We start from the raw sequence: 52857 nt of genomic DNA, 5'->3' as shown, positions 1-52857 counted from the left end.
GTGGGAGGGATTGGAAGAGATTTTAAGATGAATTTACGCTTTCCGATTTTAGTTTTTGATATTGAAACGCTGACCGATATAAAGGCAGGGGCTCATCTCTATGATCTGGACTTGCCAGAAGCGGATGTGGAACAGGCACTGACCAAGATTCGCCGTCAAGAATCAGGTGTCGATTTTCAGCGGTTACCGTTGCATGAGATTGTCTGTATTTCTGGGTTATGGATTGATGAAAAAGGTTTCCGTCTGTTTTCATTCAGTCAGGAACAGAACAGCGAAGCAGAAATGCTGGCTAAGTTCTTGTCTATTTTTGATAAGAAACAGCCGACACTGGTGAGCTGGAATGGTTCGCAATTTGACTTGCCAGTGATTTTGTTCCGCGCCATGTATCATGGGCTTTCTGCACCAAGCTTATTTGATCAGGGTGAAATTGATCAGCAGAAGCGTTACAACAATTATCAGAACCGTTATCACCATCGTCATGTTGACCTGATGGATGTGATGGCCATGTTTAATGGTCGTAATTTCCAGAAGCTGGATGATATTGCCTGTTTGCTGGGTTTCCCAGGTAAACGTGGTGAGACGGGTTATCATGTGCCAGACTATGTACGCACTGAACAATGGTTAAAATTGACCAGTTATTGTGAAGGCGATGTGCTGAATACATGGCTGGTCTATATCCGCTGGTTGCTGCTAAAAGGTCAGTTGAATCAAAAAGATCATCAACAGTTGATTCAAGCGACGATTGATTATTTACAAACTCAAACGCAACAAACAGAATTTTTACAGGTATGGCAACAAACATCGCAATATACTGTATTTACCGCACCCACTTTTGCGCCAAAAAATTAGGTTCATCTTTTGAAACACAAAGCGAAACATCGCCCAGCCCAATATTCAACATATACCTTTCAAATCGAAGCATTTTCTCATGAAGGGCGCGGCATCGCGCATTATGGAACGCATCCTGACCATCCTAAAGAAAAGCATGGCAAGAAGGTATTTATTCGCTATGGCCTCGTTGGTGAAACGGTGCAGGCAAAGATTACCAACCAGACTTCTCGTCTTGAAGAAGCTGACATGATCAAGCTGGAAGGTGAGGCGGCTGAAGGTCGTGTTGATCCGATCTGCCCTCATTTTGGGGTATGTGGTGGCTGTAGCCTGCAACATATTCATCCTGACGAACAAATTTTACTGAAACAGAATGTGTTGAAGTCACATTTACAACATTTTGCGGGTTTAGAGCCTGAGCAATGGTTGGCACCGATCCGTTCGGTAAAAACAGATTACCGTCGTCGTGCCCGTATCGGTGTGCGCTACATTGCCAAGCAGAACCGTTTGGTGATGGGTTTCCGTGAGCATCATAGTAATCATCTCACTGCAATCCAGCAGTGCAATGTACTGGATCAAACTTTATCCGCAACCTTGCCTGAACTTAAGAAGTTACTCGAAAGTCTTACAGGCAAAGCCCATATTGGTCATATAGAATTGGCCATGGGCGATACTGAGGTGGCATTGCTGATTCGTCATCTGGATGAATTAAATGCGTCGGATGTCAACCAATTACGTCAGTTTACGTTACTCAAAGGATGGCAGTTGTATTTGCAGCCCAAAGGGGGCGATAGTTTACATCGCGTAGATGATTCACAGGCACCGATGCGTTTGCATTACAGTCTGGATGATTTTGCAGTCAAATTTGCATTTTCACCTTTAGACTTTACTCAAGTGAATAGTGGTGTAAATGCACAAATGATTCACTTGGCATGTGAATTGCTTCAATTACAGGAAGGGGAAAGAGTGCTTGACCTATTCTGTGGATTAGGCAATTTCTCTCTCCCGATTGCACGTCGTGTGGGTGAAACAGGTCAGGTGGTCGGCGTTGAAGCGAGTGATGAGATGGTGCAACGGGCAACTGAAAATGCGAAAGCAAATCAATTGTCACAAGCGCTATTCTTTTCACAAGATTTAACAAAAGACTTTTCGCATCATTCTTGGGCGAAACAGGGATTTGATGCATTATTAATTGATCCTCCACGATCAGGTGCGTTTGAGGTTATGCAATATGTACCTAATTTTGGAGCGAAAAGAATCGTTTATGTATCATGTAACCCATCAACACTGGCAAGGGATGCAGGTGTACTGGCACAATATGGCTATCAGTTGAAAAAAGCTGCGGTGATGGACATGTTTACGCATACTGAACATGTTGAATCGATTGCCCTGTTTGAAAAGATTGAGAAGCTTGAAAAAATCGAAGAGATAAACGATTAAAAAATGAGTTACATATCCAGAGGAGAAAGGTATGGTCACAGTACGTGAACAGTTACCTGGACGACTCCAAGAGTTGTCTGAGGAAGCGACTGTAGAACATGCCGCTGAAGCGCAAAGTAGTCTAGTCTCTTGGCTAGATCGAGTGCGTGGTATTTTGGATGGGGCTGAGCTAAAACAACTTCAAAAAGTTGCCGAGCTTACCTTAGCAAAAGAGTTACAAGCGACGGATCATCGTATCAATACCTTTAGTACAGGGATTGGTATGGCAGATATTTTGGCCCATTTGCATGTCGACGAAGACACGCTTTCAGCGGCAGTGTTATATCGTAGTGTACGTGAAGGTCTCATTACTTTAGAGGACATTCAACAACAGTTTGGCGAACAGGTTCTAGCTTTGGTTCAAGGCACCCTTGCAATGGGTAAACTGTCGGAGTTGATTGAAAAGAATAAGCGTTTAGAAGACCATTTTAATAATAATCAACGCGAACATCTAAATGGCATTTATAAAATGCTGATCTCAGTAACGGAAGATGTTCGGGTTGTACTCATCAAGCTGGCAGAGCGTACTTATGCTTTGCGTGAACTGGCAACAGCAAGTAAAGAACGTCAGGAACGTGTAGCACGCGAAATTCTCACCATTTACTCGCCGCTGGCGCATCGTCTCGGTATTGCACAGCTAAAGTGGGAACTGGAAGATCTTGCCTTTCGTTATTTGGCACCAGAACGTTATAAAGAAATTGCGTCTTTATTAAATGAAAAGCGTTTGGAGCGTGAGCAGTATATTCAGTTTGTGATTGATAAACTGAAAACTGAATTGGCTGCATATGATATCCATGCGGAAATTACTGGGCGTGTGAAGCACATTTATTCGATTTATCGAAAAATGAAAAGCAAGAACCTCAGCTTTGATCAGCTTTATGACATCCGTGCAGTGCGTGTGTTAGTGAAAAATGTGCCTGATTGCTACCATGCCTTGGGCATTGTTCATCAAATCTGGCGTCATATTCCGAACCAGTTCGATGACTATGTCACCAATCCAAAAGCCAATGGCTATCGTTCATTGCATACAGCGGTGATTGCAGAGAACAAATCACTGGAAGTACAAATTCGTACTTTTGAAATGCATAACGAAGCTGAGCTTGGGGTGTGTTCGCACTTTAACTACAAAGAAGGCGCCAAGAATACCGATCATTCCTTTAATGATCGTTTGCATTCTTTACGTGCGGTACTTGAACACTATCAGGAACGTACCGAAACCACGCCGCATGGTGAAGATGAAGAATCGAACGGCATTGATCAGATTCAGGATTTTGAAAATTTTGAAAAGATCTATGTGTTTAGTCGTGATGGTGACATCAAAGAGTTACCTCGTGGTTCAACCGTTTTGGATTTTGCTTACCATGTGCATACCGAGGTCGGAAACAAGTGCTATGCCGCACGTGTAAACCAGCGTTATGTGCCTTTAACCTATATGTTAAAGACAGGTGAGCAGGTTGAGATTTTAACCAAAAAAGATCGTGAACCGAACCGTGACTGGTTGGTGAATTCGCTGGGTTATATCAAGACTGCACGTGCGCGTGACAAGTTACGCCACTGGTTTAGACAGCAAGATCGTAGTAAGAATGTCGAAGTTGGGCGTGAGTTACTTAATAAAGAGCTGGCGCGTTTAGCGATCCATCCAAAGAGTATCGATCTTAAAGATTATTCATCGCATTTCAATCTGAAGGCAGGCGATGATATCTTGGTTGCATTGGTGAGCGGCGATATCAGTCTGCATGCCTTGATGAATCAGGTGAATCGTCAAATGCATCTGGATCAGGATGAGCCTGAACTGGTGTTAAAACCTGCATTGAATCCGCGTGCTAGTCATACTTTATCTGCACACGGTATCTTGATTGATGGTCTGGACAACGTTGAACTGCACATTGCACAGTGTTGTCAGCCTGTACATGGTGAATCGATTGGTGGTTATATCACGTTGAATCGTGGTGTGAGTATTCATAAAGTTGCATGTCCAGACTATATCCGCATGACGACACAAGAACCTGAACGTGCTGTTGAAGCCGATTGGGAAATGCAGCCAACGCGTGGTCAGAGTGTTCAGATCGTGGTGGAAGCCTATGATCGCCGTGGTCTGCTTAAAGATCTGACACAGGTTATTTTCTCGGATCAAATTAATATTCGTCAGGTCAATACAATTTCTGAGGCAGATGGTATTGCCAATATGAAGTTGTTGATTGAAGTAAAAGGGTTGGCTCAATTATCTCGTTTGCTGGCACGTTTAGAGCAGCAACCAGGGATTATTAGCGCAAGACGTTTAGTTCAAGGAAGTTAATTGATCTAAGTTGAGAAATAAAACCTGCAATATAGCAGGTTTTATTTTTTATTATTAGAACCTATGTTGGGTTTTAATAATAATGCCTAATTTGGAAATTACATTTTGCACTTTTTACTTTTTTGATAAACCGTCATGTTATCAATATTAGTTTGTGCCTTTGTTTTAATTGCTTGTTGTAAGGTCAGGTTAGCCGCATCAGAAGTATCTTCTTCACCCGCAAGATTATTGGCAATTTGACCCACTTTAGCAGCTTTCTCTGAATTTCCAGCAAAAGCACTAATAGCACCACTTGCAAGACCAGCCCATTTACTCACGGCTTTACCCGGTGCTTGTGCATTTGCATTGATGTTTGCAATGTTTTTGTCTGCTTCAGCAAGTTCGCGTTTGGCATTTGCTTGTTCAACAGAAAGATCAGCACAGTTCATGGCTTTTAATTCAGTAGTTGAAAATGGTTTGTTTGCATTTTCACTTGCAGCAAAAGCTGAAAAAGAAAATGTTGTTGCTAAAGTTAAAACTAGTAATTTTTTCATTATTAAAACCCTCGAAAAGAAGGGTCGCATAATAATAAAAAAATACGATTAAGTTTTACCATTAAAAACCTTAATAATTGACAATATGAATGTTTTTTTAAGGTTTTAGGTGTTTTATTGTGATTTTTAGGTTTTTTCTTGTTTTAAATATGTGTGGCAAGCTGGGTTTTAATATTGTCTTATTAGATTTTTTATTTTGGTGTTTTAAAGAATGCCTCTGATATTTTTTGATAATATGAAAGGCATTAAAATTATTTTTTTCTTGATAATAATATATTGGTTATTCGATTTAAAAACTGCGGACTCAAATGAGAGAGCTGATACATGAGCTTAGTTTTCATCCCCACAGGCGTATGGGTTGCAAGCAGGGCATGATCTTTTTGTTGTGCCAGTTGCAAAACCTGTTGAGCAACATCTGAAGCTGTGAGGTTTACGCCCATATGTTGAATACTACCTGCATCCATGTCTTTCACCATATTGGTTTGCACAAAGAGTGGCATGACATCCAGAACACGAATCTTGTATTTTTGCCACTCCACATCTAAGGCTTCAGTTAAACCTCGTACAGCAAACTTACTGGCAGAGTAGCAAGCCAAATCAGCCTGCCCATAAATCGCAGAGGCCGAAGATAAATTAATGACACGGGCAAAACGGGCCAGTTGTAGATGTGCTAAAGCGGCATGGCAGCCATTGAGTACACCTTTGATATTAATATCAATGATGCGATGGTGTGATTGAATCTCGGTGTTTTCGAATGCGCCCGAGTAAAGAATACCTGCATTGTTAACCAGAATATTCAGTTGGCCAGCCCAAAGCGTAAATTCCTGTAGCGCAGTTTGCCATTGCTGATAGTCGCTGACATCCAGATAACCCGCTTTGGCATTCACACCCAGTTGTTGTGCCAGATGTTGAGCCTGTTCGGTATTGATGTCGTAGATTCCAACTTTGAAACCATGTTGGTAGAAGAGGCGAGCGATTTCAGCACCAATTCCTTGTGCAGCCCCGCTAATAAAAACACTATTTTGCATTGCTTTCCCTTGCTTTATATTGATATTTTGCCTGCCTGTATATTACGCATAAGCGTGTTTAAGCTGCAACAATTAGGCTGCATCTGGTTTGGAGATCATCATGGAAAAATTATTGGCAATCATGCAAGAGTTAAGAAAAAAATGTCCGTGGGATCAACAACAAACACCTGAGAGTTTAACCCGTTATGCCATTGAAGAAGCGTATGAAGTTGAGGATGCAATTCGTTCGGGTGATATCGATGAGATTCGTAATGAACTCGGTGATTTATTGCTGCAAGTGGTTTTTCAATCGCAAATGTTTGATGAAAAAGGATTATTTAATTTTCAGGATGTTGTGAATGCGATCAGTGAAAAGTTAGTTCGCCGTCATCCGCATGTTTTTGAGGCGGAAAAATATCAAAATTTAACGCCTGAGCAAGTGAGTGAGTTATGGAAACAAATCAAACTGCAAGAAAAACAAGGTAAAGTACAATCGCGTCTTGATGAGGTGAAGCATGCACCTGCTTTAGTACAAGCGCATGAAATTCAAAAAAAAGCGGCACAACTGGGTTTCGATTTTGAAACGCTAGACGATGCTTATGCGAAGCTGGACGAAGAATTAGGGGAGTTGCAGCACGCAATCAAGCATCAAAGCGCGGATGAGATCGAGGAAGAGTTTGGGGATTGTCTATTTTCATTAATTAATGTGGGACGAAAGCTGGGGGTATCGAGTGAAGCATCGCTATTGGCGACCATTCATAAGTTTAGAAGCCGCTTTGCTTATATAGAACAACAGGCGCAACAACAACACAAAGACTTGCAAAAAATGAGTTTGGCAGAAATGGATGAACTCTGGGAGCAAGCCAAAATTCAATTAAAATCTGGGGAGGGGAACCATGATTTTTCGACTAGCGAGCAGCAAACATAGACTTTTTTTATTGATGATCTTGTGCATGGGATGTATTTCACATCTCAACGCCCAACAGTTTGATCAGTCCTATCAACAATGGAAAGCTCAGCAGCAAGCACGTGACCAGCAGTTGGCGAATCAGGCAAACAATAATTATTATTTATCCCGACCGGCTTCCCAACAAAATATAAAACAGGTTTCATCTTCCCTAAATATTCAAGGCGATAAAATCAGTTTAAATCAGGCAAATTTACAGCAATTGCAGACACTGAATGGTGTTGGCGAGAAAAAAGCCCAGACGATTATGGAATATCGTCAAAAGAATGGTGGTTTTAAAAGTATAGATGAGCTGATGAATATCAAGGGAATCGGGCCAAAATTGTTTGAAAAAAACAAAGCAAGGCTGATGTTATAGGCTCAGAATTGTAATAATGTGATGGAATAGGCAGACTGATCTGTTGAAACTTCCAACAGAATAAATTGCCCTTTGTGTGTGTTAGAGCTATGATTAGCGACAAATTGTTATTTACGTCCTGACGTAGGAGACAGTGTCTTTTGCAAACTTTGCGTGCGTCAAAATGTGGTTTGTCCACAACTCAACTTCCTTCCTCAATTCTAGATGTGATTGATAGTCTGACTAAAGCAGGCTACGAAGCATATATTGTGGGCGGTGGTGTTCGAGATATGATGTTAGGTCTTAATCCAAAGGATTTTGACGCGGTTACTAATGCTACACCAGCTCAGGTGAAAGAAGTTTTTGGTCGACGTTGCCGAATTATCGGACGACGTTTTGAGTTAGCACATGTGTATTCTGGTCGTGAACTGATTGAAGTTGCGACATTCCGTGCCCCGCCGAAAAAAGCAGTCACCAGTGCCTCTGGTATGATTCTTCGTGATAATAACTGGGGAACGATTGAGCAAGACTTTGCTCGTCGAGATTTTTCTATCAATACCTTGTATTACCAGCCACGGAAAGGCATCGTACTTGATTTCTGCCATGCGGTAGATGACATCAAGACGCGCACTTTACGTTTTCTTGGTGAACCTGCACAGCGTTTTGAAGAAGATCCTGTACGTATGTTACGTGCATTGCGTTTTGCTGCAAAATTAAACTTCCAGATTGATCAATCCATTCTCGATGTTTTTAGTGCTGAAATGACGCAATTATTGCGTGATGTTTCGCCACATCGTTTATATGATGAATCACAAAAACTGTTCACCATGGGGCATTTGACGCGTGTCTTGCCAATGTTGATAGAGTTTGGTGTATGGAAACAGCTTTTCGCCGAAATCCCGCCGAATATTACCGCTTTTATTGAGCGTGCCGCACGAAATACCGATCAGCGTATTCAAGTGGGTAAAACCATCAATCCTGCATTTTTCTATGCGGTATTGTTATGGAAACCATTTTTAGAACGTTGTGACTACTATTTGAATAAAGGTGTCGTGCCCGCGGAAGCGCGTGCACAAGCTGGACTTGATGTATTGAAACGTCAGGCTACTCGTACCATTATTCCACGTTTTGCTGAAACCTTTATTCGTGAAGTTTGGGAAATGCAGACGCGTTTGCTGAATCCAAAACCACAACAGATTGAGGCTTTGGCAGGGCATGCCCGTTTCCGTGCAGGCTTTGACTTCTTGCTGTTACGTGAAAAATCAGGCGACAGTAGTACAGAAGGCATGGGCACTTGGTGGGAAACTTATCAGGAAATGACCACTGACCAAAAAGAAGCGGCAATTCGTCAGTACAATCGTCAACGCAGCAAGACACGTCGTAAGGCGGTTGAAGCAGATGAGCCGAAGACGACTGAAATTGAGCCTTTGGTCAATGTACCTGAGCCAAGAAGTCGTCGTGGCAAAAAAGAACGTGTCAGAGCTGATGAGTCAGCGAGTCGTTTTATTGAAAAAGCGGCTGGCAATTCAGGACAGGTTCATGCGGATCATCCGATTCTTAAGCGTAAACGTGTACAACGTGACTTAAGCCAAGTGGTTTTTGGGCCAACACAATGACGATTCGTACCTATATCGGTCTTGGCAGTAATTTAGGCGATTCGCAGCAGATTCTGAGTGAAGCTGTTGCGAAGCTGGCAACGCTCGGCGCTGTACAGGTTTCTCGACTTTATCAAAGTCCACCGATGGGGCCACAAGATCAGCCCAATTATCTCAATGCAGTTGTTCAACTGGATACCGACCTTGCACCGCTTGCTCTGTTAGATCAATTACAACAATTTGAGCAAGAAGCAGGACGTGTCCGTTTACGACGCTGGGGTGAGCGAACGCTTGATCTGGATTTGCTGATCTATGGTCAGGAACAGATCCAGAATGAACGTTTAACGGTGCCACATATTGGTATTTTAGAGCGTGATTTCGTCGTTATTCCCTTATTAGATTTAGATGCTCATTTACAATTAAATGGTCATTCTTTAAAAGATTTAGAACTGGTACAGCAAGCAAACTTGACTGTAATAGCAGACCAGTCTTGGGCAACCGTCTAAGACTGTTTCGTTCTGGAAACGCCTGTAGAGGACATCATCATGATTAGTCTAAGTGACTTAAGAAAGTTTAAAGCCGAAGGACGCAAGTTCTCATGTCTTACTTGTTACGATGCAAGTATGGCTAAAGGGATGGAGTTGGCTGAAATTGATACGATTTTAATCGGTGACTCTCTTGGAATGGCGATTCAAGGCAGAGATTCTACACTTCCTGTTACTGTGGAAGACATGGCTTACCATACTGCTGCTGTACGTCGTGGTAATGCACATGCCCTCATTATGACGGATCTGCCATTTATGAGCTATGCAACGCTTGAAGATGGTTTGAAAAATGCAAGAACTGTCATGCAAGCTGGCGCACAAATGGTCAAGATCGAAGGTGGTGCCTGGCTTAGCGAACTGGTTACTGTATTGACTCGTAATGGTATTCCTGTGTGTGTACATTTAGGCTTAACGCCACAATCTGTACATGTATTAGGTGGCTATAAGTTGCAAGCAAAAACACGCGAAGCAGCGGATCAGTTGATTGCAGATTGTCAGGCCGTGGTTGATGCTGGTGCAGCGGTGTTATTACTTGAATGTGTTCCTGCACAGTTGGGTAAAGAAATTGCAGAATTGTTTCCGAATACACCAGTGATCGGGATTGGTGCGGGTAATGAAACGGATGGTCAGGTGTTGGTCGTTCAGGACATGCTTGGCCTGACCTTTGGTCGTGTTGCTCGTTTCGTACGTAACTTCATGAAAGAGCAAGCGGGTGAAACTGCAATCGTAGATGCGTTTAAATCGTATCATGCTGCCGTTCAGGATCAGTCTTTCCCAGCCAAAGAACATACTTTTCAGGTTGAGCTTTAATTCATGAAAACTGAAACAACGATACAAGGCTTAACTGCGTCACTTTCTCCTGCACGTAGTTCAAAAAAACTGATTGGTTTTGTACCGACCATGGGCAATCTGCATGAAGGTCATTTGACTTTGGTGCGTGCTGCCAAAAAAATCTGTGATGTGGTGGTGGTGAGTATTTTCGTGAATCCCATCCAGTTTGGTGCTGGCGAAGATTTCGAAAGTTATCCACGTACGCTGGAACAAGATAGCCGTTTATTGGCAGATGCGGATTGCGACATTATTTTTGCGCCAACGGTTGAGCAAATGTATGGCACTCAGCCACGTCTGACCAATATCAGTGTGGGCGAGATTACCGATGACCTATGTGGAAAATCACGTCCGGGTCATTTCGACGGTGTCGCAGTTGTAGTGACCAAGCTGTTCAATATTGTACAGCCTGATTTCGCATTCTTTGGTCAAAAGGACTACCAGCAATTGGCAGTGATTCGCCAGTTAGTCCAAGACTTGAATATGCCACTCGAAGTGATTGGCGTGCCGATTGTACGGGCTGAAGATGGTTTGGCGTTAAGTTCTCGTAATGGTTATTTAACCGAAGAGCAACGGGCAATTGCACCAACTATTTATCAATCGCTCAAACAGGCTGAACAGCAGTTGCATGAAGGGCAGGCGCTTAACCAAGTGTTAGCAAATATCTCTGCTCAATTGACACAAGCTGGTTTTGTTGTGGATTATGTGGAAGCTCGTCAGACCAACCTGCAACCGATTGCGCAATTTGATCAGAATCTTGTTCTTTTTGTTGCTGCAAAACTGGGTGCAACCCGTTTGATTGATAACCTACAAATTGATTTTAAAACATAAAAAATGAAGGGCAAAATGCCATGAAGCGTATTCTTATCGTGACAGGACAATCAGGCTCAGGCAAATCATCTGCATTACAAGTGCTTGAAGACTTGGGCTATTATTGTATAGATAACTTACCTTTGGCATTATTGCCTGAAATTGTGGCAAAACTGGATCACGAGAATAATCTTGAACAGTTGGCACTGGGTGTAGACATCCGTAGTACCCGTGCTGATATGCAAGAGTTTGATCATGTGTTTGAGCAATTACAACGACATGGTTCGGTTGATATTATTTATCTGACCACGCAGGATCAGGATTTGATTGCACGTTTTAGTGCATCACGTCGTCCACATCCGTTGGCCAGTCGCTTCAATAGCCTGTTGCAATGTATTCAGGAAGAGAAACAACTGCTCATCCCGATCCAGTTCCGTTCCACAGTGCATATTGATACCACGGATAAAAGTGTCCATGATTTAAAACATATCCTATTGTCTAAACTGGGACAGTCGGATAACTTAATTGTAATTTTACAGTCTTTTGGCTATAAGCACGGTATTCCACTCGATGCGGATTATGTATTTGACGTACGGCATTTACCAAATCCACATTGGGACTTAGAATTGCGTCGTTTTTCAGGTTTAGATGAACCTGTGCGCCGCTTTTTGGAAGGCAGTCAACAAACCAATGAAATGTTTGAAGATATTTATGGCTTTCTAAATAAGTGGTTACCTGCTTTTGCCGAAGGACATCGCCATTACATGACCATTTCTGTGGGATGTACGGGCGGGCAGCATCGTTCGGTTTATATCGTGGATAGACTCAAACAGGCCCTTGAGGCAAAATGGGCTGTCCAAATCTTACATAGAGAAATGAAGCACTGGTCATGATAGACACAACAATTGATGTAATTAATAAACTCGGCTTACACGCTCGCGCATCTGGTAAACTGATTGAAGTGACGACAAAATTTCGTTCTTCTATCCAGATTGGTAAGGGCGATAAGTTAGTTGATGCAAAAAATATTATGTCATTGTTGATGTTGGGTGCAGGTAAAGGCACTACATTAAGACTGGTGATTGATGGTGCTGATGAAGAAAAGGCACTGGAAGAAATTCAAACGCTGTTCGCAGCAAAATTTTACGAGGCAGAGTAATAGTGGCACGTGGTCCCCAACGTTATACAGATGAAGATTTTGAGTCATTAGAAGGGCGTGCGAGTCGAACTGAGCAAAAAAAAGCAGTCCAGCGCATGGCCGCTTTGGGTGAGCAGTTAGCTCAACTCAATCCAAAGCAGATTCAAAAACTTCCTGTCGATGAGCGCTTAATTGATGCTTTGCTAGAAGTGCAGAGAATTAGCTCATTTGAAGCGCGTCGTCGTCAGTTCCAACGCGTTGGTAAGTTATTGCGTAATGAAGATGAGAGCACGATTTTATCTTATCTAACGCCGCAACAAGGCGCTAAAAAACAAATGCAGTTGATGCGTTGGGTGGATCGTATGATTGATCAAGGCGACCCAATCATTAATGAGTTTAGTAAAGTATTTAACGCTTCTGAACGCCATACTTTGCGTCAGCATGTATTGCGTATTCATCGTGATATGAAGCAGCAAGTGAGTGAGGAAGAGCTGGAAGCTTCGAAACGTAAGTTCGTCAATTATGTTCAGCAGGTCGCACTGTTATCTGAGCAGTAAGGCTTAAAAATAAAAAAAGAAGTTTCCGAGGAAACTTCTTTTTTATCTCTTGTATTAATTTCCGAACTCGCCGTTTGCTCTTTGTTTTGCCCATTCTCTTAAAATAAATTTCTGTAATTTTCCTGTCGAGGTTTTTGGAATCTCTGCGATCACCACATCTTTGGGGACTTTAAAACGCGCTAGTTCTTGCTGACAATGCGCAATGATCTCTTCTGGTGAGGCAGTTGCTCCTTGTTTAAGTTCAATAAATGCACAAGGAACTTCTTGCCAGCGTTGATCTGGTTTCGCCACAACCGCGGCAGTCAGTACAGCAGGATGACGATACAGCACATCTTCAACTTCTAAGGATGAAATATTTTCGCCTCCTGAAATAATAATATCTTTTGAACGATCTGTAATCTTGGCATAGCCGTCGGGATGGCTGACCGCCAAATCGCCTGTATGGAACCAGCCACCTTTAAATGCTTCCTGAGTCGCTTCGGGATTTTTTAAATAACCTTTCATGACAATGTTGCCACGGAACATGATCTCGCCCATGGTTTGTCCATCATTGGGTACAGGTTGCATGGTTTCTGGATCAAGTACCCGCATACTGTCCTGTAAGGGATAAGGTACGCCTTGCCGTGAATGCAGTTGTGCTTGTTCCTGAATGGATAAATCACTCCAGCCTGCTTGTGAGGCACATAGGGCAGAGGGACCATAGGTTTCAGTCAGGCCATAAACGTGATTTACATTGATGCCGATATGATGCATACCTTCAATAATCGCAACTGGTGGGGCAGCACCCGCAACCATCACTTCGACATGATGATCAAATGAAGTTCGCTGTTCCGTTGGGGCATTAATCAACATAGATAACACAATCGGTGCGCCACAGAAGTAATCAACCTTATATTCTGCAATATATTTAAAAACCAGTTTAGGATCGACGCGACGCAAGCAAATATTGGTACCGCCACTGGCCGCAATAGACCATGCAAAACACCAGCCATTGCAATGGAATAGAGGAAGTGTCCAGAGATAAACCGCCCGTGGTTTCATTCCGCATGCCAGAATATTACTGGCTGCATTGAGATAAGCACCACGGTGGTGATAGATCACGCCTTTAGGATTGCCGGTCGTACCAGAAGTATAGTTAAGACTAATCGCATCCCATTCATCTTGTGGGAGTAACCATTCAAACTCAGGATGGCCTTGAGCAATCCATGACTCATATTCATATTGCCCAATGGCAATCTGTTCACCTTCAAACTCGGAATCAAATACGTCAATGACCACGATCTCTTGAGGTACTAGTTTGAGTGCTTCTACTGCGACCTCACGGAATTCGGGATCAACCAGTAGCACTTTGGATTCAGCATGTTCCAGCATAAAAGCAATGGTTTTGGCATCGAGACGCGTATTTAAGGTGTTGAGTACCGCACCTGCCATCGGGACTGCAAAATGTGCTTCGATCATGGCTGGAATATTAGGAAGTAATACTGAAACGGTATCGTTTTTTTGAATACCCAGGTTTGTCAGTTGATGAGCGAACTGACGGCAGCGTTGATAGGTTTGTTGCCATGTGATTTGACGTTCGCCATGGATAATTGCGGCTTGATGGGGGTAAATATAAGCGGCACGCTCTAAATAACGTAGCGGGGACAAGGCAACAAAATTTGCGGGTGTTCTTGGTAATTCGTCGTATGCACTCACCATGTGTATTGCTCCATTTCTGTTCTTTTCATTCATTACTAAACTATTCTGTCGTCGAGTCTAAATCATTTAGGCTTTAGTCGGAGGTGAATCGTAAGAGATATCGGGTTTTTCTGGTTCAGAGGTTTCATCCACAGCTAAACCCGTGTAAAATCTTGGATACTTTTTTATCCGCCGTTTTTTATCTTTTGAGGCCTCGCCTCAATACATAATCTCGCGGTGATATGCTCCTTCGTATAGGGCATCACTCCTTAAGGATTTTTTATATGCCAATCATTACTTTACCAAATGGTGATCAGAAACAGTTTGATCAGCCAATTTCCGTGATGGAACTTGCTCAAAGCATTGGTCCGGGTCTTGCAAAAAATACAGTTGCTGGCCGTATCAATGATCGCTTGGTGGATGCTTGTGATTTAATCACAGAAGATGCGACAGTTCAGATTATTACCCCGAAAGATGAAGAAGGTTTAGAAATCATTCGTCACTCATGTGCGCACTTGGTAGGACATGCGGTTAAGCAATTGTTCCCGGAAGCGAAAATGGTGATCGGTCCTGTGATCGAAGAAGGTTTCTACTACGACATCTGGATGCCACGTCCGTTTACGCTGGACGATATGGCTGCGATCGAAGAGCGCATGAAAAAGCTCATCGATCAGGATTATGATGTCATCAAAAAGATGACACCTCGTGAAGATGTGATTGCAGAATTCACAGCACGTGGCGAAGAATACAAGTTACGCTTGATTGCAGACATGCCGAATGAAACACAAATGGGCTTGTACTACCATCAAGATTATTTAGATATGTGTCGCGGTCCACACGTACCTAATACTAAATTCTTAAAATCATTCAAGCTCACTAAAATCTCTGGTGCATACTGGCGTGGTGATGCAAAAAATGAACAATTACAACGTATTTATGGTACAGCTTGGGCTGACAAAAAACAGTTAGCGGCTTATATCAAACGTATTGAAGAAGCTGAAAAGCGTGATCACCGTAAAATTGGTAAAGCGCTAGACTTGTTCCACATGCAAGAAGAAGCACCAGGTATGGTGTTCTGGCATCCGAACGGCTGGACGATTTATCAAGTGCTTGAACAATACATGCGTAAAGTTCAGCAAGAGAATGGTTATCAGGAAATCAAGACACCACAAATCGTAGACTTTACGCTTTGGGAAAAGTCTGGTCATGCGGCAAACTATGCTGAAAACATGTTTACGACCCATTCTGAAAGTCGTAACTATGCAGTGAAGCCGATGAACTGCCCATGTCACGTACAGGTCTTTAACCAAGGTTTGAAATCTTACCGTGACTTACCAATCCGTTTAGCTGAGTTTGGTTCTTGTCACCGTAACGAGCCATCAGGTTCTTTACACGGTATTATGCGTGTTCGTGGCTTTACTCAAGATGACGCACATATTTTCTGTACCAAAGAACAAATTGGTAAAGAAGTTGCAGATTTCATTAAGCTGACTTTAGACGTTTATAAAGACTTTGGTTTCGAAGACGTACAAATGAAGCTCTCTACACGTCCAGAAAAACGTGTGGGTGATGATGCACTTTGGGATCTGGCTGAAAAATCTTTGGCAGATGCGCTTGATGATGCTGGCTTGGCATGGGACTTGCAACCTGGTGAAGGTGCCTTCTATGGTCCGAAAATTGAATTTTCATTGAAAGACTGTTTAGGCCGTATCTGGCAGTGCGGTACGATTCAATGTGACTTCAACTTGCCAATCCGTTTAGATGCTTCTTATGTTACAGAAGACAATGAACGTGACCAACCTGTTATGCTTCATCGTGCAATTCTTGGCAGTTTTGAGCGTTTTATTGGTATACTAATTGAACACTATGCGGGTTTCATGCCACCTTGGCTTACACCAATTCAAGCGTGCGTCATGAACATTACTGATTCACAAGCAGAAGCAAGTGAACAAGTGGTCGCAAAACTCAAAGAAAATGGCCTTCGTGCTATTTCTGACTTGAGAAATGAAAAAATCGGATTTAAGATTCGTGAGCGTACCCTAGAGCGTATTCCTTACCTTCTAGTTCTCGGTGATCGAGAAGTTGAAGAAGGTACAGTTAATGTGCGTACTCGCTCAGGAAAAAATTTAGGTACTATGTCAGTAGATGCATTTATTGACTTAGTGAAATCTGCCGTTGCCGAACGTGGCCGGTACATTGTGGAGTAATAAAGATTAAACAGCCTGACCGTAACCAACAACAAGGTGCTAAAAGTAACCGTCCTGCAATCAACGATGAGATCCGTGCGAAAGAAGTACGCCTCGTCGCTGCAGATGGGGAGCAAAAAGGTGTTGTTTCATTAAATGAAGCATTACGTGCTGCAGAAGAAGCCAATCTTGACCTTGTTGAGATTGTTGCTAATGCAGAACCGCCTGTTTGTAAAATCATGGACTACAACAAGCACTTATTTGACTTGAAACAAAAGCAAAAAGATGCGAAGAAAAAACAGCATCAAGTGCAAGTGAAAGAAATCAAGTTACGTCCTGCGACGGATGTAGGTGATTATCAGGTAAAATTGCGTGCAATTTTACGTTTCCTTGAAGAAGGGAATAAAGTGAAAATTACCTTGCGTTTCCGTGGTCGTGAGATGGCACATCAACAGCTTGGTCTTGCTCAATTACAAAAAATTGAAGCTGACGTTGCTGAGTTTGGTGTTGTTGAACAAGCTCCGAAGATGGAAGGCCGTCAGATGGGCATGTTACTTGGTCCGAAAAAGAAAAAGTAATTTTTTCTTGATAAAAAAGCACCGCAACAGGCGGTGCTTTTTTATGTCTAAATCAGGCAATGGTTTGTTAAAAATGTGCTAAATCTAATGTCTAAGAATAAAAACAGGCTATGATAAGATTGCTTGATAATTACACGATTTAAAAACTGGAAAAATTCATGTCTACAATTAAAGGTACTCAAGAACTCTCTGAAATTAATCAAAAAGTTGTGCAAGAAGGAGAAGTTCTACCACAAGTTAAACTGAAAGATGGCAGTCGTGTACAAACAGGTACCGTTGCGACCATGCTACACAATATTAATCTTTATAATGCTGGAGTGCGTGGGGCTGTTGAAGAAGAATTAGCCTTAGCTGTCCCAACGTTATTTAAGGTGGGCATGTTTGATTTATTCTCTGTAGAAGAGTGGATTAATGGCACAAATGCTGGGCGTAAATTTGTCGGTGAGAAAGCCAGAGAATTTCAGCAAAAACACAAATAATTTTCCCGATATTTAGTTTAAAAACATGGTGCTATTGTATCTTTTTATGCCTATTTGCTGATCAATATAGGCGAAGTGTGCTATAACGCAACAACAGTCAAGATAACGATCAACAGGACAACATAAATGATTGACTTATACTACTGGGGCACACCCAATGGACATAAAATAACAATTGCTTTAGAAGAAATGCAACTTGAGTATCAAATTTTCCCTATCAATATTCTTGAAAATGACCAGTTCCAGCCTGACTTTCTGAGAATTTCTCCTAATAATAAAATTCCTGCAATTGTTGATCAGAATGGGCCAAGAGGTGAACCGATTTCAGTGTTTGAGTCGGGTGCGATCCTGCAATATTTAGGCAGAAAAACGGGACTGTTTTACCCAACTGATGAGCAGGAACGGGTTGAGGTTGAGCAGTGGTTGATGTGGCAAATGGGTGGTTTCGGGCCAATGTTGGGACAAAACCATCATTTCAATAAATTTGCTGCCGAACGCATTCCTTACGCGATTGATCGTTATGTCAATGAAACCAAACGTCTCTATGGTGTCTTAAACAAACAGTTGATTGGCCAGAAGTTTGTGGCAGGCGAATATTCAATAGCAGATATGGCGATCTTACCGTGGGCATTGCGTTATGAATGGCAGGGCATCCAGCTTGAAGATTACCCATACGTAAAAGATTATATTGAACGTCTCACGGCCCGTCCTGCGATACAGAAAGCCTTGTCGATCAAGGTGGGATAAGGCCTAAATAACTTTTTACTCCCAAGAACTTTCTATTTTGAGAATTCTTGGGAAGCTGCATTTTTACGTCATATAAGAATTGTTGTATCTGTTTTATTCTTGACTTAGAGTAATCCTTATCCCAAGTAAGTTTAAAATATATAACAGATGATGACTCCTGCAATCTCGGCACAGTATTTAGAAAAAATCGGTTTTAATGAGGCTTTTTCACCAACTTTGGCTCATCTAAAAACCTTATTAAGCCTTCATGTGCAAGCGATTCCTTTTGGCAATTTTTCTTCTTACTTGGGGGAAGAGGTCTCATTGGCGTCTGGTCAACTTGCTCAAAAGTTATTAAGAAATGATCAAGGGGGGTATTGTTTAGAGCATAGTACCTTAACCAGAATTGCGTTAACTGAACTGGGGTACGATGCTTATAATGTGCTGGGACGGGTGTATTATCAGGGTACACCTGTAACCACCCCTGTAATGAGTCATTTAGTGACACTGGTTCGTATTGATCAGCAACTCTTTTTATATGATCCTGGTTTTGGTGGTATGACACCGACGAGTATCTTGTCGATGAATCGCATTGGTGAGGCTCAAACCACCTCATTAGAATCCTTTAGGTTTGTGGAAGTCGCACAAAGTGGTTTAAGTGGTGAGGTGCTTACAGGAATGAAATATATGTTGCAGGTCTGTATCCATAATGAATGGATAAATGTCTATGCCATTGATCCAGAGCAACAGATTGCACATGCCGATGCACAGGTCGCAAACTGGTTTATTTCGACTTCTTCGGAATCTTTATTTACCCAGCACTTAATGTTATCTACTGCCAATACCCAAATGCGGATTACATTAAAAGACAGGGTCTTAAGAACGCATGGCAAAGGTGGATCTAATAAAAAAGAGTTAACCAATTTTGATGAGTTTGAACGCACCATTAAGACCGTTTTTCAAATGAATATCCGTGATGAGCAATTACAGGCTGCTTGGGAAAAACTGGCACGGACTCAATAATTTCAAGTTATATTGCTGTAGGTTGATATACTTTGATCGATATTGAGTGATCCCTTTAAATTGATGTCTTATTTTTTATTATTTCTCTCGGCTTTTGGCGCAGCGACGTTATTACCTTTACAATCTGAAGCGGTATTAATGACCTTGCTGGTACAGGGTTTATCCAATCCTTTTTATCTAATTTTGGTTGCGACGATTGGTAATGTTTTGGGTTCCTGTGTGAACTGGTGGCTCGGCCTAAAAATTGAACATTTTAAAGATAAAAAATGGTTTCCTGTTACTGAGCAACGCTTACAACAAGCCCAGCAGATTTATCATAAATATGGCTTTTATTCACTGCTATTGAGTTGGACACCCGTGATTGGTGATCCGATTACCCTGATTGCAGGCTTGATGAAGGAGAACTTTTGGCGATTTTTAGTGATTGTCACAATCGCCAAAGGTGGGCGTTATTTAACCTTATATGCTTTATATCTCGGTATCTTTTAAAAATAAAGAGGAAGGATTTGTCCTTCCTCTCAGATCTATTGATCTGAACCTTTGGTAATATCGACCTTGAATAAGTCACTGGTTTTAAACCAGCAATAACTCACTACGGCAAGGGTCATACAACCTCCGAAAATGGTGGCTGTGATGGTACCGAGATATTTGGCTGCCAGACCTGATTCAAATGCGCCCAATTCATTACTTGAAGACACGAACATTCCATTTACCGCAGCCACTCGGCCACGCATATTTTCAGGTGGGAAAATTTGCAGCACAGTTTGACGGACGACAACCGAAACACTGTCACAGGCACCTGTCATTGCGAGGGCAAACAGAGAAAGCCACATATGGTTTGAGAAGGCGAACAGAATAGTGAAAATACCAAAACCTGCCACAGCCAACAGCATATTACGCCAAGCATGATGCATTGGTGGGAACTTGGTTAGGACAATCATAGTGATCAGTGCACCGATTGAAGGGGCAGCACGTAGATAGCCTAAGCCTTCGGGACCGACTTTTAAGATTTCCTCTGCAAAAATCGGCAATAGTGCAATTACACCACCAAACAGTACAGAAACCAGATCGAGTGAAATCGCCCATAACACAATCTTGGTTTTCCAGATAAAGCGGAAGCCATCGGTTAAGCTTTGCAGTACATTTTCGGTTTCCATTTTCGGAAAAGTTCGCTTCTCTAGACAGTTAATCAAAACGAAGCAAACGGCCAGTAATGCAGATACTGCAAAGAGACTGGTTTCACGCCCCAAAAACGCCAGCATAAAACCACCGAGCATGGGGCCAATGATGACACCACTTTGCCAGCCAATCGTGGTCCATGTTGCGCCATTGGCATACAGTTCACGTGGAATCAAAAAAGGCTTGAGCGATGTTGCGGAAGGATTGTAAAAGCCTCGAATCGTACCTAAGGCAAAAATGACTGCATAAATGCCCCAAGAGAGTGTTGTTATGCCAATTTTTTCTAAACCATGTAAATGGAATAACCCCCAAAGCACTAAAGGTAATGGAATAGAAAAGAATAAACAGACTTTCATGATGCTTTGTTTATTCAGCTTATCTGCAAAATAGCCACCCCACAAAGACAAGGTAATAAAAGGTATCGCCTCTGCCAGTCCAATAAAGCCGAGTGTGAGTGGATCACGGGTAATTTGATACAGTGAATAGGCAACGATAATTTCCTGAATCAGGATTGCCAGTGTTAAGCAGAACTGATTAACGGTCACGATAGAGAAATCCCGATACCGCAAGGCAGCAAAAGCATCATTCTGTATATTCATATGGATGGGTATTTAAGAATTTGACTCTATTATAGGCGCTGATTTTGTGTATGTTTCTCATAATTTGAGAATTAATTATGGAAAATAACGTTTGGGGAAAACACGTCTATTTCTATCAAAAAATGAGCATTTTGCTTTTGTTTTAGCGATAGATGCTATATCATACTGCCTTCCTTACCTGCAGGTCGATTTGCAATAGTGCAAACGTGCCGAACAGGTGCCCAAAAGAGGTTACTATGGCTAAGTTAAAAACTCGCCGTGGTGCAGCTAAACGCTTTAAAGCGACTGCAAACGGTTTCAAGCGCAAACAAGCATTCAAGCGCCACATTTTGACCAAAAAATCTGCTAAGCGTATCCGTCAATTGCGCGGTTGTGTAATGGTTCACGTAAGTGACGTTGCATCAGTTCGTGCTATGTGCCCATACATCTAAGGAGATTATAAATGGCTCGTGTAAAACGTGGTGTAGTGGCTCATCGTCGTCACAAAAAAATTCTTGCTCGCGCTAAAGGTTACTATGGTGCTCGTTCACGCGTTTATCGCGTAGCGTTCCAAGCGGTAATCAAAGCTGGTCAATACGCATACCGTGACCGCCGTCAAAAGAAACGTCAATTCCGTGCTTTATGGATTGCGCGTATCAATGCTGGTGCTCGTCAAAACGGTTTATCATACAGCCGTATGATCGATGGCTTGAAAAAAGCTCAAGTGATCATCGACCGTCGCGTATTAGCTGACATCGCTATGCATGATGCAATTGCATTTGCTGCTTTAGCTGAAAAAGCTAAAGGCGCATTAGCTGCATAAGCTTAGAGATTCAAAGAAGGCCGCTTTTTAGCGGTCTTTTTTATTTTTAGAACATTCACTTTTACTTTTTAGACCACATCATCAAGAAAATAATAACGCCAGCGGTTATCACCATAAATTTGGCAAATTCATAATGGTTAACCAACCAGAACACCCCGTAGAGTAGCCCAATGACAACCGCTAAAAAGAAGATAAGATAAAGTGTCGAGGCCGTAACAGATGTTGGTTTTTCTTCTGTAGAGCTATCACTGTTTAGTTCATTATTCGTTTCACTATTAATCTGGGATGTATGTTGTAGTGCGTGTGGTGGAATATAGGAAAAATCTTCATTCACATATGCTTTCTCATAGCTATTTGCACTATGTGAAACTAGGTTGATTAATGCGTTGTTTAGGTCCTCTTGGAAAAGGCTTATTGCTGAAAATTCTTGGTCAATGATACTTGAATAAGGTGATCTAGAATCTAGTGTCATTGCGACTTCAGTTTTGATTTGCTCTTGTAAATTACAGAGTCTATTTATCCAAGAAAATGCCAGATTGAATTCAGGACTCGGTTCATCAAGAAGAGGATAATCGCTTATTTCATTTTTTAAAAATAAGTTATTGGTTAATAGTAGACTTTTATCTTGTTTAAAATTAAATGGGCTATCTAAAAATCTACTTTGAAAATCCTCATGTAAGTTTTTCCAATTCAGATTTTTGTTGAACGCATCAACAATCTGGAGTTGTTTTTGATCTAATCTGATGAGAGTAAACAATAGATATTTATTATAGCTTTGAGAGGATGCAAAACCATGAAATTCACGAGGATCTGTAGACGTCGAGAACTTCTTTACTTTTTCTGCATGTACTTTAACTAAAGCAAAATTTTGATCTCTTCCCAAGAAGACGGCTACAGGATAATTGCTTGTATCAAAAACAAATTGTTTAAAATGCTGGGTAAACTCAGGAAAGAGTAGGTCTGAGGGAATGAGCTGGCAACGTTGAATTTGTTGATCTCTGAGATCGGCAATTAAGTGTGAAATGGAATCATAGAGTAATTCATTGGTTTCTAAATCACGTACCAGAAATAGGTCATGAGTTATATCGCACCATTTATGTTCGATCTTATATTCAGCAATTTTATGGTCAAAATAGCGCTGAGCATTATGTTGTAAACCTAATATAAACTTCCAGTAATTCTCGGTCATGGTTTTATAAATACTATTATTGATGAGAAGTTAAGTTGATAATCATAGCTGAAATTATCTATGGATTAAAACGTGCGCAGACAATATCACTTTAGACAAGTGGGTCAAAATACTCACATCTGGGATGTACATCATCTGGTTGAGCTAACCAAAACTTTTGTGATTAAGAAAGTGGCACTTGCTGATATTCGAGAACTCAACGAAGCTTATTGGTTCCCAAATCAATCTCCGACGACACAGCAAATCATTGAACATTTTCAATTGGTTGAAGCTGCTGATCTGAGTTATCCCATTATTTTGTGTGCTGAAGGTCGGGTGATGGATGGTATGCATCGTGTTGCCAAAGCAAGTTTATTGGGACATGGCGATATTCTTGCTGTGCAATTTGAACAAACGCCTGAACCAGATTTTATCAATGTGGATGAAGATAAACTGGATTATGATGAATAAACCAATCTTTTGATTTAATTGGAGATTACATAACCGAAACATGTTGCAATAGACTTTTCTCCCTGAATCTTTTTACAGTAAAGAAAACAAGATTGGGATAAAAATATGCGAGTGAGTGTAGAAGGTTTAGAACAAGGCGCGATTGAAACAGAATTAAGTATCTTGCCAAGAAAGGGCGAAACCATTCGGATCTTTTATGGCCCCGATGCGGAAGTGGAGGGTGAAATTGAAAATATCCATCACATTGTCAATCAGCATGATGGCGGTCATAAAATCATTATCAAAATCAGACCTACTTTTTAAATTAAACAAAAAACCTAGATGAAGTGATCTAGGTTTTTTTATTTAGCCCGTTGTTATAAACCAAAATAATACGCACAAACACAGATGATAATGGTGAGGAGAATTAATTTAATCACACCTGAAGCGCCAACTTTGTGGTGCTGTTGGGTTGGGTTACGTTGTTGTGGAATTTCCATGGTTCGATCAATGATTTCTGGTTCCTCTGCCGTTAGTTGCGCCGTTTGGTAATGATTGGCGGTTTTCACGATCAGCTTGGCAAATAGGTCATCTGCTTTTTGCAAAAAGTTACGCAGGTTAATTTGCTCTTCAGGACTGAGCAATTCGCCGGTCGCAGTGTAAGGGTGCTTCTTTTGCTGTTCTAAATGATTCACTAATGCTTGGGTGCGATGTAATAAGCGGTGTGCACAGTCAGCTGGATAGTCGGTTGGGATTAAAGCCAGTTGCCGATTTGAAAGGTCGTCAGGATCGATTTCATAACCGTAGAAAGGAAAATCCTGCTGTTCAGGTTCTATAAAGTTGTCCGCATATTTGCTGTCAAACAGTTCTCTTTCCAGAAAAATAGCAACTTCATTCCAATTCACTTTTTTTAGATCGGCATCGATTTTCTTGGCAAATTTATCATTTAATTCGTAACGCCAAAGATCTTCTTGACGTAGAACCGATTGCTGAGAAACGGGCGCTTGAAATTCACTATCGCTATTGTCCCATTCGGCAAGCTCGTGTCCACAGATCCAAGCCGTTTTTTTGTTGGCTTGATGGCTTACGATAAAATGTGCAAAGGGAAGCAGCTCAACATTGGCATTCGGATTCTGCTCATCATTGAGTACGTTGGATAAATGCAGGCTCAGTTTTTTTACGCCTTGTTTTTTTAAACCTTCAAGCCAAATCTGGAAATGTTGAGCCAGTAGATGCTGAGAAAGTAAATCTCTGAAGATCAGACGATTCTGATCAAAAACTGGATGTTCGATCCAGCGACTAAAATTAAGATTTCCCGCAAGGTATTCATTGCCATAGGTGACAAGGGTAAGCTGCTGTTTCCAGATTTGATCAAGCGCCATCGTTGTTATTTCTCATTGACGATATCGGTATCTTATCCATTTTATTCAATTATTGATCATTTTTTTCAAAAAATTAATGGATCTCTTTCATTCTTCTATTGTTTTACTCCCAAGTTTATGCAGAAAAACTAGATGATTTAAAGCTTGGTTTCGCTTCATAAAATGGGTAAAAAGCTGATAAACTATAGCGTTTTCTTATATTTCTATATTTTGTTGCTTTGAGAGTTACTATGTCACTGGAAGCCCTGACCACTGAAGCGCTTGCTGCCATTGCAGCGGCTCAAGACCTTGCTGCACTCGATCAAGTACGTGTGCAATTTACAGGGAAAAAAAGCCAGCTTGCAGAGCAGTCGAAAGCACTTGGAAAAATGGATCCTGAAGAACGAAAAGTACAAGGTGCTGCCATCCATGCTGTTCGTGAAGCAATCAATGCAGCTTTGACCGAGCGTCAACAGTCATTACAACAAGCTGAACTTGCGAAGAAACTGGCAAGTGAAACCATTGATATTACTTTGCCAGGTCGCGGTCAGCGCATGGGAAGTATTCATCCTGTTACTCAAGTACAAGAACGTATTTGCCAATTTTTTACCAAGGCGGGTTTTCAGGTTGCGCATGGTCCTGAGGTTGAAGATGACTATCACAACTTCGAAGCCTTAAATATTCCGGGACATCACCCAGCGCGTGCCATGCACGATACCTTCTATTTTGATGCGACACACTTATTGCGTACGCATACTTCGGGTGTTCAAATCCGTACTATGGAAACCAGCCAGCCACCAATTCGTATTGTGTGCCCAGGTCGTGTTTATCGTTGTGACTCGGATCAAACGCATTCACCGATGTTCCATCAGATCGAAGGTTTATATGTGGCGGAGAACACCAGCTTTGCCGAGTTAAAAGGGTTATTGATTAACTTGCTCAATGAATTCTTTGAAAAAGATTTGAAAGTACGTTTCCGTCCGTCTTACTTCCCATTCACAGAGCCAAGTGCCGAAGTGGATATCATGGATGAACGTGGTCGTTGGTTAGAGGTTTTAGGTTGTGGCATGGTGCATCCAAATGTACTTCGTGCTGCAGGTATTGATCCTGATAAATACAAAGGCTTTGCTTTTGGTTTAGGGGTAGAGCGTTTTGCAATGTTGCGTTATGGCATCAATGATTTGCGTATGTTCTATCAAAATGATGTGCGTTTCTTACGCCAGTTTGCCTAAACAGATTTGGACCTCTCCCTAACCTCTCCTAAAAGGAGAGGGGATCAAAAGTAGATTTATAGGTTTTTAACAAAATGAAAATTAGTGAAAATTGGTTACGCACGTGGGTGAACCCAGCCATTGATAGCGATACATTGTCTGATCAATTAACCATGCTCGGTTTGGAAGTTGATGATTTGGCGCCTGTGGCAAAACCATTTACAGGTGTGGTTGTGGGTGAAGTACTCACCGTTGAACAGCATCCAGATGCGGATCGTTTACGTGTGACCACGGTGAATATTGGTTCGGGTGAGCCATTACAAATCGTTTGTGGTGCACCAAATGTACGTGTGGGTATGAAAGCGCCTGTTGCAACAGTGGGTGCGGTATTACCTGGTGACTTTAAAATTAAAAAAGGCAAACTGCGTGGTGTTGAATCACATGGCATGTTATGCGGTGCTTCTGAAATTGATTTAGAAGACAAGATTGACGGTTTATTGGAATTACCCGCTGATGCGCCAGTTGGGATCAATATCCGTGAATATTTAAAACTTGATGACAACGTGATTGATATCAGTATTACCCCAAACCGCGGTGACTGTTTTAGTATCCGTGGTATTGCACGTGAAATTGCAGTGATCAATCGGTTAACGATGAATGAGCCTGAGATTCAGTCTGTTCCTGCAACCATCGCTGATGAAAAAGCAGTGACCATCACGACTGAAGGTACGCCACGTTACTTGGGTCGTATTGTTAAAAATGTAAATGTTAAAGCAGCAACACCAGACTGGATGGAGCAAGCATTAGCACGTTCAGGTATCCGTACGCATAGCATTCTGGTTGATATTACTAACTACGTATTACTTGAGCTTGGCCAACCGATGCATGCTTTTGATTTGGCGAAAATCGAAGGTTCAATTCACGTTCGTCAAGCGCAACCTAAAGAAAAATTAGTGTTGCTTAATGATCAGGAAGTTGAGCTGCAAGATGACATGATGGTCATTGCTGATGATCAAAAAGCATTAGCCATCGCAGGTATCATGGGTGGTTTGGCATCATCTGTCACCGATGATACGCAAGATATTTTCCTTGAAAGTGCATTCTTTGCGCCTTTAGCCATTGCTGGTCGTGCGCGCCGTTTTGGCTTGCATACGGATTCATCTCAACGTTATGAACGTGGCGTCGATTTTGAATTGCCAATGATCGCAATGCATCGTGCTTCTGAATTGATTCAAGCATTTGCTGGTGGTGAGTTTGGCCCAATCACAGTGGCTGAACAAACGACTTTATTGCCAAAACGTGAAGCGATTGTATTGAAACAGGCGCAAGTTGATCAGTTACTTGGATATCAAGTAGCGAGTGATTTTATTGCTGATGCATTAACACGCCTTGGTTGTATGGTTACCGCAATCGCTGAAGGCGAGTGGAGTGTTGTTCCTCCTTCGCATCGTTATGATATGGCGATTTATCAAGATTTGATTGAAGAAGTTGTACGTATCGACGGTTATGACAATATTCAAATCAGTTTGCCAAAAATTGATGTGAAATTAGAAAAATATCAAGACCGCTTTGAGGTTGCACAATTACGTCAAACGATTGCAACATTAGGTTATCAAGAAGCCATCAGCTTTAGCTTTGCTGATGCAAAACTTGAAAAGCAGTTGAATCCAGCAGTACAGCCATTGATGTTGGCGAATCCAATTTCAAGTGACTTGGCTGCGATGCGTAGTACCTTGTTATCAAGCTTGATTCCTTGTATACAGTACAACTTAAACCGTCAACAGCAACGTGTACGTTTCTTTGAACTCGGTTTACGTTTTGATTATCAGAATGCACAAAGTATTCATGACCTTAAGCAAATCCCAACGCTGGCGTTGATTGCTGTGGGTTCACGTACACCTGAATCTTGGCATGCAAAACCTCAGGCTATGGATTTCTTTGACTTTAAAGGTGAGGTTGAAGAGATTCTGGCAGCAGGTCGTATTGGGGTTGAATTTGTCCGTACTGAACGTGCATGGTTACATCCAGGTCAATCTGCGGAAATTTTGGTAGATGGACAATCGATCGGTTATCTCGGTCGTTTACATCCATCTTTGGAAAATGAACTAGATTTGGGCATAACTTGGGTTGCAGAGCTGGATCAGCAGGCTGTTTTGCAATCTTATGTATCTAATTTTACAGAATTATCACGTTTTCCATCAGTTAGACGTGATATTGCGCTTTTAATCTCTGATAATATTGAGGTAAGAGATATTCAGCGGTTAATTGAGCAAACTGGTGGAGAGTTACTCGACTCGACATGGTTGTTCGATGTGTATACGGGGCAAGGAGTTGAACAAGGCAAACGCTCTCTCGCTTTTGCAGTGTTATGGCAACATCCAACTCGTACGCTTGAAGATGCTGAAATTAAATCTGGTATGGATAACATTATTCAAGTGTTGGAAGACACTTACCAAGCGACATTGAGGGCCTCATGACAGCATTAACAAAAGCAGATATGGCGGACCATTTAAGTGAGCTTACTAGCTTAAATCGCCGCGAAGCAAAACAAATGGTCGAGTTGTTTTTTGACGAAATCAGCCAAGCACTGATTGCGGGTGAGCAAGTCAAACTTTCTGGGTTCGGTAATTTTGAGTTGCGTGACAAACGTGAACGTCCGGGACGTAATCCTAAGACTGGTGAAGAAATTCCGATTTCTGCCCGTCGCGTGGTAACGTTCCGAGCGGGTCAGAAATTTAGACAGCGTGTTGGAAATGAGCAGATCGATTGATCTGCTTTTTTTATATTTTATTTTGATTGAACTCTAAATATTTAAGGCATAAAAAAAGAGAACCGTAAGGTTCTCTTTTTTCGATAATCTAAAAACTAGATTATTGTGCAGCAGAAGCTGGAGCAGCAACTTCAGAAGCAGCAGCAACTGGAGCAGCTTCAGAAGCAGCAGTAGCTTCAACAGCAGCAGTAGTAGCTTCAGAAGCAGCAACAGTCGCTTCAGAAGCAGCAGCTACAGCTTCAGAAGCAGCAGCGTTAGCGTCAGCAGCTGGAGCTTCTTTCTTAGAGCAACCAACGAAAGCTAAAGTAGTAGCAATAGCAGCAACAACAGCGAATTTTTTGAATAACATGGCATCACTCTCATAAAATTGTGAGATTAAAAAAAACCTTAAGTTAGTCTGTTTGTGCTTTTATTATTCCTAAACGCTTTAGGTAACAACGCAGGGAGCAGCCTAACTGGTCTGACGCTATCGTATCAAAGCAATTCGTGAATTACTACTGTTCTGTCCAACAAAACGACAAAAATGGGCAAAATTCGGCTGTTTTTTGATAGAAAATAACTATAGATTATAAAATCTAAATCGGTAAGTTGCGGAAATTAAATGAGTTATTTTATAAATATATAAATAAATCAATGAAATAGTGTTTTTGGTAACTTTTTTAAAAAAATGTAAATATTATGTAAGTATGTCAACCAAATAAAAAAAGCTACCATTAAGGTAGCTTTTTTATCTGACTTTAGGTCGATGCTTTTCTTTTCATTTGATCAAAGAAATCATCGTTGGTCTTGGTTTCTTTCATACGATCTAATAAGAACTCCATTGCTGCAAGCTCATCCATTGGATGAAGAAGCTTACGAAGAATCCAGACTTTACGTAGATTTTCTTCGCTCATGAGGCGTTCTTCGCGGCGAGTACCCGATTTCTTGATATTCATTGCTGGGAATACACGTTTCTCGGCGATACGACGATCAAGAGTAATCTCTTGGTTACCTGTACCTTTGAATTCCTCGTAGATCACGTCATCCATCTTACTGCCTGTTTCAATCAAAGCAGTTGAGATAATGGTGAGTGAGCCACCTTCTTCAATATTACGTGCTGCACCGAAGAAACGTTTTGGACGTTCTAAAGCATGCGCATCCACACCACCTGTCAATACTTTACCTGATGAAGGAATGACAGTGTTGTAAGCACGCGCAAGACGGGTAATCGAATCCAGAAGAATCACGACATCTTTTTTGTGCTCAACAAGACGTTTAGCCTTTTCAATGACCATTTCAGCCACTTGAACATGGCGGGCAGGTGCTTCATCGAATGTTGATGCAACAACTTCACCACGAACAGTACGTTCCATCTCGGTTACTTCTTCCGGACGTTCGTCAATAAGAAGGACGATCAGGAATACTTCTGGGTTGTTGCGGACAATGGATTGCGCGATATTTTGCAATAACATTGTTTTACCCGCTTTCGGCGGTGCAACAATGATTGAACGTTGACCTTTACCAATCGGTGCAACAAGATCAACAACACGTGCTGTTAAATCTTCAGTTGTACCATTCCCGAGTTCCATAACTAGCTGTTCTGTCGGGAAGAGTGGGGTTAAGTTTTCAAATAAAATTTTATTACGTGAGTTTTCTGGGGTGTCGTAGTTAATTTGGTTAACTTTTAATAGGGCAAAATAACGCTCACCTTCTTTAGGTGGACGAATTGTACCTGTAATGGTGTCACCCGTACGTAAGTTAAAACGGCGAATCTGTGATGGACTGACATAGATGTCATCTGGTCCAGCTAAATATGAACCAGCCGCAGAGCGTAGGAAGCCAAAACCATCAGAAAGAATTTCGAGAACACCATCACCAAAGATTTCTTCGCCATTCATGGCATGGCGCTTTAAAATGGCAAAAATAATATCTTGTTTACGGTTACGTGCCATGCCTTCAAGGCCCATAAACTCCGCAATTTTAATGAGTTCGCCAATGGGTTTTTTCTTGAGTTCAGTTAAGTTCATAAGTGGTCAGACAGAATGGAATAAGTGGAGGACTACGTTAGGGAAAGAATAAAAATCGACCGCATACATACATGCTGATGTAATTGTATTTACACAACCACAATTCAGTAGTCTGGTTCATTGTTTCAGAGAGAAATGTGAAAACAATTGTTTATTGCCGAGCGGCGATCTTATGTTTTGTGTCTTGTAAGAAGCGCAATGAAGTAGATTCCATTCAAAGCTTCTTGATCCAGAAATATAGATGAAATCAGGGGATTTGTCAATTTTTAACTAGAAATACACTATTCATTTAATAGCGTATTTCTAGCACTGACAATTCAACAGTCGTATTAGATGTTTTGGTCAATAAATGCTGCAAGTTTTGAACGTGGCGCTGCACCAACTTGTTGAGCAACAACTTCACCATCTTTAAACATCAATAATGCTGGAATATTACGGATGTTGTATTTCACAGCAGTGTCTTCGCATGAAGTAACGTCAACTTTAACGATTTTAACTTTACCTGCGTATTCGTTTGAAAGTTCTTCAAGTACAGGTGCGATTGCTTTACATGGTGCACACCAGCCAGCCCAGAAGTCAACAAGTACAGGCGTTTCAGCATCTAAAACATCTGCTTGGAAGTTTTCATCAGTTGTATTAACAATAGTCGCAGACATAAGGTTGCTCCAAATTTAAGAAATAAAGTGCGAATTAGTTCATCATCACGATGAATATTACATTGCTACTTTACTCAATGTAAGGGTTTGTTCCGATTATTCAAGTTTGAAAATGAAAAGTCTAATGGATGCTCACGATGTTGATCATCGACTTCTACAATGATTTATGCATTAAAAGCAGAAATAGGTAACTTTTATTGATTAAAATGACTTTAAAATTGTAAGCATGTGAATTACTCTAATGCGTGAATTGAGCATGGGTTTATATGAATAATGTCTGATTTTCTGATTGATGAAGAGTTACTTGCTGCGATTGATATGGGATCGAACAGTTTCCATCTTGCAATTGCACGTGTTGATCACGGTGAGGTTAAGAAAGTCGCTTCAATGTCAGAAAAAGTACAGTTAGCAGCTGGGCTTGATGAAAATAAGAATTTAACAGAAGCAGCACAACAGCGCGGACTGGCTTGTTTAGCCCGTTTTGTGGGACGTTTAAGTTCGGTGCAACCGAATCGTTTAAGAATTGTGGCGACCAACGCATTAAGACAAGCGAAAAATGGTCACGAGTTTATTCAAAAAGCTGCGGAAATTTTACCAAAACCGATTGAAATTATTGCAGGTCGTGAAGAAGCACGCCTGATTTACTTGGGTGTTTCCCATACCATGGCCAATGGAGGTCGTCGTTTAGTCGTTGATATTGGTGGTGGATCAACAGAATTTATTATTGGTGAAGAATTTGAGCCGTTGCATACCGAATCTTTACAGATGGGTTGTGTGGCTTATAGCAAAACTTTTTTCTCTGATGGCGAGATTACCAGCAAAGCATTTGATAAAGCTGTAGTAGCAGCCCGTAAAGAAATGTCAGGTATTGCCAATACCTATAAATCAGTGGGTTGGGATACCGTTGTCGGTTCAAGTGGAACCATCAAAGCCTGTCGTCAGATTGCGGTTAATCTTGGCTTAAGTGATGAACAGGAAAATCTGACCCGTGATGGCTTATATAAGTTAAAAGATCGTTTACTTAAATTTAAACATATCTCTGAAATTGATTTTGAAGGTCTACGTGAAGACCGTCGAGCAGTTTTGCCAGCTGGCGTTGCGATTTTATTTGCCATTTTTGAAGTTTTAGATATCGATAAATTGGCATATTCTGATGGTGCGTTACGTGAAGGCGTCATGTATGACCTGCTTGGACGTTTCAAGCATGAAGATATTCGTGACCGTAGTGTGCAAGCCTTAATGGGTCGCTACAATGCGGATCCGAAACAGGCAGAACGTGTGGTCAGCACTGCTCAGCAATTGTTTGACGGAGTGGCTGAAAGTCTGAATTTAACCACTGAAGACAGTGACTTACTGCGTCGTTCAGCTTATTTACATGAAATTGGTCTAGCGATTAGTCATGCTGGTTATCATCGTCATGGCGCGTATTTATTGCAGCATTCGGATATTCCTGGTTTCTCACAAATTGATCAAAACCATTTGTCTCATCTGGTTTCACATCACCGTCGCAAGTTGCGTGCAGATGCAAAAAATGACGTTTTAAAGGTCGGTGGTAGCCATTTACTTTATCTTTGTTTATTGCTTCGTCTGGCTGTTTTGCTGAACCATAGTCGTAGTGATCAGATGCTTCCTGCCATTGAACTCAGTGTTGTAAATGATCAACAATGGCAACTAAGCGTATCTGGCGATGCTAAACAATGGCCTTTATTAGTTGCTGACCTGCATGATGAACAATTGCAGTTTAAGCATTGGGACATTGAGTTAAATATTCAGTCAGACAAATTTGTTGATTAACCATATTATTATGGATCATTCTTGACTTATGAAAAATAAAGCGACTCAGTCCAAGGCTTGGGCTACGGTTCAAATTGCACGACATCCTGAACGTCCGCAATTTCTAGATTATGTCAGTGAAATCTTTACTGAATTTGATGCACTTCATGGCGACCGTTTATTTGGTGATGACGGTGCCATGATTGGTGGTTTGGCACGTTTTGATGGGCAACCTGTGATGGTTGTCGGTCAGCACCGTGGCCGCAGTACCCGTGAAAAGTTACAGCATAACTTTGGGATGTGTAACCCGGAAGGTTATCGTAAATCACAGCGCTTACTGGATATGGCTGAGCGCTTCAATTTACCAGTATTTACGTTTGTTGATACCATGGGGGCTTACCCTGGTGTAGGTGCAGAAGAGCGTGGTCAGGCTGAAGCGATTGCAACCAGCTTGGCGCAACTTTCAAGTTTGAAGGTTCCAGTGATTGCGACTGTACTTGGTGAAGGTGGTTCTGGTGGTGCTTTAGGTATTGGTGTAGCAGATCGTGTGATTATGCTCTCGCATAGTATCTATTCAGTGATTTCACCTGAAGGCTGTGCTTCTATTTTATGGAAAACCGCAGAAAAAGCCGCACAAGCAAGTGAAGCACTGGCATTAACTGCCGATAAACTCCAAGCTTTAGGCATCGTTGAATATGTTGTGGACGAAGGTGAAGGTGCACACTTGCAACCTGAAAAAGTCATGCATGATTTGAAAGATGTATTAAAGCAAGCTTTAGATGAATTGCAACCGATGGATGCCCAAGAACGATGCGACGCACGTTATCAACGTTTAATGAAGTTTGGCAGCAGCAATTTAGGCATCGCGTCTTAGGACAAACACAGCATTTTTCTGAACAAACTCAATTCCTGATTGGGTGTAGCGGCGGCATGGATTCCATGCTGTTGCTGTATCTGATGTCTGAACTTTTCCCAAATCGAATTCGTACCATTTATGTCGATCACCAGCTGCAAACGCTGAGTGCTGGCTGGGGATTATTCGTTCAACAGCAAGCTGAAGCATTTAATATTCCTGTCATTCTGCAAAAAGTCACGGTTGAAACTGGCAATCTGGAGCAGCAAGCGCGACAAGCCCGTTATCATGCTTATCAGCAACACTTACAATCCAATGAAATTCTTGTCTTAGCACATCATCAGCAAGATCAGGCTGAAACGTTCTTATTGCGTCTATTTTCTGGGGCGGGTGTCAATGGACTTGCTGCCATGCAACAGCTTGATATCCGCGAGGATATGACCATCTGGCGACCATTTTTAGATTTGAGTCGGGAACAGATTGAACAGTGGTCACAACAACTGGCTTTGAACTATGTCACCGATCCGACCAATCACGATACACATTATGATCGGGCATGGTGCCGTGAACAATTATGGCCGCTGCTAGAAAACCGTTTCCCTAAAATGCAGTCGGCTGTGGTACGAAGCAGTTATCTGATGCAAGATGCAGCGGAAATCTTAAATGATGTGTTGAAACAGGACTGGCAGCATTGTGCAACGGATCGTGAGTTGGATTTAACGAAATTGGCTGAGCTTTCAACAGCGCGGCAACGACAACTGTTATCCGACTGGATTAAAGGTAAAGACCAATATCGCCCAAGTTACGATATGGTGCAGCGCCTACAGAATGAAGTCATTTGGGCAAAACCTGACGCGCAGGCAAGTTTGCATATTCACCCGCATTACTATGCGCGTTATCAGAAAAAATTATACCGTTTAAGCCATGATGAATTGTATGCGGAACAGCAAACAAGCTTTCCGAATATTATGTCTCAACAGTATGAAATGGGACAAGTGATTCAGGTTGCTGCTGGACAATTTAAGATTGAATCGCAAGCCATGGGCCTTTCTGCACAACTGTTAGGGCGTGAGTTGACATTAATCAAACGTCAGGGCGGAGAAAAAATTCATCTTTATGGTCGTGTTGGACATTGGCCTCTCAAAAAAGCCATTCAAGAAGTACAGATTTTGCCTTGGTTACGTCATACAATTCAAATATTAGTCGTGGATAATGTTATGCTTGGGGTTTTTAGCCCAAAAGGTTTTTGGTTGGCGCAATCTGAGTATTTAGAGCAGGGTGGTTGGCAACCAAGTTTAATTTCTGACTGTACTTTTCAGCAGTCTTTTTGATATGACGAGTAGGACATGGCGACAGCATTGAATAAAAATATTTGTTTTATTGGCGGCGGTAATATGGCGCAAGCCTTGATTGGCGGTTTATTGTCTCGTGGATTACCTACGACACGTATTACTGTTTCTGATCCGGTAGAGCAAATTCGTCACGTATTAGAAGAAAAAGGGATTCAGACCACCACAGATAATGTGGAAGCAATCAAAAATGCAGATGTCGTCGTATTGGCAGTAAAACCACAAGTATTGGCAACGGTATTACAACCATTAAATGGTTTGTTGTCAGATAAACTTGTGATCTCGATTATTGCGGGCGCTGAGATTCAGACCATTTCAGATTTGATTGGTGGCAGTCAGCGTATTGTTCGTGTTATGCCAAATACGCCAGCCTTGGTTCAAACAGGTGCGCATGGTATTTATGCCTCTGAAGCTGTTGATGCACAAGACCGTGAATTAACCAGTCAGATTCTTGCAGCGACAGGTTTAACCATCTGGGTAGAAAATGAAGCACAAATTGATGCAGTAACTGCAGTATCGGGTTCTGGTCCTGCATATTTCTTCTATTTGATGGAAAGTATGATTCGTGCAGGTAAAAACTTGGGGTTGGATGAAAAAGTTGCAACTGCATTGACCTTGCAAACTGCATTAGGTGCGGCGCAAATGGCAATTACCAGCTCAAATTCTCCAGCAGAATTACGTAAAAATGTGACCTCTCCAAATGGCACCACGCAAGCAGCTTTAGAGGTGTTTGATCGTGCGCAGATTTCACAAAATATTCAAGCAGCGCTTGCAGCAGCTCAAAAGCGTAGCCAAGAGCTTGCGCAAGAGCTGAGTGACAAGACTAAATCGGTTTAAGTAGGATAAGACAATTATGGGTGCAAGTTCTGCGCTAATTTTTGGTGTTTTGATCAATGTTGCAATTTTATTGGTCTTTTTCCGTTTTTTAATGCAATTGGCGGCAGTGAGTCCATACAATCCAGTGGTACTTTCGACAGTGAAAGCAACCAAGATTGTAGATATTTTTAGTCGTATTTTCCCAACAGTCGGCAAGGGGCGTGTCAATTTAGCGGCAGTAGCTTTGTTGGTGGTGCTGTATTTACTGAAAATGTTCGGTTTGATGTATTTATCTGGACAAATGCCACATAGCGCAGTGTATCTGGTGATCACAACATTTGTGACCATGATTCAGGACTTGATCCGTTTCTGTCGTTATTTAATTTTTGCGACCATCATTTTAAGTTGGGTGGTGATGTTTACACAGACACGTTCACCGTATATTGAAGTGATTCAGGAGCTGGCTGAACCATTGCTTGCACCTTTCCGTCGTATCATGCCGAATATGGGAATGATTGATCTTTCTCCAATTTTGGCGTTCTTGGCATTATATGTTGCTGAGATCTTGATGAATGAAGCAGCTAAAGTTCTGTTAACAGGTCTTTAAGCAAGTTTGATTCAATAAAAAATGGGCGTAATGCCCATTTTTTATTTTTTGATCAGGCGTTGTCTTATGCTTTGGTTGAGTGGATTGGAAAAGTAGCGTGCAATCCAACTCCCTAGGACAATTGCCAGAATAAAGTAAATCAATAATAACAATAGCTTAATATTACCTTCAGTCAAGGCGGGTGTATAAAACAATTTAAAGAAACCCAGGATGATGAGATGAAATAAATAAATCTCATAACTATTCTTACCGATATTTCTGACCCAATCAAAATGTGAAGATACTGAATCTGCCCGTTCATTGGCGACATTTGCCAGAATCACGATCACGGTAGAAAATGCAAATAAGCTGATTCCCCAGATGCAATTTTCTTTAATCGATCCTGAAAAGTAGATGAACAGCATAACTGCAATTGCAATCGTTTTTAGTGCCGACCAGACTTTAGGCTGAATGATCAGCTTCGGGGCAAGCAGAGCAGCGAGACAGCCAAAAGCAATGCCATCAAAGCTGGAAAAGTAATGGTATAAATAAGCCCCACTTCCTTCACCGTAATGTAAAAATCTAAAATATGGCGCGAATAGAATCAGACAGATACAGACTAAGACAAATAAACTTTGTTTTCTGAAGAACAATGCAGCCAGTGGGAAGCTTAAATAAAAGACTTCTTCAACCGATAACGACCATAAGACACCCAAGACATAGTTGACCCAGCCATTTTCAATAATCAGGATATTCATCCAAAAGGTGAGGGCTGCTAGATTGACAGTGGATTGCGCAACGATGATCTCATTAGGCGCTTGGGTCATAAAGGGTTTTAGCTCAAACGCACCGAGAAGATTCACCAGACAGATGAGTAAAATCATGGTGGGCATAATGCGAGAGAATCTTGAAATATAGAAATCCCGAATATTGATCTGGGCTAGAGATCCCCAACGTTTAAGGCTATGTGAGGTGATCAGGTAGCCTGAGATGACAAAGAACATGGTGACGCCATAATTTCCATTCCGGGCCAAAAGCGTGGTGATATTCTCTCCAAAAATTTGAAAATTGATGGAAGTATCAAACAATTTATAAGGAATATTAAAGTGATGTAATAACACCAGAAAAATGGAAATAAAACGTAATGAATCAATGGAATGGTAACGGTTAAATTGAACTTGATTAAAGGACATATTGCATTCCTTTCTCCTATGCGGATTAGTTTTTATCGGGTATTCTTTATTATTCGTGTTCTTGTAGCGCAGGGGAGTTAATCCCCTGTCTGCAAGAAACATTATGTTTTTATGAGCTGAGGGCTGGCTTAGTGCGCAGCGTCCCAGTTTAGTCCTTGACCTACTTCAACCACAAATGGCACAGAAATTTGCAATACAGATTGCATCACTTCCGCAATTTGTTTTGAAAGTTCATCTGCAATTGCTGCATCCGCTTCAAATACAAGTTCATCGTGTACCTGTAATAACAGCTTGGCTTGATCTTTCGGCAACATTTTATCGACTGCAATCATGGCAAGCTTGATAATATCTGCTGCACTGCCTTGTAACGGCGCATTAATTGCTGCACGTTCGGCTGCCTGCTTAATCATTTTATTGGTTGCCATAATGTCTGGTGTATACAAACGACGGCCGAGAATCGTCTCGACAAAGCCTTGTTCGCGAGCGATCTGGCGGGTACGTTCCATATAGTCCAGTACGCCCGGATAACGCTGGAAGTAACGTGCGATATAGCTACGAGATTCTTCACGGGTAAAGCCAAGCTGACGGGTTAAACCAAATTCAGACATCCCGTACAGCAGACCAAAGTTGACCGCTTTGGCTTGGCGACGTTGATCATTGGTGACATCTTCAATATCAATACCCAATACTTCGGAAGCAGTACGACGGTGCACGTCCTGACCTTGCTGGAAGGCATGAACTAAGGCGTCATCTTGAGAGAAATGTGCCATTAAACGCAATTCGATTTGTGAGTAATCGGCAGCTAATAACACACGACCTTCAGGTGCGATAAAGGCTTTACGAATCTGACGACCAATCGGGGTACGGATTGGAATGTTTTGCAGGTTTGGATCAGTTGAAGACAAACGACCTGTCGCGGTTAAAGCTTGATGATAGCTGGTATGCACACGATGGGTGGTATCATTCGACTGTACGATCAGGCGATCTGTATAGGTGTTTTTGAGTTTCGCCAAACCGCGATGTTCTAAGATCACTTCTGCTAAAGGATGCTCAATTTTCTCAAGGATACTTTCGCTGGTGCTGTATTGACCTGTAGCTGTTTTCTTACCACCTTTGAGTCCAAGCTTTTCAAACAGGACTTCACCAACCTGTTTAGGTGATGCCACATTAAAAGCTTCGCCCGCCAGTTCTGCTGCTTGAGCTTCAAGCGTTTGAATCGTTTCTGAAAACTCAACACTGAGTTGATCGAGGAATTGATGATCCAGCTTAATACCATCTTCTTCCATGCCTGTGAGCACGCGAGCAACTGGCATCTCAATGTTATGCAGGATATTTACCAGTTCAGGATGGGCTTTCAGTTTTGCTGCGAGCACTTCATATAAACGATAGGTAACATGCGCATCTTCAGCAGCATAATGGGCTGCCACTTCAAGTTCGATCTGGTTAAAGGTTTTTTGCTTAGCACCTTTACCCGCGATTTGCTCAAAAGTCGTGGTCAAATGGCTGAGATAAAGACGGGCAACATCATCCATGCCATGTCGCGTCGCAGCAGCATTTAATACATATGAAGCAAGCATGGTATCGAAATACCAGCCTTGAATGGTGATACCGTGATTGGCAAAGATGTGAGCATCATATTTTAAATGATGACCAATTTTCTTCACTTGTTCATTTTCAAGGATCGGTTTGATCTGAGCCAGAACCAGTTCACGATTCAGTTGTTCTGGTGCACCTTCATAATCATGGGCGACAGGAACATAATAAGCATCATTGGCATCAAATGCGACCGAGAAACCGACTAGCTCAGCAAAGCGGTAGTCTAGATTGGTGGTTTCCGTATCAATCGCAAAATGATCTGCTTGCTGCATACGTTGCAATAACGCATCCCAGTCCTGTTGGCTCAGCACGGTATGATAGGTGGCTGTGCCCAGTTGATCATCCTGACTAGACAGGCTGGCATGATCTTCAACAATCACTTGCTCAGTTTTTTGCTCAGCTTTGGCAATACTTTGTGATGTCTGTTGATAAGCTGAACTGTTTGGATTATTGGGATGATCCAGCGATTGTAACTGGTTACGGAATTCGAGCTCAGTATAGAGATTACGTAACTGATCTACATTTGGATTGGTGAGTTTAAGGTCATGCCAATCTAAAGCCAGATCAAGATCACACACAATACTTGCCAATTGATGGTCAATCTTGATGTTCTCTACGTTATCTTTAATGTTCTGGCTGATTTTGCCTTTCAACTGATCGGCATTGGCAATGATATTGCTCAATGTACCGTATTCATTTAACAGTTTCGCCGCTGTTTTCGCGCCGACTCCTGGAACGCCCATAATTCCGTCAGAAGCATCGCCCATCAGGGTCAGGTAATCGATGATCTGATTGGGATGTACTCCGAATTTTTCAAAAACCCCCGCTTCATCTAAAACACGTTCTTTAAAGCTGTCTTCTAGTTTAACGTGCTCATTGACCAGCTGTGCCATGTCTTTGTCACCTGTCGAAATCAGGACATGATGACCTTCTGCCAAAGCGCGTTTGGTTAATGTTCCAATAATGTCATCTGCTTCCGCACCGGGAAGACTATACAACGGAATACCTTGAGCTCTGATCAAAGCATGTAAATAAGGAATTTGCTGAGATAGCTCCTCCGGCATACTTGGACGGTCACCTTTATAGATCGGTGATAACTTATGACGGAAAGTTGGCTCTGGTGTATCGAAAATGACAGCCATGTGAGTCGGTTGGGTACGACGCATCAATTTCTGGATTGCTGAAATTGCACCACGTATTGCATTGGTATGTAAGCCAGTAGACGTCGTTAATGGCGGTAAAGCGTGAAAAGCACGAAATAAGAAATAAGACCCGTCAACCAAGACAAAAGGTGGCATTGCGCAAATCCTAATTATAAATTAGTCGGTATTTTACGTGAAAAAGCCGTGGCTGTCTTATCTGAACGCGGATGAGTACGGCTGGATTTGTCGTTTAAGATTTGCAGTATTTTGTATGTGAAAATACCTGCTTATGCAGTGATCAAGTAATATACCTGCAATGAAGCTGTCATAATTGATATAAGTCTATGTATAAAAAAGACAAACAGGGAATGGTTTTTGTCCTGATTGCTTTGACGGTGCTGCTTGCTTGTGCGGTTGCATTTAAATGGCATGCGACTGTTATTGCAGCGACGATTGGGCTGACCGTTGTTATTGTGCACATTCTGTCTGATATTCATCAGCGCTTGCTGCAACTTGAACAGGCAACGCCGAATCATTTTGCACAGACAGCGGGTATTGGCGTACAAAAAGTTGTGATATATGGTGCGGCGCTCGTCGCGCTATTTGCCTATGCCAATACTTGGATGTGGCTGGCTGGCGGCGCTTTATTGGTATTGCTGTTGTGCCTGATCCAAACGATCAGTGCCTTTCAAACCCGTTTGTTACATTTGGAGCATGAAGCGATTCAGCGACATCAGGTTGGGATGGGGAGCTTTGATCACTCACAGCAGAGCCATCCTGATCAGAAGATTGAAACGATTCAAACAGCTACAGTTTCCTCACATTCTGTTCAACCCGAGCAGCCCCCAGCATGGATGCATCAAGAGACTTCATCAGCTCAAGAACCATTTGGACAGACCCAGACTCCAGTTACTCAAGCCGTTGAGCCTAAAACACCGAGTTGGTGGCAGCCTGCGCTGGACTGGATGATGCACGGCAATCCAATTCTTCGTGTTGCTGTCGCCGTACTCATGGTCGGTGTGGTTTTATTATTACGTTTTGCCAGTGAACATTGGCAACTCAGTCTTGGTGTGAAGCTGGGTTTTATTGCCAGCGCGGGGGCAGTGACGACGGTTGCAGGTTATTTACTGCAAAAGAAAAATCAATTATTTGCAGTTGCGCTACAAGGCGTAGGGCTAGCTGTCATTTTCTTGACGCTGATTTTCTCTCATCATTTTGCCGTAATTGCCAGCTTAACGACTGCCAGTATTTTATTTGTGATTTTATTATTAGTCACAGTTTATCTGAGTTTAAAGCAACAAGCCCTGTATTTAGCCATGTTGGCATTGACTATGGCTTATCTTGCACCTTTGGTGATTCCACAAAATCATCCTGATGTGATTTTCCTGTTTGGCTATTACTTTGTCATTAACTTGGCTGTGGCAGCACTGAATTTTATTCAACCTTGGAAAATCCTGCATCAAATTGCGTTCTTTGCCACCATGTTTATTGGTGGTTCGACCATCGGAATTTATGCAAATTCAGCGCAGTTTAATACCTTGGATATGATCCTGTGGTTGCATATGGCTTTATTCATCTGGCTCAGTATTCGTTATAGCCAATTAATGCTACGTGCTCAAAACCAGCAGCAACAAACAGATCCGACATCTGAGCGCTTACAGCCGATTTTAGATGTCGGTCTGATCTTTAGTGTGCCTGTCTTGGGCTTTTCCTTACATGCTTATTTAATGCATAACTCAACCTCAGCCCTCACTTGGGGGGCTGTTGCACTTGCCGCGACTTATATTGCTTTAAATCTCTGGATTAAACGTCAGCATCCACAATTATCAATCTTAGCCAAAAGTTTCTTTATCCTTTCGGTGGTGTTTGTTGCATTGATTTTCCCATTGGCCAAAGGTGCTCATTGGACTTCAACGGGCTGGGTGATTCAGGGCACGGCATTAATCGTTTGGGGCGTCACTGAGCGATACCGTTTAAGTCGTTACATTGGCGTCGCACTGGTCTTGCTCAGTTCGGTAGCATTACTGTTTCAGGTCTGGTCAAATGATCATTTCCCGATTTTAAGCACCGCAATTTTTGCTTTAGCACAATTTATTTCGGCTTTTTACTTGTTGCATTATCAGGAAGTTGAAAAGTACTTTAGTGCGCGGATGCTGAGCGGCGTGTTTTTAGCGCTTGGTTTATATTCTGGAGCAATTGCGGCTGTTGAATTCATGCAATGGCAACAACATGGCCTAAGTCCTTATCTTGCGATTGCGGCAATATTACTGGCACTGTTTAGTTTGGCGGTACATGTTAAATCACGATTGCAGTGGGGCAATGTACAACTGATCTTATTGGCGGGCTTATTAGCTTTGCTCTACGTGGAAAGTCTTGCTCAAAATGTGTATGCCGTTTGGCACTGGTCGAGTAACTTAAATCAGATCAGCTTTGCTGTGGCTTCGATTACGATGACGTTAATACTGACCAGCTTGAGTGCTCACACATCTAAAGTGTCGCTTATGTTGTGGTCAGCTTTGCTCTGGCTCAGTCTTGCCAGTATTGGATTGGCTATTTTCCCCATCATGCCACTTGTTGCGCTTGCGATTGTCCCTGCGATTTATAGTATCTGGCGATTTATATCGAATAAAACCCAGTTGCTCCATCAGGTTCCGATCTGGTGCCTAACCTTAGTCTGGCTGGTATTGGTCAGTCTAGATCTATATTCTGCACAGCAATATTATGTGCTACCGCTGCTTAACCTAACGGATATTCTATCTTTATTGATGTTCTTCGGTCTGATCTGGATTATTTATCATCATGACTTTAGTGCCGAGCGTTCGATAGAATGGGGCTTTAAAGTGACCACGATTTTGATTGGTCTATTGGTGCTGAGTAGTGTGGTGGTGCGTGCCATGCATCATTATTTAGGGACACCATTCTGGGGGACAGCAATTTGGTCGAATGGCGATGTACAACTCAGTTTGACATTGCTATGGGTGATTCTGGCATTTATTCTCATGACCTTTTCCAGTCGCCGCCACATCCGCCAAATCTGGTTTGTCGGTGCGGCTTTATTGGGAATAGTGGTCATGAAACTATTGTTATTGGACTTATCGCAAAGTGGCACTTTAACCCGCGTGATTTCGTTTATCGGTTCGGGAGCGGTGATGCTGGTGATTGCTTATTTGGCACCGTTGCCACCTGCGCTAAGTGAAACCAAGAAAGAAAGCTAATTATCTTTCTTTCTCGTCTTTTTTCAGTTCTTTCTGATTGGCATATTGATCGATTTCATCATTTTCCAAGGGGAGCGGTCGATCAATCAGACCCATCTTCGGTACTGGAATTTCGATCTCATTTTCCAGAAAGCCATTACGAATCCGTTCCTGCATTTCATCTCGAACTTTAAGTGAATTTTCCTGACGGCACCACACCGCAAATAACAACTCAATTGAAGATTCCCTAAACGCAGTAACAGTGACCGTTGCTTTCGGGTCATCCATCACCAATGGGTATTTCGCTGCCACATCTAACAAGACTTGGCGAACTTTGATGATATCTTCATGGAAATTAATCGCGAGCGTAATCGGGATACGCCGTATCGGATATTTGGATAAGTTCATCACGGGCGTTCGAATCAGTTGTTCGTTCGGCAAGCGAATATAAACATTATCCAGCGTCAAAAGTTTGACTGAGAGTAAGTCAATTGAAATGACTTCACCCTCAATGGTTTGACCTCGAATCAAGGTAATTTGAATGGTATCACCGACTTCAAAGGAACCTTCACCAATCAGGAACAAGCCACTGATCAAGTTGGTTGCAGAAGTCTGAGAGGCGAAACCCAAAGCGACCGTCAAGATCCCTGCTGCACCGAGAAAGACACTCAGTTTGAAACCCGCTTCCCTTAAACTGGTCATGATGAACAGCAAGAAAATAAAATAAAAAATACCTCGACGCCATAATAAGCGTTGATGTGCATTAAAACGGCTACCAATGGTGCGGATAAAGGCATTGGAGACCAGTCGCGCAATCAGGAAGCCGATAAAACATAAAATAATGGCGACCACGATTTCGCTGAGACGCTCAAAATTAATGTTGGTAAAAATACTGGTCAGGCTGCCAGCAACATCTTTTGGAATATTTGAATTCGGCATGGCAACCCCTTAGAAGAATGAATCAAACATATTGAATAAGGTGCTACCGGGGGCTCGAGGGGGATGTACATAAGTGACTTCACCGGCCTGAGTCGGGGTTTTGTTTTCAATGCGAATTCGTGCCGGATGATCTGTACCTTCGTAATAGACTTTAATTTGCGAGGTCCATAAGCGTCCTGTACTTTCACTATAAAATAATGGCAGGGCAGGCACAGGCACATTCATACGGTCAAAGCGCAATTGATGATGACTGGTGTTGTGAAACTCAATTGGCGTGACCGCTCGGAAAGCGCGTGGTTTAAGTAGGTTCAAATCGATACGACCGTCGACTGAAGTGGCGTAGCAAATCTCACCATTTTGTGGGTCTTTACCAAACCATGTATCTTTCGGTTGAATGACTGGGATATCAAAAAGCGGTTCAGAAAGCCCATCCACCAGACCTGCGATCCACAATGGTGTGCTGATATATAAAGTTCCGCGCTGACCCGCTGGAATATAAATCGGATCTACAGGTCGAATCACCACTGAACGATCAGCCAGACGCGGCATTAAATGAAACGTACTATTGGTTTTATGAAACATGTAGCGTTCAATTTTTGCTGGAGGCGGCATGGCAAATTCAATATCGTTCAATATTCGCCACTGTTGTTCGTAGTCATGCTGAAACTGAGGACGATGATATTCAAGACGCCATTCTTTAATGCCGCGAGTCAGACGAAAGAGCAATGAACCGAATTGCCAAGCTTTGGCCTGTTGAAGTTCGAATTGTTGTTCACCCCACCATTTCAAAGTATTGGAAGGTGGTACTTCAAATTGATTATTTTGAGACAAGATGCAAAATTCCTTTGTGAGTATGCTAAACAGACTTCACGCTGTAATCTGCTTAGAGTACACTCAATACTTTCTCTTATCATTATTTGTGTGATGCAAATACTTAAACAAATACAAATTCCTTATAGTTTTGCGAAGCGACATGGCGTTTTATTGCGCTATGAAGGTGATCAAATTTTTATTGTACGACGCAAGGACACTGCGCGTATTGCGTTGCAGGAAGCGCGTCGAATTCTGGGGAAATCTGCTCACGATCAATTGTGTAGTGATCAGGAGTTTCATGCCTTATTAAGTTCCAGTTATGCGGGCGATACAGGCGAATCGCAGCAAGTTGCAGCAGGACTGGAAGATCATCCCGATTTACTGAGTCTGGCCGATCAGGTGCCTGAAGCTGAAGACCTAATGGATCAGGAAGATGATGCACCGATTGTTCGTTTGATCAATGCCTTATTGTCAGAAGCGATTCGCGTCAGCGCCTCAGATATTCATATTGAAGCCTTTGAGAAAAAACTGTCAGTACGTTTGCGTGTTGATGGTCAATTGCGTGAGATCGTGCAGCCACGTCGTGAGCTGGCACCGCTCTTGGTGTCCCGTATTAAGGTCATGGCGAAACTGGATATTGCCGAAAAGCGAATTCCACAAGATGGTCGTATTTCATTGCGCCTTGCTGGACGTGAAGTGGATGTACGTGTTTCGACTTTGCCTTCTTCGCATGGCGAGCGTGTGGTCATGCGTTTGCTGGACAAGCAGGCAGGGCGTTTAAATATGACCCATTTGGGCTTGATGAAAAATGACTACGAACGTTTAACCCAACTGGTCCATCGCCCACATGGCATTATTCTGGTGACTGGCCCAACAGGTTCGGGTAAAACTACCACCTTGTATGCCGCATTGTCTGATCTGAATGACAATACCCGTAATATTCTGACAGCCGAAGATCCAATTGAATATCAACTGGAAGGGATTGGACAAACTCAGGTCAATACCAAAGTAGATATGACCTTTGCGCGTGCGTTGAAGGCGATGTTGCGTCAAGATCCAGATGTGGTCATGGTTGGTGAGATTCGTGACTTGGAAACTGCTGAAATTGCGGTTCAAGCTTCGTTAACGGGTCACTTGGTGCTTTCCACACTGCATACCAATACTGCAATTGGTGCGGTAACACGTTTAAAGGATATGGGGATCGAACCTTTCCTCTTGGCAAGCTCTTTAATCGGCGTGATTGCCCAACGTCTGGTTCGTACTTTATGTCCGCATTGTGTGACATGGCGTCAGGCAGATGATTTTGAGCGTCAGGTTTTCCAGCATCTTAAAGTGGATGAATATATGCAGTTACCTGAACCACAGGGCTGTGAAAAATGTTCACATGTTGGCTTTAGCGGTCGAACTGCAATTTATGAAATCGTGCCAGTCGATGAGTCGATGCGCCGTTTGATTCATGGCAATGCGGCTGAGTATGAATTGGAAAATCATGCGCGCCGTCATGCAGCTTCAATTCGAGATGATGGTTTATTGAAAGTTTTAGCTGGCAAAACGACATTGGAAGAAGTACTTCGTGTCACCAATGAAGCTGCGGAAGAATAAATTTAAGCTTTGAAATAAAAAAACAGCATGCAGATCGCATGCTATTTTTTTATGATTGCTAAAATTATTCAGCAGTCACAATATTAAAATTCACATCAATATTGTTGCGGGTCGCATTTGAATAAGGGCAAACAATATGTGCAGCAGCAACCAATTGTTCTGCTTCAGCTTGTTCCATTCCGATCAGATAAACATTTAAAGTGACTTCAATACCAAAACCCGTTGGAATTGGACCAATTCCGACTTCACCTTCTACATAGGCATCTTTGCTGATATTAAACTTATCGCGGTTTGCAACAAATTTCATAGCACCCAAGAAGCATGCAGAATAGCCAGCAGCAAAGAGTTGTTCTGGATTGGTCACTGCACCGCCAGCCCCCCCCATTTCTTTAGGTACGCCGAGTTTTACATCTAAAACACCGTCAGAAGAGGTTGCACGGCCATCTCGACCGCCTGTTGCTTTTGCTTTTGCACGATAAACCACTTTTTCTAATGACATGATTATTCTTCCTGAAGATTATTGAATGCAATTTGATCGTACTGGATCTAAATTAAAATACAAGTCAGCAAACGTTATAGATCCTGCCATCTTTGGTCGTGATATGTGTAGGGGAGTTTCTATGTTTTGTAGGTGTTTTATTGATGAGTAGAGGGCATGATCAGTTGTGCCAATTCACATTGATAAAAGGACATAAATGCGAATCACTTGAATCATAAAGGTTGGCTATTTGGGGTAATAAATTAATCTGGCAGATCTCATTTTTATTGTGTGCTCAAAACAAAAAAGCATAAGTGATAAGACTTATGCCAATGCTAGATAATAAATTTAATGTGTCTGTTACCAGAGATCGGCAATTTTTTTCATGAGACGGGCACGATAACGCGCTGTCGGGTTGCTAAGGTTATTTTCTGCTTCAAGTTCAAAATGCTTCTGCCAAGCCTGAATCATGTCTAGGGTGGTGCCTTTTTGCTTAATCACTGCAACATCTTCACGTCGAATATTATCGAGACGTTGTCTGGCACCTTCTGGGCCTGTTCCCCAGCCAATAATCCATTGACCAAAAGCATTCAGGGATAAATTTTGTGGTGTAGATAACACTGTTGTTGAAGTGGCGGATTCATCCGTATTTGTATCAACGGTTGTGGCATGAAGTGGTACGGTGGCCCCCAAAAAAAACAAAGCAGCGATAAATCTAAACATGAACAAAGCTTAATAAGAATGAGTTGATGATGTTACATCATGCATATCCCAAAATCATTCGACTTTGCTCTATGATGATCAATAAATTGTATTAAATCATGAATCTAGAAATGGTACATTGGTAAAAATTGACCAAGACGGTCAGAATATATTCTATTGCTGATATTTTGTGCAAAATTGCGATTGGAAAAGTTGATCGCGTTTCATTTTTAATAATTGATGAGCTTGCGATGTTGCATCAGTGGCATAGAGGTGCGAATTGCATTTTGTTCTTCAAGATCAAATGCACTGGTGATTAGACCATGACCCTCAGTTTCGATCATTTGAAGCAGTTGTCCACGACTATCGGTGATTCCTGCATGTCCCCAAGTTTGACGTTTTTCACCATGCCAGCCTTGCTGGGCAGCACCTAAAACATAACATTGGCTATCCATAGCACGTGCTTGCAGCAGCAACTGCCAATGAAGCTGTCCTGTTGTATGGGTAAATGCGGCAGGGGCCGTTAAAATATTGGCACCTTGCTGACGTAAGGTTAAAGCCAGTTCTGGAAAGCGTAAGTCATAGCAAACCATCAGACCGATGTTACCAAAAGGTGTTTTGGCAACGACGACCTGATCACCAGGTTCAAAGAATTTAGACTCCTGATAACCGCCGACTGCATCACTGACTTGCACATCAAATAAATGAATTTTGTCGTAGCGAGCTTCTGTCCCTTCAGGACTAATACATAAACTGACGGTTCGAACCCGACCATCCTGAATGATTGAACCATCTGGACGGAAAGGGCATGGGAGCGTGCCCGCAATTATCCAGATTTGATAGCGATGGGCCAGTTGCTCTAATCGTTTTTGAATACTCTCGAATTGAGCTGCGGTTTCACGCTGTTTACCCGCAGCAAAACAGACAAAGTTTTCAGGTAAGACGATGAGCTCAGCAGCCTGAGCTTTACTCTGTTGAATTAATGATTCAATGACATCGAAATTTGCTTCGATATCATTTTGGGAGTTCATTTGTGCAACAGAAAGTAAAGTCATATAGGCGCCGCGATATCAGGTTGAGTGATCAAGCGTTTTGTTTATGTGCATCGAGATTGAGGCAATCTTGTTCTTTTTGCAATTGTTTAACCAGAGGTTCAAACATATTCTGGTTATTTTCGTTTAAACGCATCAACGTTTTATGTGCATCGAGCACAGTATTGAGCATGGCACTATGAGTGACATGTTCATCGGTAAGCTCCAAAGTACATACACTCGGATCACCACAGTAATTTAAAATCACAAATACCTGTCCTAGCCCCATACTGTTGGCTAAGGTTGTAATATCTGGATTTGTTGACAGCATGACTGCTTGGATCTGATGAACTTGCTTTAGCTTTAAACCCAGTTTTGCCAGAATGCCTAAAACGGTACTGTCAATAAACGTGGTTTCAGTTAAGTCAACGATTGCACCAACAACATTTTGCTGTTGTTCAATTCGGTTGAGCAGTTTGTCTAGACTTATACAAGAGTGAGCACGCACTTCGCCAATAAGCTTGAAAATATGCGTTCCGTTCAAACTTGCATATTCAACATGACCTGTTGACATATAAATGCCATTTTCAGAGAAAGGATATAAAATTATCCCATAGTGATATTCTAGACACAAGTGGTCGGAGGTCTAGATTTAATTAAGTTTTTGATATTTAAGTTAATTCATTCGGCGGAGGCTTAGAATAGCAATGTCATCAGCCACGTGATCTGGGGCTTTAAAGGAATCATTTTGCAAGTGTTCCACCAGTTGATTGAATTGATCATTCAGGCCACCATCGAAGGGTTCAAGCGCCCCATCTGAACAAACAATAAACCGCGCATGGCGACTTAATACACAACGATGTTCTTCAACTTCCAGTTCTTCTGTGAGTCCTAAAGGAAAGCTACTTGTAGTTAAAATCTGTGGAGGCTGGTTCGGTTCAAAAATGATTGGAGGTGGATAGTGTCCTGCACTAGACCAACGCACTTCATGCGTCACCAGATTTAAAATACCAGCCACCATGGTGATGTGCTTTTCAATATTCTCTTGCACCAACATTGCATTCAGTTTTTGAATTAATTGACTAGGTGTTTTTGAGCGACCATGAAAAGCTGCCATCCACGATGTGAGTAGGCTACTGGTGACACCATGTCCTGACACATCTGCAAGATAGAATAGAACCTCTTCATCATTTAAACGCCAATAGTCATACCAGTCGCCCGACAAATAAGCCGAGGGTTGAAAGAACGATTCAAACTGATAGTTGGGGAGCTCAATCGGGTTTGGCAACAAACGCTTTTGTAATTCGGCCGCAGAAGGCAAATCGCGACTATCTTGATTACGTTTATATTGCGCATCGATTTTGAATAAAGAATGAATTGGATTTTTTGGCAAGCTATCCCAAATCCAGCCCGCTAAAGCGCCTAATTCCCATGCCTGAGCCAAAGCTGCGCCTTCGTGCTCAAATGCAAGCACAACAGTCGGCAGTTTCCATTGATATTTTAAGAAATCTTGTACATCGGCAATCGCAATAATTGTTTGATCATACAAATCCAGATCATCAACTTGAATGATCTGCAAACTTGGTAACTCAGTTAAAGCTTGATCTAAACAGGGTATGGAGCGTGTGGGTTGAATGAAATACATAGATGAATAGTCAATCCTTTGTATGATCATTTTTGATTCATCGTAGATGAAAGATGATCTATAACATAGTATTGCCAGAGTTTAAATTCTCTGACAATACATAAGTTTGTAAAACATTATTTTAATGTGATCACTTTTCATCAGAAGATGAGTCGTCAACATCATCTTCATCACCAACAAAAGAAACATCATCAGAGTCGCCACGCTTCTCTGCGATCTGGAAAGCCTTACGTTGTAAATAGAAGTCACGGATCATTGAATATTTATCACCTTTTAGACTTTCTTCAATATCCAGAATTTGTGAACGTGCATCAACTGCTTGCAAGACATTGGTTGACCAGTAAATACCATCCTGATCATCCAGTAAATATTTCTGTGGACGCCCAAAACTATCTGCTGCTAAACCAAAACCATCACGGAAGGTACTTGGACCAAAGAATGGCAACATTACATAAGGGCCAGAAGGTACACCGTAATAACCCAGTGTCACACCAAAGCTTTCTTCTTCAGTTGACAATCCTAAACGACGTGCAGGATCTGCAAAACCTAAAGTTGTAAGGGTATTTAAAGTAAAACGTCCTAACGTTTGAGCAGCACGTGCTGGACGACCTTGAATCAGCTGGTTAACTGCATTCCATGGCTCACCAAGGTTCTTGCGGAACTGACGGTAAGGGCTACGAACAGGTTCAGGAACTTTTGCGACATATTGAATTGCAACTGGCTTTAATAAGTTACGATCTAACATGTCATTAAATGCATAAATCTGGCGATTCAATGGCTGTAAAGGATCTTTAACTGCATCAGGTTGTGCAGCATTAGCATTTACTTTTAAATCATTCTTGGTGAGATGCTTTAAATCTTTTATTGCTTGAATCGTTGAAACCTTTTGCTCAGCCGAAACTTGTGGTTGCGACGTAGCAGATTGAGCGGCAGACTCATTTGGAGTCTCTTGAGCGAATACTGATGAACAAGCTCCAGCAGTTAACAACCCAAGCAAGATAAAATTCGAGTAATGCATATAAGTCCTTAATCGCTGTGAGAGCGAAATACAGTCATTAAAATGATTGCGTCACTTAACGCAAAACATAGATATCAAGAGTACAGTTTAATTGTTCTTATCGTATTAAAACAAATTCGGTCGAAAAATATAAGAAAAAATGTAATTTTGCTCTAAAAATAAACACTCGATAAGATAATTCCAATAAATTTAAAAAAGGGTGTTGCATTGGGTTGGGAATGCTGTAGAATGCACATCCATCGGCGGTGATGCAGATAAAAACTTGTTGAGAAACAAGGATTTGGCTAGATAGGTTAGATTCTTGGGTTAATTGATAGGTTTTAAAAATATCGAAAT

The 52857-nt window shown here is 41.9% G+C and carries 51 protein-coding genes and 1 pseudogene; 32 read left to right on the top strand and 20 right to left on the bottom strand.

Translation table 11 applies throughout. The annotated features are described in order from the left end of the window. Window positions 1-27 precede the first annotated feature (27 nt). From AWW72_RS14970 to AWW72_RS14960, 3 genes are read left to right on the top strand one after another with little or no spacing between them, the layout of a single operon-like run. The gene (locus tag AWW72_RS14970; RefSeq protein WP_004774674.1) at window positions 28-849 is read left to right on the top strand and encodes a 3'-5' exonuclease; all 822 of its coding nucleotides are present in this window, start codon (window positions 28-30) and stop codon (window positions 847-849) included. A gap of 9 nt (window positions 850-858) precedes the next feature. Then, complete coding sequence (gene rlmD / locus AWW72_RS14965; protein ID WP_062847869.1) at window positions 859-2268, top strand: 23S rRNA (uracil(1939)-C(5))-methyltransferase RlmD; 1410 nt, start codon at window positions 859-861, stop codon at window positions 2266-2268. A 31-nt stretch (window positions 2269-2299) separates the two neighbouring features. Further along, window positions 2300-4603 carry a RelA/SpoT family protein gene (locus tag AWW72_RS14960; RefSeq protein WP_004774676.1) on the top strand — a complete coding sequence of 768 codons (2304 nt, stop codon included), beginning with the start codon at window positions 2300-2302 and terminating at the stop codon, window positions 4601-4603. Between the two features lie 98 nt (window positions 4604-4701). Here the strand turns inward: AWW72_RS14960 and AWW72_RS14955 are convergent, their stop codons facing one another. Further along, window positions 4702-5136 (bottom strand): hypothetical protein, encoded by a 435-nt coding sequence (locus AWW72_RS14955; RefSeq protein WP_062847868.1) that lies wholly within the window; start codon window positions 5134-5136, stop codon window positions 4702-4704. Window positions 5137-5387: 251 nt separating this feature from the next. After that, window positions 5388-6164: an SDR family oxidoreductase gene (locus AWW72_RS14950; RefSeq protein WP_062847867.1), complete on the bottom strand. Its 777-nt coding sequence runs from the start codon at window positions 6162-6164 to the stop codon at window positions 5388-5390. 100 nt (window positions 6165-6264) lie between these two features. Here AWW72_RS14950 and mazG point away from each other — a divergent pair, with 100 nt between their 5' ends. The 9 genes from mazG (at window position 6265) to yjgA (ending at window position 12920) form a co-directional block, all read left to right on the top strand. After that, entirely contained in the window at window positions 6265-7071 is an 807-nt protein-coding gene (mazG, locus tag AWW72_RS14945) for a nucleoside triphosphate pyrophosphohydrolase (protein WP_062847866.1), read from the top strand. Then, window positions 7040-7468 (top strand): ComEA family DNA-binding protein, encoded by a 429-nt coding sequence (locus AWW72_RS14940; RefSeq protein WP_062847865.1) that lies wholly within the window; start codon window positions 7040-7042, stop codon window positions 7466-7468. Before mazG ends, AWW72_RS14940 begins: the two co-directional genes overlap by 32 nt. Before the next feature lie 140 nt (window positions 7469-7608). Further along, complete coding sequence (gene pcnB / locus AWW72_RS14935; protein ID WP_005255102.1) at window positions 7609-9063, top strand: polynucleotide adenylyltransferase PcnB; 1455 nt, start codon at window positions 7609-7611, stop codon at window positions 9061-9063. Continuing rightward, a complete protein-coding gene (gene folK / locus AWW72_RS14930; protein WP_062847864.1) occupies window positions 9060-9548 on the top strand; it encodes a 2-amino-4-hydroxy-6-hydroxymethyldihydropteridine diphosphokinase in 489 nt (162 codons plus the stop codon). Before pcnB ends, folK begins: the two co-directional genes overlap by 4 nt. A gap of 39 nt (window positions 9549-9587) precedes the next feature. Next, window positions 9588-10397, top strand: coding sequence for a 3-methyl-2-oxobutanoate hydroxymethyltransferase (gene panB / locus AWW72_RS14925; protein WP_062847863.1), 810 nt, complete (start codon window positions 9588-9590; stop codon window positions 10395-10397). A gap of 3 nt (window positions 10398-10400) precedes the next feature. Beyond that, window positions 10401-11246: a pantoate--beta-alanine ligase gene (gene panC, locus AWW72_RS14920; protein WP_062847862.1), complete on the top strand. Its 846-nt coding sequence runs from the start codon at window positions 10401-10403 to the stop codon at window positions 11244-11246. A gap of 20 nt (window positions 11247-11266) precedes the next feature. Further along, window positions 11267-12118 (top strand): RNase adapter RapZ, encoded by an 852-nt coding sequence (gene rapZ / locus AWW72_RS14915; protein WP_004774690.1) that lies wholly within the window; start codon window positions 11267-11269, stop codon window positions 12116-12118. Then, a complete protein-coding gene (locus tag AWW72_RS14910; RefSeq protein ID WP_004774692.1) occupies window positions 12115-12384 on the top strand; it encodes an HPr family phosphocarrier protein in 270 nt (89 codons plus the stop codon). The genes rapZ and AWW72_RS14910 overlap by 4 nt, the downstream gene beginning before the upstream one ends. A gap of 2 nt (window positions 12385-12386) precedes the next feature. Continuing rightward, the gene (gene yjgA, locus AWW72_RS14905) at window positions 12387-12920 is read left to right on the top strand and encodes a ribosome biogenesis factor YjgA (protein WP_004774694.1); all 534 of its coding nucleotides are present in this window, start codon (window positions 12387-12389) and stop codon (window positions 12918-12920) included. 54 nt (window positions 12921-12974) lie between these two features. Here the strand turns inward: yjgA and AWW72_RS14900 are convergent, their stop codons facing one another. Further along, window positions 12975-14618: an acyl-CoA synthetase gene (locus AWW72_RS14900; RefSeq protein ID WP_062847861.1), complete on the bottom strand. Its 1644-nt coding sequence runs from the start codon at window positions 14616-14618 to the stop codon at window positions 12975-12977. A gap of 263 nt (window positions 14619-14881) precedes the next feature. On the opposite strand from AWW72_RS14900, the gene thrS reads away from it, so the two are divergent. The 6 genes from thrS (at window position 14882) to AWW72_RS14870 (ending at window position 20078) form a co-directional block, all read left to right on the top strand. After that, complete coding sequence (thrS, locus tag AWW72_RS14895) at window positions 14882-16804, top strand: threonine--tRNA ligase (protein ID WP_004774698.1); 1923 nt, start codon at window positions 14882-14884, stop codon at window positions 16802-16804. A gap of 5 nt (window positions 16805-16809) precedes the next feature. Further along, window positions 16810-17361, top strand: coding sequence for a translation initiation factor IF-3 (gene infC / locus AWW72_RS19210; RefSeq protein ID WP_079281829.1), 552 nt, complete (start codon window positions 16810-16812; stop codon window positions 17359-17361). A gap of 158 nt (window positions 17362-17519) precedes the next feature. After that, entirely contained in the window at window positions 17520-17840 is a 321-nt protein-coding gene (locus tag AWW72_RS14885; RefSeq protein WP_005255092.1) for a DUF7709 family protein, read from the top strand. A 126-nt stretch (window positions 17841-17966) separates the two neighbouring features. After that, a complete protein-coding gene (locus AWW72_RS14880) occupies window positions 17967-18587 on the top strand; it encodes a glutathione S-transferase N-terminal domain-containing protein (RefSeq protein WP_005255090.1) in 621 nt (206 codons plus the stop codon). A gap of 150 nt (window positions 18588-18737) precedes the next feature. Then, on the top strand, window positions 18738-19589 hold the full coding sequence (locus AWW72_RS14875; protein WP_062847860.1) for an arylamine N-acetyltransferase family protein: 852 nt from the start codon (window positions 18738-18740) through the stop codon (window positions 19587-19589). Window positions 19590-19652: 63 nt separating this feature from the next. Then, the gene (locus AWW72_RS14870; RefSeq protein WP_062847859.1) at window positions 19653-20078 is read left to right on the top strand and encodes a YqaA family protein; all 426 of its coding nucleotides are present in this window, start codon (window positions 19653-19655) and stop codon (window positions 20076-20078) included. 35 nt (window positions 20079-20113) lie between these two features. On the opposite strand, the gene AWW72_RS14865 is transcribed toward AWW72_RS14870, so the two are convergent. Beyond that, window positions 20114-21367: an MFS transporter gene (locus AWW72_RS14865; RefSeq protein ID WP_005255083.1), complete on the bottom strand. Its 1254-nt coding sequence runs from the start codon at window positions 21365-21367 to the stop codon at window positions 20114-20116. A gap of 236 nt (window positions 21368-21603) precedes the next feature. Between AWW72_RS14865 and rpmI the strand changes: the two genes are divergently transcribed. Both rpmI and rplT read left to right on the top strand, forming a co-directional pair. Then, complete coding sequence (gene rpmI, locus AWW72_RS14860) at window positions 21604-21798, top strand: 50S ribosomal protein L35 (protein WP_004637967.1); 195 nt, start codon at window positions 21604-21606, stop codon at window positions 21796-21798. Window positions 21799-21809: 11 nt separating this feature from the next. Then, on the top strand, window positions 21810-22169 hold the full coding sequence (gene rplT / locus AWW72_RS14855) for a 50S ribosomal protein L20 (protein WP_004655655.1): 360 nt from the start codon (window positions 21810-21812) through the stop codon (window positions 22167-22169). Between the two features lie 61 nt (window positions 22170-22230). Here the strand turns inward: rplT and AWW72_RS14850 are convergent, their stop codons facing one another. After that, on the bottom strand, window positions 22231-23358 hold the full coding sequence (locus AWW72_RS14850; RefSeq protein ID WP_062847858.1) for a hypothetical protein: 1128 nt from the start codon (window positions 23356-23358) through the stop codon (window positions 22231-22233). A 72-nt stretch (window positions 23359-23430) separates the two neighbouring features. Here AWW72_RS14850 and AWW72_RS14845 point away from each other — a divergent pair, with 72 nt between their 5' ends. Next, entirely contained in the window at window positions 23431-23808 is a 378-nt protein-coding gene (locus AWW72_RS14845) for a hypothetical protein (RefSeq protein ID WP_062847857.1), read from the top strand. Between the two features lie 105 nt (window positions 23809-23913). After that, window positions 23914-24111, top strand: coding sequence for a hypothetical protein (locus AWW72_RS14840; protein WP_004774718.1), 198 nt, complete (start codon window positions 23914-23916; stop codon window positions 24109-24111). A gap of 53 nt (window positions 24112-24164) precedes the next feature. On the opposite strand, the gene AWW72_RS14835 is transcribed toward AWW72_RS14840, so the two are convergent. Continuing rightward, the gene (locus AWW72_RS14835; RefSeq protein ID WP_062847856.1) at window positions 24165-25169 is read right to left on the bottom strand and encodes a hypothetical protein; all 1005 of its coding nucleotides are present in this window, start codon (window positions 25167-25169) and stop codon (window positions 24165-24167) included. A 230-nt stretch (window positions 25170-25399) separates the two neighbouring features. Between AWW72_RS14835 and pheS the strand changes: the two genes are divergently transcribed. The 3 genes from pheS (at window position 25400) to AWW72_RS14820 (ending at window position 29129) form a co-directional block, all read left to right on the top strand. Further along, window positions 25400-26380: a phenylalanine--tRNA ligase subunit alpha gene (pheS, locus tag AWW72_RS14830; protein WP_005255074.1), complete on the top strand. Its 981-nt coding sequence runs from the start codon at window positions 25400-25402 to the stop codon at window positions 26378-26380. Between the two features lie 74 nt (window positions 26381-26454). Then, complete coding sequence (gene pheT / locus AWW72_RS14825) at window positions 26455-28836, top strand: phenylalanine--tRNA ligase subunit beta (protein ID WP_062847855.1); 2382 nt, start codon at window positions 26455-26457, stop codon at window positions 28834-28836. Further along, window positions 28833-29129 carry an integration host factor subunit alpha gene (locus AWW72_RS14820; protein ID WP_000126166.1) on the top strand — a complete coding sequence of 99 codons (297 nt, stop codon included), beginning with the start codon at window positions 28833-28835 and terminating at the stop codon, window positions 29127-29129. The genes pheT and AWW72_RS14820 overlap by 4 nt, the downstream gene beginning before the upstream one ends. Window positions 29130-29229: 100 nt before the next feature. Here the strand turns inward: AWW72_RS14820 and AWW72_RS14815 are convergent, their stop codons facing one another. The 3 genes from AWW72_RS14815 to trxA all read right to left on the bottom strand — a co-directional run bounded on the left by AWW72_RS14815 (window position 29230) and on the right by trxA (window position 31791). Continuing rightward, a complete protein-coding gene (locus AWW72_RS14815) occupies window positions 29230-29478 on the bottom strand; it encodes a hypothetical protein (protein WP_062847854.1) in 249 nt (82 codons plus the stop codon). 388 nt (window positions 29479-29866) lie between these two features. After that, window positions 29867-31135, bottom strand: coding sequence for a transcription termination factor Rho (gene rho, locus AWW72_RS14810; RefSeq protein ID WP_004906752.1), 1269 nt, complete (start codon window positions 31133-31135; stop codon window positions 29867-29869). Between the two features lie 329 nt (window positions 31136-31464). Next, window positions 31465-31791, bottom strand: coding sequence for a thioredoxin (trxA, locus tag AWW72_RS14805; protein ID WP_004774726.1), 327 nt, complete (start codon window positions 31789-31791; stop codon window positions 31465-31467). A 273-nt stretch (window positions 31792-32064) separates the two neighbouring features. Here trxA and ppx point away from each other — a divergent pair, with 273 nt between their 5' ends. The 5 genes from ppx to AWW72_RS14780 are packed head-to-tail and all read left to right on the top strand — an operon-like array spanning window position 32065 to window position 37189. Further along, on the top strand, window positions 32065-33585 hold the full coding sequence (gene ppx / locus AWW72_RS14800; RefSeq protein ID WP_062847853.1) for an exopolyphosphatase: 1521 nt from the start codon (window positions 32065-32067) through the stop codon (window positions 33583-33585). Window positions 33586-33613: 28 nt separating this feature from the next. After that, window positions 33614-34438 carry an acetyl-CoA carboxylase carboxyltransferase subunit alpha gene (locus tag AWW72_RS14795; RefSeq protein WP_004774730.1) on the top strand — a complete coding sequence of 275 codons (825 nt, stop codon included), beginning with the start codon at window positions 33614-33616 and terminating at the stop codon, window positions 34436-34438. 56 nt (window positions 34439-34494) lie between these two features. Then, window positions 34495-35748, top strand: a complete 1254-nt coding sequence (gene tilS / locus AWW72_RS14790; protein WP_062847852.1) for a tRNA lysidine(34) synthetase TilS — start codon at window positions 34495-34497, stop codon at window positions 35746-35748. Window positions 35749-35763: 15 nt separating this feature from the next. Next, window positions 35764-36603: a pyrroline-5-carboxylate reductase gene (gene proC, locus AWW72_RS14785; RefSeq protein WP_047431766.1), complete on the top strand. Its 840-nt coding sequence runs from the start codon at window positions 35764-35766 to the stop codon at window positions 36601-36603. 16 nt (window positions 36604-36619) lie between these two features. Further along, entirely contained in the window at window positions 36620-37189 is a 570-nt protein-coding gene (locus tag AWW72_RS14780) for a YggT family protein (RefSeq protein ID WP_004774736.1), read from the top strand. A 41-nt stretch (window positions 37190-37230) separates the two neighbouring features. Here AWW72_RS14780 and AWW72_RS14775 read toward each other — a convergent pair whose 3' ends face one another. Next, window positions 37231-38361: an acyltransferase family protein gene (locus AWW72_RS14775; protein WP_062847851.1), complete on the bottom strand. Its 1131-nt coding sequence runs from the start codon at window positions 38359-38361 to the stop codon at window positions 37231-37233. Window positions 38362-38489: 128 nt separating this feature from the next. After that, complete coding sequence (polA, locus tag AWW72_RS14770; RefSeq protein WP_062847850.1) at window positions 38490-41255, bottom strand: DNA polymerase I; 2766 nt, start codon at window positions 41253-41255, stop codon at window positions 38490-38492. Window positions 41256-41443: 188 nt separating this feature from the next. Between polA and AWW72_RS14765 the strand changes: the two genes are divergently transcribed. Continuing rightward, entirely contained in the window at window positions 41444-44314 is a 2871-nt protein-coding gene (locus AWW72_RS14765) for a DUF2339 domain-containing protein (RefSeq protein WP_062847849.1), read from the top strand. Here the strand turns inward: AWW72_RS14765 and AWW72_RS14760 are convergent, their stop codons facing one another. Both AWW72_RS14760 and AWW72_RS14755 read right to left on the bottom strand, forming a co-directional pair. Further along, on the bottom strand, window positions 44315-45232 hold the full coding sequence (locus tag AWW72_RS14760) for a mechanosensitive ion channel family protein (protein WP_062847848.1): 918 nt from the start codon (window positions 45230-45232) through the stop codon (window positions 44315-44317). Between the two features lie 9 nt (window positions 45233-45241). Further along, window positions 45242-46063, bottom strand: a complete 822-nt coding sequence (locus AWW72_RS14755) for a DUF432 domain-containing protein (protein ID WP_004774743.1) — start codon at window positions 46061-46063, stop codon at window positions 45242-45244. A gap of 93 nt (window positions 46064-46156) precedes the next feature. On the opposite strand from AWW72_RS14755, the gene gspE reads away from it, so the two are divergent. Beyond that, entirely contained in the window at window positions 46157-47647 is a 1491-nt protein-coding gene (gspE, locus tag AWW72_RS14750; RefSeq protein WP_004774744.1) for a type II secretion system ATPase GspE, read from the top strand. Window positions 47648-47711: 64 nt separating this feature from the next. Here gspE and AWW72_RS14745 read toward each other — a convergent pair whose 3' ends face one another. The 7 genes and pseudogenes from AWW72_RS14745 to AWW72_RS19560 all read right to left on the bottom strand — a co-directional run. Further along, window positions 47712-48146 carry an organic hydroperoxide resistance protein gene (locus AWW72_RS14745; protein WP_062847847.1) on the bottom strand — a complete coding sequence of 145 codons (435 nt, stop codon included), beginning with the start codon at window positions 48144-48146 and terminating at the stop codon, window positions 47712-47714. A 339-nt stretch (window positions 48147-48485) separates the two neighbouring features. Further along, a complete protein-coding gene (locus AWW72_RS14740) occupies window positions 48486-48848 on the bottom strand; it encodes a DUF4951 domain-containing protein (RefSeq protein ID WP_062847846.1) in 363 nt (120 codons plus the stop codon). Between the two features lie 209 nt (window positions 48849-49057). Beyond that, entirely contained in the window at window positions 49058-49882 is an 825-nt protein-coding gene (locus AWW72_RS14735) for a carbon-nitrogen hydrolase family protein (RefSeq protein WP_062847845.1), read from the bottom strand. A gap of 28 nt (window positions 49883-49910) precedes the next feature. Further along, window positions 49911-50432 carry an anti-anti-sigma factor GigB gene (gigB, locus tag AWW72_RS14730; RefSeq protein WP_004774748.1) on the bottom strand — a complete coding sequence of 174 codons (522 nt, stop codon included), beginning with the start codon at window positions 50430-50432 and terminating at the stop codon, window positions 49911-49913. A gap of 102 nt (window positions 50433-50534) precedes the next feature. Further along, entirely contained in the window at window positions 50535-51503 is a 969-nt protein-coding gene (gene gigA / locus AWW72_RS14725; RefSeq protein ID WP_062847844.1) for an RsbU family protein phosphatase GigA, read from the bottom strand. Window positions 51504-51633: 130 nt separating this feature from the next. After that, window positions 51634-52521, bottom strand: a complete 888-nt coding sequence (locus AWW72_RS14720) for an MlaA family lipoprotein (protein WP_062847843.1) — start codon at window positions 52519-52521, stop codon at window positions 51634-51636. Between the two features lie 97 nt (window positions 52522-52618). Beyond that, window positions 52619-52857: pseudogene (locus AWW72_RS19560) on the bottom strand (hypothetical protein); the annotation flags it as partial.

Source organism: Acinetobacter sp. NRRL B-65365 (assembly GCF_001605865.1).
Lineage (GTDB): Bacteria > Pseudomonadota > Gammaproteobacteria > Pseudomonadales > Moraxellaceae > Acinetobacter > Acinetobacter vivianii.
The sequence above is the reverse complement of the archived record's forward strand: the minus strand, read 5'-3'. Positions and strand labels throughout refer to the sequence as shown.

Bases quoted from the DNA above. Each gene is read 5' to 3' on its own strand.
- AWW72_RS14970 (WP_004774674.1), top strand. From the start codon at position 28: ATGAATTTACGCTTTCCGATTTTAGTTTTTGATATTGAAACGCTGACC.
- AWW72_RS14960 (WP_004774676.1), top strand. From the start codon at position 2,300: ATGGTCACAGTACGTGAACAGTTACCTGGACGACTCCAAGAGTTGTCT.
- AWW72_RS14955 (WP_062847868.1), bottom strand. From the start codon at position 5,136: ATGAAAAAATTACTAGTTTTAACTTTAGCAACAACATTTTCTTTTTCA.
- AWW72_RS14950 (WP_062847867.1), bottom strand. From the start codon at position 6,164: ATGCAAAATAGTGTTTTTATTAGCGGGGCTGCACAAGGAATTGGTGCT.
- mazG (WP_062847866.1), top strand. From the start codon at position 6,265: ATGGAAAAATTATTGGCAATCATGCAAGAGTTAAGAAAAAAATGTCCG.
- AWW72_RS14940 (WP_062847865.1), top strand. From the start codon at position 7,040: ATGATTTTTCGACTAGCGAGCAGCAAACATAGACTTTTTTTATTGATG.
- folK (WP_062847864.1), top strand. From the start codon at position 9,060: ATGACGATTCGTACCTATATCGGTCTTGGCAGTAATTTAGGCGATTCG.
- panB (WP_062847863.1), top strand. From the start codon at position 9,588: ATGATTAGTCTAAGTGACTTAAGAAAGTTTAAAGCCGAAGGACGCAAG.
- panC (WP_062847862.1), top strand. From the start codon at position 10,401: ATGAAAACTGAAACAACGATACAAGGCTTAACTGCGTCACTTTCTCCT.
- rapZ (WP_004774690.1), top strand. From the start codon at position 11,267: ATGAAGCGTATTCTTATCGTGACAGGACAATCAGGCTCAGGCAAATCA.
- AWW72_RS14910 (WP_004774692.1), top strand. From the start codon at position 12,115: ATGATAGACACAACAATTGATGTAATTAATAAACTCGGCTTACACGCT.
- AWW72_RS14900 (WP_062847861.1), bottom strand. From the start codon at position 14,618: ATGGTGAGTGCATACGACGAATTACCAAGAACACCCGCAAATTTTGTT.
- thrS (WP_004774698.1), top strand. From the start codon at position 14,882: ATGCCAATCATTACTTTACCAAATGGTGATCAGAAACAGTTTGATCAG.
- AWW72_RS14885 (WP_005255092.1), top strand. From the start codon at position 17,520: ATGTCTACAATTAAAGGTACTCAAGAACTCTCTGAAATTAATCAAAAA.
- AWW72_RS14880 (WP_005255090.1), top strand. From the start codon at position 17,967: ATGATTGACTTATACTACTGGGGCACACCCAATGGACATAAAATAACA.
- AWW72_RS14875 (WP_062847860.1), top strand. From the start codon at position 18,738: ATGACTCCTGCAATCTCGGCACAGTATTTAGAAAAAATCGGTTTTAAT.
- AWW72_RS14870 (WP_062847859.1), top strand. From the start codon at position 19,653: ATGTCTTATTTTTTATTATTTCTCTCGGCTTTTGGCGCAGCGACGTTA.
- AWW72_RS14865 (WP_005255083.1), bottom strand. From the start codon at position 21,367: ATGAATATACAGAATGATGCTTTTGCTGCCTTGCGGTATCGGGATTTC.
- rpmI (WP_004637967.1), top strand. From the start codon at position 21,604: ATGGCTAAGTTAAAAACTCGCCGTGGTGCAGCTAAACGCTTTAAAGCG.
- rplT (WP_004655655.1), top strand. From the start codon at position 21,810: ATGGCTCGTGTAAAACGTGGTGTAGTGGCTCATCGTCGTCACAAAAAA.
- AWW72_RS14850 (WP_062847858.1), bottom strand. From the start codon at position 23,358: ATGACCGAGAATTACTGGAAGTTTATATTAGGTTTACAACATAATGCT.
- AWW72_RS14840 (WP_004774718.1), top strand. From the start codon at position 23,914: ATGCGAGTGAGTGTAGAAGGTTTAGAACAAGGCGCGATTGAAACAGAA.
- AWW72_RS14835 (WP_062847856.1), bottom strand. From the start codon at position 25,169: ATGGCGCTTGATCAAATCTGGAAACAGCAGCTTACCCTTGTCACCTAT.
- pheS (WP_005255074.1), top strand. From the start codon at position 25,400: ATGTCACTGGAAGCCCTGACCACTGAAGCGCTTGCTGCCATTGCAGCG.
- pheT (WP_062847855.1), top strand. From the start codon at position 26,455: ATGAAAATTAGTGAAAATTGGTTACGCACGTGGGTGAACCCAGCCATT.
- AWW72_RS14820 (WP_000126166.1), top strand. From the start codon at position 28,833: ATGACAGCATTAACAAAAGCAGATATGGCGGACCATTTAAGTGAGCTT.
- AWW72_RS14815 (WP_062847854.1), bottom strand. From the start codon at position 29,478: ATGTTATTCAAAAAATTCGCTGTTGTTGCTGCTATTGCTACTACTTTA.
- rho (WP_004906752.1), bottom strand. From the start codon at position 31,135: ATGAACTTAACTGAACTCAAGAAAAAACCCATTGGCGAACTCATTAAA.
- trxA (WP_004774726.1), bottom strand. From the start codon at position 31,791: ATGTCTGCGACTATTGTTAATACAACTGATGAAAACTTCCAAGCAGAT.
- ppx (WP_062847853.1), top strand. From the start codon at position 32,065: ATGTCTGATTTTCTGATTGATGAAGAGTTACTTGCTGCGATTGATATG.
- AWW72_RS14795 (WP_004774730.1), top strand. From the start codon at position 33,614: ATGAAAAATAAAGCGACTCAGTCCAAGGCTTGGGCTACGGTTCAAATT.
- tilS (WP_062847852.1), top strand. From the start codon at position 34,495: ATGGATTCCATGCTGTTGCTGTATCTGATGTCTGAACTTTTCCCAAAT.
- proC (WP_047431766.1), top strand. From the start codon at position 35,764: ATGGCGACAGCATTGAATAAAAATATTTGTTTTATTGGCGGCGGTAAT.
- AWW72_RS14780 (WP_004774736.1), top strand. From the start codon at position 36,620: ATGGGTGCAAGTTCTGCGCTAATTTTTGGTGTTTTGATCAATGTTGCA.
- AWW72_RS14775 (WP_062847851.1), bottom strand. From the start codon at position 38,361: ATGTCCTTTAATCAAGTTCAATTTAACCGTTACCATTCCATTGATTCA.
- polA (WP_062847850.1), bottom strand. From the start codon at position 41,255: ATGCCACCTTTTGTCTTGGTTGACGGGTCTTATTTCTTATTTCGTGCT.
- AWW72_RS14765 (WP_062847849.1), top strand. From the start codon at position 41,444: ATGTATAAAAAAGACAAACAGGGAATGGTTTTTGTCCTGATTGCTTTG.
- AWW72_RS14760 (WP_062847848.1), bottom strand. From the start codon at position 45,232: ATGCCGAATTCAAATATTCCAAAAGATGTTGCTGGCAGCCTGACCAGT.
- gspE (WP_004774744.1), top strand. From the start codon at position 46,157: ATGCAAATACTTAAACAAATACAAATTCCTTATAGTTTTGCGAAGCGA.
- AWW72_RS14745 (WP_062847847.1), bottom strand. From the start codon at position 48,146: ATGTCATTAGAAAAAGTGGTTTATCGTGCAAAAGCAAAAGCAACAGGC.
- AWW72_RS14740 (WP_062847846.1), bottom strand. From the start codon at position 48,848: ATGTTTAGATTTATCGCTGCTTTGTTTTTTTTGGGGGCCACCGTACCA.
- AWW72_RS14735 (WP_062847845.1), bottom strand. From the start codon at position 49,882: ATGACTTTACTTTCTGTTGCACAAATGAACTCCCAAAATGATATCGAA.
- gigB (WP_004774748.1), bottom strand. From the start codon at position 50,432: ATGTCAACAGGTCATGTTGAATATGCAAGTTTGAACGGAACGCATATT.
- gigA (WP_062847844.1), bottom strand. From the start codon at position 51,503: ATGTATTTCATTCAACCCACACGCTCCATACCCTGTTTAGATCAAGCT.
- AWW72_RS14720 (WP_062847843.1), bottom strand. From the start codon at position 52,521: ATGCATTACTCGAATTTTATCTTGCTTGGGTTGTTAACTGCTGGAGCT.